The following is a 54,956-nucleotide window of genomic DNA, read 5'->3' on the forward strand; positions in this document are numbered from 1 at the left end:
TCGAAGTCCCGCGCGACTATGCTGCCGGCGAGTGGCTGGGGTCCACATCGCTCGCTCCAAGATGGCCTGAACAACCCCTTGGAATCACGAGCGCCCCAGCCGCTCAACCCTTTCGGGACGGGCTCTAAACCCGATCGGCTTCCAAACGGCACGTTGACCGCGTGAACGTTTCAAGTTCCGATAGAGCCAGGTCGAGAGTGGCGAACGGCCCGTGCTTCATCGCCTTCATATCTGCAGCCACCCGCTCCCCTGGCACAATGCGAAATTCGCCTGCCGCTTGCTCTTCAACCTTACCCACATCGCGCCCGAGCAGGTCGATGAGCGACCAAGACGTGGAGCTTGTCGGTTTAACAGTGATGTCCAATGGGTCGGCTCCTAGCGTAATATCTCAGGGATACCACACCGAGAGGCGACGACCGCGCTGGCTGTTTGTCGTCCCCGGTGATCTTTTTTCCGAAGCACCACCCAAGCGTGACATGACACACCCGTTCTAAGGAACGGGGTGTCACTGTCACGGTGTCACGGTTGGTTTTGTGCTCATTGTGACAGCGTGACTGTCACGCATGTCACGGTGTCACGCCGTATGTCACGCCTAGACCGGACAAACCCATTGCCCGGTTTCACGTATCAAACCGGCAGTCAGAAGCGCTTTCTTATAGCGATGGAACCGCTGGCGCCTGGCGGCGCTGTCTAAGTCGCCGTAGTCGGCATAGCAGCGCTCTCGCCAGTCATTTTCGTCAACCACCATGGCACCGTCCGAAAAGGCAAGATCGGGCGGCATCTGGCCTTCGGCTTCAACCGCGTTACGCAGGTGACCGAGAGCGATGTCACGGCCGCTTGGCTTTGCGGGCGGGACGTCTTGGACCACGCCCGACAGGTTGCCCAAGGTGCGCGGCACGATGACGGGCGCGGTCGTGGGCTCGCCGTCCTCGTCGACGCCGACCGTGACCGATTCCATGTCAAAAGCGCAGACAGGTCCGTCGTCGCCGTCGTTGGTGCCGTCGCAAATCAGCGTGTAGGAGCCGCCGGCCTTTTTAACGAGGAAGCTCGTGTCGACGGCGCCGTCTAGGTCAATGGCGCCCTTGCCGCGCTCGCCAGTCCAGCCGGTATGATGGACGACGGTTAGGTGCGCTCCGGTGCCTTCGCGGATCAGGTCGCAGTGGCCAACGTAGCGACCCATGTCCTTCGACGTGTTTTGGTCCCCTGGTCCGAACGTTCGGGTGAGTGTGTCGACAATGATCCATACGCAGTCTTGGCCGCAGGCGGCCGCCGCCTCTTTGACTGCCGCAACAATCGCGCGCGCGTCCGTGTTTGCGCTGGTCAGATCGATGCGACCGCCGAGCACGAGCAGGGGAATCCGCTCGACGCCATACCGCTTACGAAACGCCAACAGACGTCGCTCGGTCAGGGTCTTGCGCTCTGCCGCAACGAATACAACGAGGCCCTGACGGACCTTGCGGCCCATCCAAGGCATACCCGCTGCGACGTGGCAGGCGGCATCCGTCGTGATCGCCGACTTCCCAGAGCCAGGCAGGCCCGAAATCGTCGATAGCTCGCCTTCGCCAAAAACGCCCTTGATGAAAGAGCGCTTCACGATCGTCGGGCTGATGTCGTCGAACCACGTGAGCGAGAAGCGGCCGGGTTTCGGACCGGGGTTCGAGCCGGGTGGGGCGCTGTTGTCGTTTGCCGCTTCTGGCCCGGCATCGGTCTGCGCGGAAGCCCGTGCGTCGGCGCGCTTACTACCGGCTCTCATTTGAATAGCTCGCCTTTCGCAGGCGGCGGCATGGAACCGTTCAAACTCGTTGAACTCATAGATCGCCAGGCCGACTTCGCGGCGCAGGAACCACTCAACGTCTGCAGGTGTGTCTGGGCCGGGCTCATCGACGTCCCATTGCGCCGGCGCTATGGGGCCATGAAAGCCGGCGAGGTCATTGTCGGTGTAATCGCCGTGGGGCGGCCAGTCGGCTTGTTCCGACCGACGAAATGTCGAGAGAGCCGGGCCGATGAAGCCAGGATCAACCCATTCTGGGTTGGGGATCGGGCCGATGTATTCAGGGTGAACATGGATGGGATAAGGCTCGACCGAGTCGAGGGCAGTGGGATTAGGCTGCAGAACGGTCAAGGGCGTGATGCCTCTCATAGGCCGCAATCGCGGCGCGGTTGATTTCATTGAAAAGCGCTGGCGCGAAATGCATGGCGGCGCTGCCAAAGGCGGCCGGGGCAGTTACGCGATAGCCGTCTGGTCGTTTCCGAAGCCGCAGGCCGCACAGCTTAACGTCGGGCGACAGTCGCACCGCAAAGCGCGCAACCGCACCCGGTGGCCCGCTGCCGGATGACAGCGGGACCATGTCTTCAATCTGCATGACGGTTTCCTTCGCCCATGCGGGCGCAATCCGGCGCCGGGATTGGCGTCGGTTGGGTGGATAGGGCAGTGGGCAGGCAGCCTGGCGCGGCGGTGCGACAATGGTTTTCGACCGGAAGGTGGCCGCGCCGGGAAGCTTGGGCTAGGCGGCTAGGCGTGTTGCGGGGAAGGCTTGTTGCCTGAACATGCCGCGCTTCAGACCAGCACGCCGGCAAGCCTGATGCACCTGTCGTGGTTCGATCATTGACCAAACCTGTTCCGTGCCAGAGGAGCCTGGCACGTTGTCGCATGCGGTGTACCAAAGTTCTTGGCCGACCGTGTCGATCGCGTCCCAGAAGTCGTCACGCATAACCAGGCGCTGTGCGGCGTACCAAACAAGACGCCGGAAGGCGAAACCGCAACGCCCTCGTTGACTGATACCTTTGCCGATGCCGTCGATCGTGCGGTGATCGCCTTCGGTGCCGCCGAGCATCCTCAGTGGAAGCCCGGCTTCCCGGCGGAAGCGTATCTCGCCCGCTGGTCCGGCCGCCGTTCCCACGCCAATTCTGAAATAGAGCGGACAATAGTCCCGGCCAAGAGCGCTCTGTTGGCCGGGCGGGCCGTGTCGAACTTCGCCAGTATAGCCAACGGATAGGCGTCCCTCAGCGTCACTGCGATAGTCAGCGCACACACCGACCGAAGAAATCGGCTCGCCGAAGGCATAGCCGACTACGGCATGGGCAGCCTCATGGTAGCAGGTGGCCTCAAGTTCAAATGCATGATCGAACGGGCCGGCCGGCGGCCGGGGCTCGTTAGCGAACATTCCGTCAAAATAGGAGAGCAATTCCATCACGCGGCCCTCGCCGGCCGGGCGGCGATGCGGGCAGCAATCCAATCGCTGACCTCAGCGCGCACGAAGGCGATGCGGCGTTCGCCAAGTGCGACAGGCTGCGGAAATTTACCGTCAGCCCGAAGAACGTTGACCATCGAGCGCGACATGCTCGTCAGCTTGGCGGTTTCGTTGAGCGATATAAGGACAGGGTTATCGTTCGAAGCCCGAAGAATTCGGGACGCGTCAATGCTCATGGCTATCTCCAGCCAAGGGGCGAAAACCGTTCGCGCCAGTCGGTTCCGAGGCCTCTACAACGGACGCGGCTTCCCGCGGTGGTGTCATTAAAGTTGCGGATGGCCCCCCTTGTCTATGATTATTCCAAGCGATTGAAATTACGGCCTATTCTGCACCGGCCAAATATCTTTCCCAATCCGACATGAGAATCCGTCTCTTTTCGAGCGCATCGCCGCGCCGATAGGCGCGCTCGACATCGTTGCCGACGGCGTGCGCCAAAGCGGCCTCGGCGACCTCCCTCGGGTGAGTTGTGCAGTCGCCGGCCCAGTCCCGAAACATCGACCTAATTCCATGCAATGTCGCGCGCTTGTCTGGCGAGGCAAGGCGAAGCGCCTTGGTCATCGCCGTGTCTGAGACGGGTCGTCCCTCAACACCACCGCCGAACAGAAAAGCGCTCGTTGCGCGCTGGCGCATGGACTCTACGATTTCGACAGCCCGACCGCTTAAGGGCACGACATGTTCTTTGCCCGCCTTCATACGGTCAGCCGGGCAGGTCCAAGTTTTGGCGACCAGGTCGAACTCGCCAAACGTTGCCTGCCGCGCCTCGCCTGTCCTGGCGACCGTGAGGGCAATGAATTCGACCGCGCGCGCGGCGACACCCGAGGAACCGCGGAGACCGACCAGCAGGGCAGGGGCATGGCTATAGGCTAGTGCGGCGTGGTGGCCACGCTGGAGCTTGCGACGGGCCGGCATCACCTTATCCAGCAACCCCAGCCATCGGGCTGGATTGCCAGCGGTGCGCCACTCGTGAGCGATTCCGTAGTCGATGACCGCCTGAATTCGCGAGCGCAATCTGTCAGCCGTCTCGGGCCGATCTTGCCAATGCGGCAGTAGGCAATCCTTGACGTCCCCCATCACGATATCGGCGATCGGCATTTGGTGGAGAGGCTTCGCGTACTCGCGCAAGGTCATTTTCCACTGCGCGGCGTGCTTTGGATTAGTCCACTCAGCCTCTTTGGTAGCAAGCAACGCCTCCATGCAGTCGTGGAAGGTTTTTGGCTTGTTTGGCTTTAGATCGCCTCGGGGGTCTTCTCCTCGGGCGAGGCGCTGTCGGATGGTTTCGGCTTTCTCGCGCGCCAGCGCTAAGGATACAGGCGCCGTTCCTTGCCCATATCCGCCGAGCCCAATCTCGCTGCGGTCGGCACCGCGGCGGTGAATGAAAATCCAGTTTTTTGATCCGCTCTTCTGGACACGGAGCCAGAGACCATCACCGTCGCCTAGCAATCCGGGCGCGGCATGCGCCCGGATGCGGGCCTCGGACAGCTTATGTTTTGCCACAAAATCACTCCGCCAAACCGAATGCTAGGTGACGGTTATCATAACGGCTATAGTGCGCGATAGCGATTTAGACGACTTTTCAGTAGCTTATTGTCAGAAATGTCAGAGAAAACGGCGGAGCGGCGGTCACCCCTTCCGCCATCAATATTTTATAAAACCCTGAAATATATAAGAAAAGCACTGGCATTCGCCGCGCCCCTATTCCCGATCCAACAACTTGACGCGCTCTCTCGATAATCGGGCGCTTGATTCCGATAGAGCCGGGGCTAGCCCCGAACTCCCGAACTTCAGCTTGATGCGGTCAGTCTACAAAAAGGCCGATGAGCGCGTTCGGCCAATTCTGATCACAGAAACGGCGACGTCGCAGCCGGCGTCTCCTGCAGCGTGTGAGCCATAAACTCGAGGGCGCTGCGCAGGCGATCACGGCTGATGGGCCCCCCGAGACAGACGCGCACGGCCTCGCGCGGCGCTCCGGTCACTGTAAATGCGTCACTCGCCACGATCCCGATCCCGGTCGCCCGCATCTGGCCGATGAAGGCCGACCGCGTCCAGGCCGGCGGCAAATCCACCCAAAGATTGAAGGCGAGCGGATCGGAGCGGAAGCTGCCCTTCGGCAGGATGCCGGCGGCCAGTTGCTGGCGCGTGGACGCTTCGGTCCGGATGAACCTGAGAATCGCGTCGGCCGTGCCATCCTCGATCCAGCGTGTCGCCAAGGCGACGGTCAGCGGCGACGCCATCACGGTCGCGGCCCGCATCGCGGCGGCGAACGGCCAGGCCAGGCGAGGCTCGGGGGCGACCACATAGGCGGCGCGGATACCGGCGCCGATACATTTGGCCAGGCCCGCGATATGCCAGGTCAGGTCCGGCGCGATTGCCGCGAAAGGGGCCGGGCCGTGGGCGGGGATGAAGCCATAGGCATCGTCCTCCACGATCGGCAGGCGGTATCGGCGCGCGATCGCGGCGAGCACTTCGCGCCGGGCCTCGGGAATCGTCAAGGTGGTCGGGTTATGCAGCGTCGGGTTGAGATACAGAGCCTTGGGCGAAAGACGTCCGCAGGCGTGGTCCAGCGCATCGGGCGTGACGCCGTCCTCGTCAACCTCCAGGCCGATGAGGGTGAGACCCAGTTGAGCGGCGATCGATCGGCAGCCGGGATATGTCACCGCCTCGCACAGGATCGTTTCGCCCGGCCTGGCGAGCAGCCCGAGAATGCCGAGCAGCGCCGGGTGGGCGCCGGGTGTGACCAACAGTCGGTCGTGACTGGGAACAAGCGCCCGTCGCCCGAGCCAGTTCGAGGCTGCGTCCTTGTCGGCGGGAGCGCCTCCGAAGCCCTGATAGCGCAGCAGCGAGACCAGATCTCGCCCGACTTCGCTCAGTCCTGCGCTCATCCGCCCCAGCAACTCCGGGGCGTCAGGTTCCGGCGGAAGGTTCATCGACAGATCGACGGGCGCGAAGCCATGGCTGCGTCCAGGCGAGGGCCGAGGCTTGGGAAGGCTGATGAAGCTGCCCCGGCCGACGCGAGATTCGATCAGCCCGCGCTTTTGCGCCTCGACATAGCCGCGCGCGACGGTCGTGAAATCCATTCCCAGCCGCTCGGCCAGCTTGCGCTGCGGCGGCAACCTGTCGCCGACAGCCAGGCGTCCTTCCCTGACGTCCTCAGCGATCGCATCGGCAATGGCGAGGTAACGCGGCATGTCGCTGCGGGAGAGATCGGGAGTCCAGGCCAGCATCAATCCATCCCGAAAGCGTCGAACGGGTCCAATCAATATTGACTGTACATTGTAGCATACGGATCTGTCACGCGTTTTGCATGGCAAGACTGAAAGCGATCCGTCGCGCCGAAGCCTTGCTTTCACTACCCGATATGCCGCATTTTGTTGCGATAGATCATAAATCCGGCAAAGATTTAAAGCGTCTCCCTTCTGATTGATCGTAATATTGACTGCATTCAATCTGGCTCTTCACGCATATCGGATACATACAATCTGGCACGCTCATTGCAGTACTCCTGACGCAACCCGCAGCCATCAGCGGGCCACTCTAAAGCGAGGTGCGCCATGCCAGCCGTCACGAAGGAAGCCAACAAGAAGGGCGATTTCCTGGTCGACTACGAGGAGAAGGTGTTCGAGGACGTCAAAGCCGCGCCGGGAGAGAAGGCGCTGATCACCTTCCACACCGTCGCGTTCGAAGGATCGATCGGCCTGGTCAACTTGCTGCAGGCGCTGCGGCTCCAGCGCAAGGGCTTCGAGACGTCGATTCTGCTCTACGGTCCCGGCGTGACGCTCGGCATCCTGCGCGGCTTCCCCAAGCTCGGAGACGAACCCTTTCCGGGCGCGCAGAACTTCGGCAACCAGATCGAGAAATTCATGTCGGAAGGCGGCAAGGTCTATTGCTGCCGCTTCGCGCTGCAGATGCTCTACGGGCATGGCGAGGGCTCGCTGATCCCCGGCATCAAGCCGATCAGCCCGCTCGATGTTCTCGACTGCGTGCTGCTGCACCGGCGCGACAACGCCTTCATCCTCAACACCTGGACGCTCTGACGCCTGAAGGGGAGCCGGAGATGACGCCATTAAATCCATTCCGCGTCGCTGCGGTACAGATCGCGCCCGACCTCGGTTCGTGGTCTGGCACGCTGGAGCGCGTCCTCAACGCCATCTCCGATGCGGCCGCCAAGGGCGCGAAGCTCGTCGTCTTTCCCGAGACCTTCGTGCCCTGGTATCCGTATTTCTCCTTCGTGCACCCGCCGGTGATGACCGGCGGGGAGCATGTGCGACTCTATGAGAATGCCGTTGTCGTCCCCGGTCCGGTGACGGACGCCGTCGCGTCGGCGGCGCGCCGGCTCGGCATCGTCGTCGTGCTCGGCGTCAACGAGCGCGACCACGGCTCGCTTTACAATGCGCAACTGATCTTCGATGCGACCGGCGAATTGCTGCTGAAGCGCCGCAAGATCACGCCGACCTTCCATGAGCGGATGATCTGGGGCCAGGGCGACGGCGCCGGGCTCAAGGTCGTCGACACCGCCGTCGGGCGGGTCGGCGCGCTCGCCTGCTGGGAGCACTACAATCCGCTCGCGCGCTACGCCCTGATGGCGCAGCACGAAGAGATCCATGTCGCGCAGTTTCCGGGCTCGCTGGTCGGTCCGATCTTTGCCGAGCAGATCGAGGTCACGATCCGCCACCACGCGCTGGAGAGCGGCTGCTTCGTCGTCAACGCCACGGGCTGGCTGACCGAGGAGCAAATCGCGCGGATTTCGCCGAACGAAGCGATGCGCAAAGGCCTGCGCGGCGGCTGCATGACCGCGATCATCTCGCCGGAGGGACGTCACATCGTTCCGCCTCTCACGGAGGGCGAGGGCATCCTCGTCGCCGATCTCGACATGAGCCTGATCGTGAAGCGCAAGCGCATGATGGACTCGGTCGGCCACTATGCCCGCCCCGAATTGCTCAGCCTGATGCTCGACAACCGCCCGGCCGAACCGATGCGGCTCGAAACCGCCTTCACGCCCACCTCGTCCGACAGGAGCGTCCTCCATGGAACAGACGATGCCGACAGCCATGCCGACGGAGCGGCTGATCAACGAGTTGCAGTCCTTCGGAGTGCGGCTGGTCGACCCTAAAGCGGGCGCCGAGAGCCGCCGCGGCGGCGCCGGCCCCTCCGACCACAAGGCGATGACCATCGACGGGATGACCGTCATGGTGCCCGTGCACACCGCGCCTGCCTTCGATAGCCCCTATCTCGTCGAGCAGCCCGACGCATTCGGCAAAAGCCGCGTCACCCGCGAAGGCTTGGTGCTGGGCGAGGTTTCATTCCCGCTCCAGCCCAAATTCTACGGGCTCAAGACGGCCGACGGCGTGCCGTATTCGAAGATTGCTGTCCTGCACGGGCGCGACGTGCTGGCGACGACGGTGCTCCAGACCTGCATCCGCTATCAGAGCCGCACCAAGACCTGCCAGTTCTGCGCCATCGGACAATCGCTGGCTGCGGGACGCACGGTGGAACGCAAGACGCCGGCGCAACTCGCCGAAGTCGCCAAGGCTGCCGTCGAGCTCGATGGCGTCAAGCATATGGTGATGACGACCGGGACGCCTTCGACCAGGGATCGGGGCGCCGCAATTCTCGCCGAGAGTGCCCGCGCCATCAAAGCCGCCGTGTCGCTGCCGATCCAAGCGCAGTGCGAGCCGCCCGACGACGATGCCTGGTTCGGCAGGATGCATCAGGCCGGCGTCGATGCGCTCGGCATGCATCTGGAACTCGTTACGCCTGAGCTACGCAGGCGGCTGATGCCGGGCAAGGCGGAGGTCGGGATCGAGCGCTATTTCGAAGCCTTCGAAGCGGCCGTGCCGGTGTTCGGCCGCGGGCAGGTCTCAACCTATATCCTGGCTGGCCTAGGCGATACGCGCGAAGCCATTCTCGACATCGCGCAGCGCCTCGTCGCGATCGGCGTCTACCCCTTCGTGGTCCCCTTCGTGCCGATCTCTGGCACGCCGCTTGAGAGCCACGCGACGCCGCCCGCCGCTTTCATGCACTCAATCCTCGGGCCGCTCGCGCGCATGCTCGTTGACGGCGGCCTCAAGGCGATCGACGTCAAGGCCGGCTGCGCCAAATGCGGGGCCTGCTCGGCGCTTTCGACCTATGAGCGGGGCGAAGCGCTGCGGCAGGGGGGCTGCGCATGATCTTCGACAGCTTCCCCCCGTTCCTGCCGAGCGAATACCGCATCAAGTTCGCCACTGAAGCCTGGGAGCGCGAAGGCGCGGCGCGGTTGCGGCGCGCCGTGTTCTGCGAGGAGCAGGGCATCTTTGCGGGCGATGACCGCGACGGGATCGACGCTGTGGCGATCCCGCTCGTGGCCATCTCGCTCTGGGGCGTCGCCGCCAGCGACGTCGTCGGCACCGTCCGCATCCATGAGACCGGGCCGGGCGTCTGGTGGGGCTCGCGGCTGGCCGTCGATGCGCGATACCGCCGTGTCGGGGCGCTGGGCGCGACATTGATCCGCCTGGCCGTCTCCTCCGCCCACGCGCGCGGCTGCAAGACGTTCCTCGCTCACGTTCAGGCCCAGAACGGTCTGCTGTTCCAGAAGCTGCATTGGGACATCGTCGAGCCTGTCGATCTGCATGGTCATCCGCATCTGCGCATGCAGGCCGACCTCGCACACTATCCACCGTGTCCGACGCCCGAGATCGGCTTTCAGGCCTTGCCGGCACGCAGGGCCGCCTGATGACCGCCAGACCCGACCTCTCCGAACTCGCCGCCGGCCTGCGGGCAAGCCGAAGCTTCGGCGCGAAGGAGGATATCGGCATCGTCGCCGGCCGGCTCGGCCTGTCCGGCTCGTCATCGGTGCCGGTCGGGGACGACTGCGCTGCGATCCCCGATGGCGACGGGCACCTGCTGCTCGCCATCGAGGGTTTCATGAACGAGTTCGTCGCCGGCGACCCGTGGTTCGCCGGCTGGTGCGGCGTGATGGTCAACCTTTCCGATATCGCGGCGATGGGCGGCCGGCCGATCGCGGTCGTTGATGCGCTCTGGGCCGATGGCGCGGAGAAAGCCGGGCCGGTGCTCCAGGGTCTGCGCGCCGCCTCGCATGCCTTCGCCGTCCCGATCGTCGGCGGCCACAGCAATCTTCGCACCGATCGCAGCCAGCTCTCGGTTGCTATATTGGGCCGCGCCAAGGCATTGCTGACGAGCTTCGACGCCCGCCCCGGCGAGCGGCTGGTCGCGGCGATTGATTTGCGTGGGCGCTACCGCGAACCGTTCTCGAACTGGGAGGCGGCGACCGATGCGCCACCCGCGCGCCTGCGCGACGATCTCGAAATCCTGCCCGCCATCGCCGAGGCGGGCTTAAGTCGCGCGGCCAAGGACATCAGCCAGGGCGGCATCATCGGCACGGCCGCCATGCTGGCCGAGTGTTCCGGTGTCGGAATCGAGATCGACCTTCGCAGCATTCCGATGCCGCCGGACGTTGCGCCCGGGCGTTGGCTGCTGACCTTTCCGAGCTTTGGCTATCTGCTCGCTGTCGCACCGGGCGATGTCGGCGCGGTCACGGAGCATTTTGCAGTGCGCGGCATCGCGGCTGCCGATATCGGCGCAATCGTGACAGGTTCCGAGATCGCGATCACCGACGGCACGGCGCGCGAAGTGATCTGGAATGTTGCCGATCGCCCGCTGCTCGGCTGCGCGCCGCGGCAGGTGGCGGCATGACCAGGCCCTTGCGCATCGCCATTCTCGCGCATTCCACCAATCCGCGTGGGGGCGTCGTCCATGCGCTTGCGCTCGGCGAGGCGCTGACGGAGCAAGGGCACGACGCGGTCGTCCATGCGCCGGCGCGGCCGGGCCAGAGCTTCTTCCGCAACGCCACGTGCGGGACCGTCCTGGTTCCGGCATCTCCCAGTCACGCCAGCCTGGCAGGCCTCGTTGAGGCCCGGATCGGCGACTATGTCGCGCATTTCGTCAGCGCGGCGAACCGCCGCTTCGATATCTTCCACGCTCAGGACGGAATTTCCGGCAATGCCCTGGCCACCTTGAAGGCCCGCGGTCATATCAAGACTTTCGCGCGGACCGTCCACCATATCGACAGCTTCGCCGATCCCCATGTCGCAGCGCTTCAGAGCCGTTCGATTGAACAAGCCGACAGCCATTTCGTGGTCAGCGGCCTCTGGCGAGATGCGCTGAAACGCGACTTCGGCATCTCCGCCATCCCGGTTGGAAACGGCGTGGACCGCGAGACGTTCTCGAAACGCCCTGATGGCCGCGAGGCGCTACTGCGCGCGCGTCTCGGGCTGGGCGCAGGTCCGGTCTTCCTGAGCATCGGCGGTATCGAGCAGCGCAAGAACACGCTGCGGATGCTGCAGGCCTTTCGGCAGATCCGGGTCGTGCGCCCGATGGCGCAGTTCGTCATCGCGGGCGGTGCGTCACTGCTCGATCACGACGCTTATCAGGCCGAGTTCAGACAGCTGCTGCTTCAGGACAGCGAACTCGCGTCGTCCGTCATCATAGCCGGGCCGCTGCCGCAGCACGACATGCCGATGCTCTACCGCCTCGCCGATGCGCTGGTCTTCGCCTCGATCAAGGAAGGCTTCGGCCTCGTCGCGCTGGAGGCGATCGCATGCGGGACGCCCGTGGTGACGTCCCGCATCCCGCCGTTCACCGAGCATTTCGGCGACGATGACGTGGTCTGGTGCAATCCGCATGAACCGGGCTCGATCGCCAATGCGATGCATGCGGTGTTGATCCCAAAGGTTCGCGAGCGCCTCGCGGCCCGCGCCGAATCCGTGCTGGAGCCCCATCGCTGGGAACGCTGCGCCACCGCGCATCTGCCGGGATACGCAGCGCTAAGGGAGCCCGTCGATGCCTGAGATGCATTTCCAGATCCGCTGGCCAGATGGCGCGACCGAAAACTGCTACTCGCCCTCGCTCGTCATCAAGGATTATTTCGCGCCCGGCGAAAGCTATGTCCTGGCCGATTTTCTCCAGCGCTGCCGCACGTCGCTGACCATCGCCAGCGATCGGGTGAAGGCACGCTACGGCTTTCCGTGTTCGCTGGCGCTCGGTCAGCTTGCCAGCATCGAGTCCGCGGCTGCGCGCTACGACGACCTTGTCGACGCCCGCGTCGGCGTTCTCGCTTTCACCGAATGAACTCCGGAGCGAAACCGTGACCCAATCGCATTCGACGCATGTGCAGGTCGCCATCATCGGCGGCGGACAGGCCGGCCTCGCGATGAGCTACTGCCTCAGGCAGCGCGGAATCGAGCATCTCGTCTTCGAGAAAAACAGAGCGCTTCACAGCTGGGAAACAAGGCGCTGGGACAGCTTTTGTCTGGTGACCCCGAACTGGCAATGCGCCTTGCCGGGCCATCCCTATGACGGGCCCGACCCGCACGGCTTCATGGTCAAGGATGAGATCGTCGCCTATCTCGCCGCTTATCGAGCACTCGTCGACCCACCGATCAGGGAAGGGGTTTCTGTCGACCGCGTGACGCGAAACCCGTCCGGCGGCTTTTCCCTGGCGACATCGGAAGGGGCCTATGTCGCAAACCAGATCGTGGTGGCGTCGGGCGGCTATGCCGAGCCGGTAATTCCGCGCCTGGCCGAACGGTTGCCCGCCTCGTTCCTCCAGATCCATTCCGAGGAGTATCGCAACCCCGCGGCCTTGCCGGAAGGCGCGGTGCTCGTCGTCGGCTCCGGGCAGTCCGGCTCGCAGATCGCCGAGGATCTCCACCTCTCAGGACGCAAGGTGCATCTCGCCGTTGGCGGGGCGCCACGTTGCGCGCGCTTCTATCGTGGTCGCGACGTCGTCACCTGGCTCGCCGAGATGGGCTATTATGACGTGCCGGTGGAAAGCCACCCGCTACGCGAAGGCGTTCGCGACAATACCAATCATTATGTCACCGGCCGCGACGGTGGCCGCGATATCGACCTGCGCAAATTCGCGCTCGAAGGCATGCAGCTATATGGCCTGCTTGACGGTCTGGATGGCGCGACGATGAGGTTCAGGCCGACCCTGAAAAACGCGCTCGCGGAGGCCGACCGGGTCTATAACGGCATCAATGCGGCAATCGACAAACACATCGCCGAGAAGGGGATCAGCGCGCCACCGGCCTCGGTCTACGCTCCCGTCTGGGAGCCGCCGGTCGAACCCGATGCACTCACTCTCACGACCGCAGGCGTCACGTCGGTGATCTGGTGCATCGGCTTTAAAACGGATTTTCGCTGGCTCGATGCGCCTGTCTTCAATGGTGCCGGACAGCCGATCCATCGTCGTGGCGTGACGGAGGTCGAAGGCGCCTATTTCCTCGGCTTGCCCTGGCTTCATAGTTGGGGGTCAGGCCGCTTCTCCGGCATCGCTCGGGACGCAATGTACCTCGCTGACAGGATCGATGCCGCTTTGCGGATTCGGGCTGTCGCTTAGCCCTGCTCGGGGCTCGGACCGGTTTCACCGAGGGGAGTTGTCCGGTTATCAGCTTTGAGGTTCGAAGAGCCCGCAATTGGCGCAAGGCGCGACCGGCCGCCGCCTCGTCAGAACGACAAACGTGGGTCGGACACGGATATCCCCGCCACCGGTCTGGCCGCCAATCTGGCGGACAGGCACTTCGAACGTATCGCCGCAGGCGTACTTTGTTGCAGTCATTTGACCTGTCTGATCTCGATCAATTTCAGCTTGATCCACTGCTGGTCACCGATTGGTCACATGCGCTCTGGGTCGTCACACCCAGAACGATGCCCAACTCGAAGGCGAGAGTATCTGATGATCGAGGGAAAAGAGCGGACTTCGTCCAGATCGATCACATCCACGGCAACTGATCATCCGTTTGGAACGAAACGTGCCGACGACCTGTTTCGTATGTGCATCCGGCACGCGCCTTGCGTCGTATCCGGATTTCCCGACGACAGGATCATGAGACGATGCGGATAATGCGCTTTCTGGCTTCGGCCGCCATGCTGATGGTGTCAGGCGTCGGTTTGGCCCAGGCCAATACGCCCGTCGAAGGGGAGGCGATCAAGCAGCTCGTCTCCGGGAAGCGAATCTATCTTGCTGTGCCCGCTGGCGGCGAATTCCCGCTCTACTACCGCGCCGATGGCCAGGTCGATGGCTCGGGTGAGGCAGCGGGACTCGGCCGCCTTCTCAAGCGCAGCGACAAGGGCCGCTGGTGGGTGAACGGCAAGAACCTCTGCCAGAAATGGGAAAACTGGTACGATGGCAAGACGATCTGCTTCACCCTGACGGACCTTGGCGGCAGCAAGCTGAAATGGGTCCAGGACAATGGCGACACCGGCATCGCCCGCATCGGCGACTGAGTTGCGCCGAGGTCACGCTCGCCTGAAAACGGCGCTACACGCCAGGCCGGGTTGACACCCGCCGCATTTCCGACACCTTTGTGCCCGCTCAAGGGCGCATCGGGTTTCCGTTTACGGTCTTGCTCCGATCGCAGCGCCGCTTAACGATGCCTTAACGGGATTGTCGGAAAACTGGACTTTCGCCGCTCATATGGCAGGTCGGCGTACCAGAATTTCGGCGCAGAAAGCGGATCGACGGGATGATGCGAGGCAAAGGTTCACAGCCCCCGGAATCGCTTGATCTCGCGACCGGGCAGGACCGCCTCGGCAATCTCGACCTGACAACGCGCGTCGCCCGGATTGGTTGCGTCGCCCTTGCGGGTCTCTTTCTCGCCAATTGCGCCGGCAACCAGGTCGCGCATCGCGGCAAGTCCAAGGAAATCGGCGCATTTCCGCAGTCGAAATACGGTCCGGCCAGCCCTCGCGTCGTCGAGGAAGGGCAAGAGGTTCCCAAGGGCGGCGGGCGTCAGCTAATCGGCAAGACCTATTCGGTCGCCGGCAAGCGCTACACTCCCTATGAAAAGCCGGTCGGTTATACCGCGGTCGGCACCGCATCATGGTATGGCGAGGCCTTTCACGGCCGCCGCACCGCCAATGGCGAGGTCTATGATCGCAACGGCATCAGTGCGGCGCACCCGACCATGCCGCTGCCGGCCTATGCCCGCGTCACCAACGTCTTGAACAACCGCTCGATCATCGTGCGCGTCAATGATCGCGGCCCCTATCATGGCGGCCGCGTGATGGACGTCTCGCAGCGGACGGCCGAGGCGCTGGCCTTCCGCCATCTCGGCACGGCCCGCATCAAGCTCGAATATCTCGGCCAGGCCTCGCTTGCCGGCTCCGACGACAAGCTTCTGCTGGCGACGCTCCGCACTGATGGCCAGCCGGCCGCGATCCCCGGCACCAGCGCCCCGACGCTGGTCGCAAGCTCGTCTCCGGTGGCTGCCGGCCGCTATGCCAGCGCCAATCTCGACGAGACGCCGGCAGAGCCTGTTCGTCAGGAAATCCAGCGCCAGGAACCTGTCCGCCAGCCGGTCGCCCAGGCTTATGCCGAGCCAGTTCGCACGATCTCCCCGAGCACTCCGGTCGCCGCCAGCCTGGTCTCAGCCGCCTCCTCGATCGCCAACAGCCCGGGCGTTCCGGTCCGCGGCGCGCCGCTGCCGCCAAACCGCCCCTTCGATCTCGACACCATTGCGAATGCCGGCACACCCGTCGTCATCCGGTCGCTGGTGACGGCGCCGCAGCCGCCGGTCCGCACCAATGTGGCGAGCCTTTTCGCCGCGCCCGAACGCGCTCCGACCCAGCGTTTCGCCAAGACGCATCCATTGGCCCGCGACCTCGCTCCGCAGACGCTGCAGCCTCTCGCGCGCAATTGACCGAAGCCGGGCTTGACCGCCCGAGCCTGCCTCTGCTTCAGATCGGGGCATGAGCGGTTTCGCTATTTCGGGTAAAGTCCTGCCGGCCCGGTTGGTCGCGATGCTGCTCTGCGTCGCCGAGCTGACGGTCGCGACGCTGGCGCTATCGAATCACCCCGCGCAGGCGCAAAGCTTCCAGTCGGCCGCGCCCTATGCCGTGCTGCTCGATTCAGCCAGCGGCACGGTGCTCTACGAAAAAGCCGCCGACGAGTTGATGGTGCCAGCCAGCCTCGCCAAGATCGCGACCGCGCTCGTCGCCTTCGAGGAAATCGCGCAGGGACGCCTGACCCTCGACAGCGAGATCAGCATTTCCGAAAACGCCTGGCGCAAGGGCGGCGGCGTCTCCGGCGGATCGACGATGTTTGCCGTGCTCAACAGCCGCGTGAAGCTGTCGGATATCCTGAACGGCCTGATCGTCCAGTCCGGCAACGATGCCGCGATCGCGCTGGCGGAAGCCGTCGCCGGCGACGAGGCGAGCTTCGCCCGGCTGATGACGGAGCGCGTGCGCGCGCTCGGCCTGACGAAATCGGTCTTCCGCAATGCCACGGGCATGGGCGACCCGCAGCAGAAGGTCACCGCGCGCGAGATGGCGCGGCTGTCGGACCACATCATCAAGACCTATCCCGAGCTCTACAAGATCTTCGGCCAGCGCGAATTCCTCTGGAACAAGATCAAGCAGCAGAACCGCAACCCGCTTCTGACGATGGATATCGGCGCCGACGGCTTGAAGACCGGCAATATCGACGAGGCCGGCTTCGGGCTGGTCGGTTCGGCCGTGCAGAACGGCCAGCGCCTGATCGTCGTCGTCAACGGGCTGAAGACCGCGCGCGACCGCGCCCAGGAGGCACGCAAGCTGCTCGAATGGGGCTTTCGCGCCTTCGAGGCGCGCCGGGTTTTTGGGGAGGGCGAGATCATCGGCGAGGCCAGTGTCTACGGCGGCGAGAAGGGCCGCGTCGGGCTGAAGGCGAAGGGCCCGATCAGCCTGCTGCTGCCGCGCGGCGTCAGCGACCGCTTGAATGCGCGCATCGTCTATCGCGGGCCGCTGGTCGCGCCGGTGCAGGAGGGCGCCGAGATCGGTCACCTGCTGGTCACGCGCGGCGACGTCAAGACGCTGGAAATCCCGCTCTACGCCGCCGCGACCGTCGCACCCGGCACCCTGCAGCAGCGCGCTCTCGATGCCTTGCTGGAGGTCTCGACCGGTTGGGTCCGCAAGGCCCTGAAGAAAAGCTGAGCGACCGCCACCCGTGACTCCAGGATGTTTCATCACGCTCGAGGGCGGGGAAGGGGCCGGCAAGTCGACGCTGGCGAAGGCCCTTGCGGAGCGGCTTTCCACATACGGCCTGCGTGTCGAACTGACGCGCGAGCCCGGCGGCTCGACCAAAGCCGAGGCCATCCGCGAGACCATCCTGTCGGGGCAGGTCAAGCAGCACGGCCCCTTCGTCGAGGCTCTGATGTTCTCGGCGGCCCGGATCGACCATATCGACCGCAGAATTCGGCCGGCGCTCATGCGCGGCGACTGGGTGATCTGCGACCGCTTCCTCGATTCGACGCGGGTCTACCAGGGCGTGCTCGGCGAGATCGATCGGGAACTCCTGGCCGAACTCGAACAGGTCACGATCGACGGCCTGATGCCGAACCTGACCTTGATTCTCGATCTCGATCCGAAGATGGGCCTCGCACGCGCCGCTCGCCGACGGGGGCCCGGCGAAATCAAGGATCGTTTCGAAAGCGAGACGCTCGCCTTCCACCGAAAGCTCCGCGAGGCTTTCCTTGCGATTGCCGAGGCCGAGCCGGAGCGTTGCGCCGTGCTCGACGCTTCGCAGCCACCCGACATGCTTGCCGACGCGGCATGGGCCGTGCTGAAACAGCGCCTTGCCCTGCCGCAGGACGCCTGATGCTGCCAGCCAGCGACGAACCCGACCGCCTGCCCAACGCGCCGCATCCCCGCGAGACGCTGGCGCTCGTCGGCCGTGGCGCGCAGGAGCAGGCGCTGCTCGACGCGCTGGCGTCGGGCCGGATGCACCATGCCTGGCTGCTCGGCGGCCCCGAGGGCGTCGGCAAGGCGAGCTTCGCCTATCGCGCCGCCCGCTTCATGCTGGCGACTGGGGAGCCGACGCAGCGTGCGGGCAAGGCCGGCACGCTCGCCATGCCGGAGGGCGATCCCGCGACGCGGCGCATCATGGCGCAGTCGCATCCCGATCTGCATATCCTGCGGCGCATCGCCAAGACGGACGGCAAGGGCTACACCAGCAACATCCCGGTCGATGCGGTGCGCCGCGTGCTTGACCGCTTCGGCTCCAGTGCGGCCGAGGGCGGCTGGCGCGTCTGCATCGTCGATTCGGCCGAGGATATGGACCGCTCGGCCGGCAACGCCTTGCTGAAACTGCTGGAGGAGCCGCCGCCGCGTGCGCTGTTCCTGATCGTCGCCCATGCGCCGGGCCGGATCCTGCCGACGATCCGCTCGCGCTGCCGGCTGCTGAGCTTCGATGCGCTGTCCGAAGCCGATGTCGAGCAGGCCGGACTGCTGGCGCTGGAGCGGATGGGCGGCGCCTTCGACGCCTCGGCGGTTCCGCGCGCCGCGCGTTTCGCCGACGGCTCGGTGCGCCGCGCCTTGACCTATGTCGATCCCGAGACGCTGGCGTTGGTCGAGGCGGTGCGCGCCAGGCTCGACGCGCTGCCCGGCGTCGATGTCGCCGCCCTGCTGGCGCTGGCCGAGGATGTCGCCGGCAAGGCTGGCGAGGGCGATTTCTGGGTGATGATCGACGCCGTGCAGAGCTGGCTCGGCGACCATCTCCACGCGCATGCGGCTGCTGGTCCGGCCCGCCTTGCACCGCTGGCGGAGGTATGGGAAAAGCTTGGGCGAGCAGCCCGCGAGGTGGAAACCTACAATCTCGATCGCCGCCCGCTCGTGATGACCATGTTTCATGATCTGTCGGATGCGGTTGCCCGCTCGCGCGCAGCGTGAAGCGAACGCTTCGGACGATTGATGGCCACGGCCCCTAAATTCTACCTGACGACCGCCATTCACTACACGAATGGGCCGCCCCATATCGGCCACGCCTATGAGATGGTGGCCTCGGACGCGATCGCCCGTTTCAAGCGGCTCGACGGCTACGACGTCTTCGCCATGACAGGCACCGACGAACACGGCCAAAAGGTGCAGCGCACCGCCGCCCAGGCCGGGCTCGCGCCGAAGGATTACGTCGACGGCATCGCTGCGCGCTTCAAGGAGATGGAGCAGCGGCTGGGCTGTTCGTTCGACCGTTTCATCCGCACCACCGACACCGACCATCTGCCCTCGACACAGGAGCTGTGGCGGCGGATGGAGGCCAATGGCGACATCTACCTCGCCAAATATGCCGGCTGGTATTCGGTGCGCGACGAAGCCTTCTATGGCGAGGAGGAGACGACGCTGTTAGGTGACGGCACGCGGCTGGGCGGGCAGGGCACGCCGGTCGAATGGGTCGAGGAGGAGAGTTATTTCTTCCGCCTCAAATCCTATCAGGACAGGCTGCTGAAGCTCTACGAGGATGTCCCCGACTTCATCTCGCCGCCGACGCGCAGGAACGAGATCGTCTCTTTCGTGAAGAGCGGGCTCGAGGATCTGTCGATCAGCCGGACGACTTTCGACTGGGGCCTGCCCGTGCCCGGCGACCCGAAGCATGTGATGTATGTCTGGGTCGACGCGCTGAACAACTACGTCACCGGGACGGGTTTTCCCGACCTGGGCGATCCGCGCGCGCATTACTGGCCGGCCGACGTCCACATCATAGGCAAGGATATCGTGCGCTTCCACACGGTCTACTGGCCGGCCTTCCTGATGTCGGCCGGGCTGCCATTGCCCAAACGCGTCTTCGGCCATGGCTTCCTGCTCTCAAAGGGCGAGAAGATGTCGAAGTCGCTCGGCAATGTCGTCGATCCCTTCGAACTCGCCGATGCCTACGGTATCGACCAGCTGCGCTATTTCTTCCTGCGCGAGGTTTCCTTCGGCCAGGACGGCAATTACAGCCACGAGGCGATCGTCGGTCGCATCAACGCGGACCTTGCCAACGACCTCGGCAATCTCGCCCAGCGCTCGCTGTCGATGATCGCCAAGAACTGCGAGGGCAGGGTGCCGGCCTGCGGCGCGTTGACCGAGGGAGACACCGCGATGCTGGGTCTCGCTGACGGCGCGCTCGCGAGGGCGCGTATCGCGATGACCGATTTCGCGCTTCATACCGTGCTGGCCGAAATCTGGGCCGTCGTCGCGGAGGCCAACCGTTATTTCGCAGCCAACGAGCCGTGGCGCCTGACCAAGAGCGACCCCGCCCGGCGCGACACGGTGCTCTATGTGACGGCGGAAGTTCTCCGTCAGGTCGCGATCCTGGTGCAGCCGGTGATACCGGAGGCGTCGGCGCGACTGCTCGACCTCCTCGGTGTGGCGGCCGACAGCCGCAGTTTCGCCGGGCTCGGCGAAGTGGGACGGCTGGTGCCCGGCGTCGCCTTGCCAGCGCCAAGCGGCATCTTCCCGCGCTATGTCGAGCCCGAGGCCGGCGATGGCGCATCGGGTAAGGGCGTCTGATGCTGATCGACACCCACTGCCATCTCGACTTTCCCGATTTCGCCGAGGAATTGCCCACTTACGTCGCCCGCGCGGAATTCGCCGGCGTCACCCGCATGGTGACGATCTCGACCCGCGTCGCGCGGTTCGAAACCTATGCCAAAATCGCCGAGCGCTTTCCCTCGGTCTGGTGCAGCGTCGGCACGCATCCCCATGGCGCGCATGAGGAACTCGACGTCACAGCCGAGCAGCTTGTGGCGCTGTCACATCATCCCCGTTGCGTCGCAATCGGCGAGGCCGGCCTCGACTACCACTACGACAAGAGCCCACGCGAGGCGCAGGCCCACGGCTTGCGCGTCCACATCGCGGCGGCCCGGATCACGCAGCTTCCGCTCGTCATTCATTCCCGCCAGGCCGATGACGACATGATAGCGATCCTGCGCGAGGAAATGGGGAAGGGCGCCTTCCCCGCCATCCTCCATTGCTTCACCGCCGGCGAAGCGCTGGCCATGGCCGGGGTCGAGATGGGGCTTTATGTCTCTTTCTCCGGCATCCTGACCTTCAAGACCTCGGAAGAGCTGCGTCGGATCGCCCGCCTCGTCCCGCCGGAACGCCTGCTGGTCGAGACCGATGCGCCCTATCTTGCGCCCGTTCCGTTCAGAGGCAAGCGCAACGAGCCGTCCTATGTCGTTGAAACAGCGAAGGTCCTCGGACAGACGCTCGGCATGTCCTATGACGAGATTGCCGCGTTGACCACGGCCAATGCACGCCGCTGCTACTGGAAGATGGACGACGCCGCGCCGGTCGCACGGGTCGCATGAGATCGCGATCCGCATGGCGCTGACGGTCACGATCCTCGGCTGCGGCTCGTCGGGCGGCGTGCCGCGCCCGGGCTCCGGCTGGGGCGCCTGTGACTCCGCCAATCCCAAAAACCGCCGCCGCCGCTGCTCGATCATGGTCGAGAAACAAGGCGCCGCCGGCACGACACGTCTGATCGTCGACACCTCGCCGGATCTGCGCGAGCAGCTCATCGACGCCGCCGTGACCCATCTCGACGCTGTGCTCTACAGCCACGATCATGCCGACCACACCCACGGCATCGACGATCTGCGCGCAATCGTGCTGCATATGCGCCGCAGGATCCCGGTCCATGCCGACAAGGTCACGGCAGTCTCGCTGCACGAGCGCTTCGGCTACATCTTCCAGACGCCGCCGGGCAGCGCCTATCCGCCGATCCTCGATCTCAGGCCGATGACCGCTGGCGCGACCGTGACGATCGATGGTCCCGGCGGCGCGATCACAGCCGAGCCGTTCGCCGTCGAACACGGACCCAATTACGAGGCGCTCGGCTTCCGGTTCGGCGGGCTGGCCTATCTGCCCGATGTCAGCCTGATTCCGCCGCCGGCCTTCGCCGCTATGCGCGGGCTCGACATCCTGATCCTCGATTGCCTGCGCGAGACGCGCCATCCGAGCCATTTCAGCCTGGAGGAATCGCTGGCTGCGATCGCCGAGCTAAGACCGCATCGCGCGGTCCTGACCAATCTCCATGTCGATCTCGATTACGCCAGCCTCTCCAGACGGTTGCCCAACGACATTGAAGTCGCGTTTGATGGAATGACGGTCACAGCGCCGGACTGAAACGCGCCCATCAGGTGCTTGTGGATAGGCATTTTAGTTCCATAATATGTCTTATGCGAATTGAATGTTGGGGTTGCGGCCACTGCGACCGCACCGCTACCCGTCACCTGTCCGCAGGCACCGCCCCCTCCGCCTTCAGCACCTCATGGGCCGCCTTGAAGGCATCAAGCCCCGCCGGGATGCCGCAATAGACGGTGGCGTGGAGCAGGACTTCCTTGATCTCGTCGACGCTCACGCCGTTCGCCAGCGCGCCCTTGACGTGGAGCTTGAGTTCGGCCGGCTTGCCCAACGCCGTCAGCATGGCGAGATTCAGCATCGAGCGCGTCTTGTGCTCCAGACCCGGCCGCGTCCAGGCATAGCCCCAGCACCATTCGGTGGTGATCTCCTGAAACGCCATCATGAAATCGTCGGCCTTGGCGAGGCTGCCGTCGACATACTCTGCTCCCAGCACCTTGCGGCGGACCTTCAGGCCCTTCTCGAACTGTTCGCTGCGGGACATGCGTCGGCTCCTTTGGTTGGCTCTCACAGACCGGACCCGCGCTGCGACTGGCTGCTTAAGCCAGAGGAGCGCTGCCCTGAAGTCCGGAATAACGGCAGCAGACTGGCCAAGCCAGCTCGACCCGTCAACGGCATTGGCGGGATGACAGGTTGCGGCCAGCAAGCGTCGTTTCGGCGCGCGCCGGGCCATGAATTTCAAGACGACGTCGCACCCGCCTCACGCAAAATAAAAATGTCACAAAATACTTGTGAAATCTCACAGAGCGTTTCAGATTACCGCAATGCTCGACACCTCCTCCCCCTTTGGCAGCACGTCCGCAGCGCCCGCCGCCGAAGCGCGCATGGATGTGGCGAGCCGCCGGCTTCGCAAGGCGATGATCGCCTGCGAACTTGAGCCGGGCACGTTCATTCATGAAGCCGCGCTGGCCGAGCGTTATGGCCTGGGGCGCGCCAGCATCCGCGTCGCGCTGACGGAACTGGTGACCGCGGGCTTCGTCAGCCGCCACGCGCGGCAGGGCTGGCGCATAGAGCCCATCGACGGCCCGCTGATCGCTGCCGTGCTGGATGGGCGTCGCCGGCTCGAGCCGTCGCTTGCGACGCAACGCCTCGGCAAGCACACCCGCGACGCGCTGACCTCCCTGCTGGGCATGGTCGATTCAGTCTCGGGCCGGGCCGAACCGGCGGCGTTGGCGACGGCACGCGCTGCCGAGCGCCGGATCCGCGATGCTCTCGCGGCCAGTGCAGGGCCGTTTGCCCGGCGCTGGCTGTGCGAAATCTGGGACCATGCCGACCGGATCTTGCGCCAGTTCGATCTCTCCGGCCACGTCATCGCACCACCCGACCGTCGCGCGCTGGTGACGGCGCTGATCGCGGGAGATGCCGATGCGGCCGCTCTCGCCATCGCGCAGGAGAACGACCGTTTCGCCGACGCGGTGGCTCACGGCTTCATGGCGATTTCACCCCGGCTGGGACAGCCGGCGGCACGGTCCGCGCGTCGTCGTGCCGCCCGCCCCATCACGGACAACCCGATCCCCCTGACGAAGGAGCAGCAGTGATGACGATCCTCTCGCGGAAGCCCCATCTCCTGGCCGCGCTGGCCGCAGCCTTTCTCGCGACGACCGCACCCGCTCATGCAGCCAAGGACCGGCTCGTGATCGACCTCGTCAACGAGCCCTCCTCGCTCGATCCGCAGGTGCAGTGGAACCCCGACAGCTACTATGTCTACCGCAACATCTTCGACAATCTCGTCACCCGCGACGACAAGGGCGAGATCGTCCCGCAGGTCGCGACAAGCTGGAAATATACGTCCGACACCGAAATAGAGTTCGAGCTGCGCTCCGACATCGCCTTCCATGACGGCTCGAAGCTGACGGCCGAGGATGTCGCCTACAGCGTCAAGCGCATCACCGATCCGAAGTTCGGCAGCCCGCAGCTCGGCCAGTTCGACAAGATCACCGACGCCGTCGCGCTCTCGCCGACAAAGGTGAAACTCACCACGAACGGCGCCTATCCGGCGCTGCTGGCCCAGCTCGTCAAGCTTTCGATCGTGCCCAAGGCGATCGTCGAGGCGGTCGGCAAGGACGCCTTCAACCTCAAGCCCGTCGGCAGCGGCCCGTACAGGTTCGAGGGCTGGCAGCGCGGCGTCGCCGTCACGCTGGCGCGCAACGACGCGTATTGGGGTCCCAAAGGCCCCTTCCCGGCCGTGATCTTTCGTGCGGTGCCCGACGGCGCGACGCGTCTGGCCAATCTTCAGGCCGGGGCCAGCGATCTCGGCGTGACGCTTGACGCCGACCAGGCCGGTCAGCTCAAAGCCGCGACGAAGGCCAAGGCTCTGATCGGCCTGACCGAGCGTGTCGCCTATCTCAGGCTCAATACGACGAAGCCGCCCTTCGACAACGTCAAGCTGCGGCTGGCGGCGGCGCACGCCATCGACAAGGAAGGGCTGGTCGACGGCCTGCTCGGCGGCTTCGACAAGCCTGTCGCGCAATTGCTGACGCCGGCCTCTTTCGGCTGGATCGACGGCATGAAAGGTCCGGGCTTCGACCTCGCCAAAGCCAAGGCGCTGGTTGCGGAGGCCGGTCCTGCCGCCAAGGCCGAAATCGAACTCTCGACCGCGCCGGTCTTCGACCAGCGCATCGTCCAGGCGATCCAGCAGCAGCTCAGCGATGCCGGTCTCAACGTCAAGATCGGCATGTCGGACATGGCGACCTATCTCAAACGCTCGCAGGCTGGCCCCGAGACGACCTCGACCCTCAGCTTCGGCCGCTGGTCCTGCGCCTGCCAGGATGCGGACGGCGTGCTCTTTCCGCTGATCCACAAGAGCAGCGGCTGGTCGGCCTATCGCAACCCCAAGGCCGATAGCCTGCTCGAAGAGGCGCGCCAGACGCTCGACAAGGACAAGCGGCTGGCGGCCTACCGCCAGGTCCACGAGCTCATCTCCACAGAGGTGCCGCTGGTGCCGCTCTATCAGGCCGTCGTGATCTATGGCGCGGCCAAGAACCTGCAATTCCAGCCGACGCCGAACGAAAGCATGTTCCTGAACCGCATGAGCTGGACCGACTGAGGCTCGTGCAAGGTTTCTGATGCAACGCTTCCTGCTCCAGCGCATCGGTCAGGCGCTCTTCACCATCCTGGGGGTGGTGACGCTGATCTTCTTCGTCCAGCGCCTGACCGGAGATCCGACCTATCTGCTGGTGCCGGAAACCGCGACCAGGGCCGATGTCGATGCGCTACGCACCGCGCTCGGCTTCGACCGGCCGCTGATCATCCAGTATTTCGATTTCCTGGGAGAGCTCCTCCGGTTCGATCTCGGCCAGTCCGTGGTGCAGCGCGTGCCGGTGCTGACCATCATCGCCTCGCGGCTGCCCTACACGCTGATGCTGGCGGCGGGTGCGCTCGTCGTCGCCTGCGGCATCGGCGTGCCGATCGGCATCCTGCTGGCGATCTTCCGCGATCGCGCAATCGCAAGGGTCGCTGCCGGCTTCGTGCTGGCGGCACAGAGCATGCCGACCTTCTGGAGCGGCATCCTGATGATCCTGGTCTTCTCGGTGCTGCTGGGCTGGCTGCCGCCCTCCTCCACCGGCAACCTGTCGCATCTGGTGATGCCCTCCTTCGCGCTCGGCCTGCTGAGCATGGCGACCTTTGCGCGGATCACCCGTTCGGCCCTGCTCGACGAACTCTCGAAGGACTATGCCCGCACCGCCCGCTCGCGCGGCGTCCGCACCGGGCGGCTGCTGCTGCGTCACATCGCGCGCAACGCATCGATCCCGTTGGTCACGGTGGCCGCGCTCGAAATCTCGAATCTTCTCGCCGGCGCGGTCATCGTCGAGACCGTCTTTGCCTGGCCCGGTATTGGGCAGGTCACCGTGCAGGCGATCCTGGCGCGCGACTTCATGATCGTGCAAGGCGTCGTGCTGATGGGAGCGTTCGTCACGGTGGCGCTGAACCTGCTCTCGGACGTGCTCTACAGTCTGATCGATCCGCGCATCATGCTGGACGGCGCACGATGAGTGCGATCGCCGCCCCGCACTCGCGCCGCAGGCTCCCGCTCATGCGCTGGTGGCCGCTGGCGATCGTCGCGCTCGTGGTGGTCGCGGCGGTCTTCGCGCCATGGCTCGCGCCCTACGACCCCAATCAGCAAAACCTCGTCGGCCGGCTGAAGCCGCCCGGCACGATCTCACGCAATGTTCACTACTGGCTCGGCAGCGACGAACTCGGCCGCGACCTGCTGAGCCGCATCATCCATGGCGCGCGCGTCTCGCTCGTCGTCGCCTTCGCCTCTGTGATCCTGTCGGGCACTGTCGGCACGACGCTCGGCATGATCGCGGGCTACAGGCGCGGCTGGATCGAGATCGCGGTGATGCGCGTCGTCGATGTGTTCCTTTCGATACCCGCGGTGCTGCTTGCCATCATCACGGTCGCGGTGCTGGGGCCCAGCCTCGTCAACGTGATCATGGTGCTCGCGCTGACCCGCTGGCCGCGCTACGCCCGCGTCGCCTACAGCCAGACGCTGTCGGTTGCGACCATGCCCTATGTCCGGCTCGCCGCATTGATGGGCGCAGGGAGCCTGCGCGTGCTGTTCCGCCACATCCTGCCCAACATCATCGGCGCGGTCTGCGTCGTCGCGACGCTCGAATTCGGCCTGATGGTGCTGTTCGAGGCGGGACTGTCCTTCCTCGGTCTCGGCGTCCAGCCGCCGACGGCAAGTTGGGGCGCGATGCTGTCGACCGGACGCAACTATGTCGCTACGGCCTGGTGGGTCGCGACCTTGCCGGGCCTTTGCCTGTTCGTGCTCGTGCTTTCGGTCAACCTGACCGGTGACGCCGTCCGCGACCGCCTCGATCCCCGTTTCCGCTGAGCATGATGCCAAAAAGTGGGAACCGGCTTTTTGATCACATCATGCTCCCACTAATCAGATTCTGAGGACCTGACCCATGTTCGACGACATCAAGGGCAAGCGTGCGCTCGTCACCGGCGCCTGCGGCGTGATCGGCCGCTGGATCTGCGAGACGTTGTACGAGGCCGGCGCGACACTGGCGCTGACCGACGCGAAGACGGACGATCTCGACGCATTCGCAAAAGGGCTCGGCCTTGGCGGCGACAGCTTCACCAAGGCGGCCGACCTGACCGACGAAGCCTCGATCAAGACGCTGGCGGACGAGATCGGCAAGCGCTGGGGCGCTGTCGACATCCTCGTCAACAATGCCGGCATCTATCCAAGCGGCTTTCTGCTCGACACCTCGACCGAGGAGTTCGACCGCATCCTGTCGGTCAATCTGCGTGCGCCCTTCATCCTGACCCGCGAGATCGCGACACAGATGGTGCGCAGGCAGGTCAAGGGCTCGATCATCAACATCTCGTCGGGCGCCTCGCGAAAGATGCGCCGCACGGCCTGCGTCTACTCCACCTCCAAGACGGCACTCGATCGCCTGACCAAGGGTTTTGGTGTCGAACTCGCAGAATACGGCATCCGCGTGAACGCGCTCGAGCCCGGCTTTGCCGCCGGCAGCAAGGTCTCGGGACTGACCGAGGCGCATATCCGCAGCACGGTCTCGCAGATTCCGCTCGGCCGCCCGTCCTCGCGCGAGGATGTCGGCAACGCCCTGCTCTACCTCGCCAGCGATCTGTCGTCCTACGTCACCGGCGCGACCCTGACCGTCGACGGCGGCAATTCGATCGGATCGCTTGCCGTCCATCAGGACAAGAAGAGCGCGCTCTAGAGGGAGGCGAGACATGGCACCCGCGAGCGACCCCAAAGCCGGCTATGAATGGCCCGCCGGCAAAACCAGCGCCTTCTGCTTCAGCGTCGATGTCGACGCCGAGAGCCCCTATCAGTGGAACCTGGCAGCCGACGCTCCCGCCACGCTCGGCCAGATCGAGCAGCGGCTGTTTGGGCCGCGCATCGGCATCTGGCGTATCCTCGACCTTCTCGACCGCTACGGCGTCAAAGCGACGATGTTCGTGCCCGGCCTCGTGGCAAAAAACCATCCCGAGCTGCTGCCGGCCTTCGTCGAACGCGGCCACGAGATCGGCCTGCATGGCTATTTCCATGAGCTCGCGACCGAAGCGGGCCCGGATGAATTCGCCCGCGCGATCGATGAGTCGCTGGCGCTGTTCAAGAGCCAGGCCGGCGTCGTTCCAAAGGGCTTCCGCTCGCCGGCCTGGGAAATGACGCCTGCCATGCTGGCCGAGGTCAAGCGGCGCGGGCTTTATGATTCCTCTCTGATGGGCTTCGACCACCCCTACACGATCGACGGCGTGACGCAGGTCCCGGTGCTCTGGGCGGTGGATGACGCGATCTATTTCCGCTTCACCGGCAGCCCGACCGACAAGGGACCGCCCTCCCCGCAAGGCGGCGTCCTCGATGCCTGGCTCGACGAATGGCATGTGCTGCATCGCGAGGGCCGCATGATGATGCTGACGATCCATGACTGGATCTCCGGCCGCGCAGGCCGCGTCCGCATGCTGGAAAAGCTCCTCGACGTCGTAACCGCCTCGCCGGGCGTCTGGATCGCAACCGTCGGCGAACTTGCGGAGCACCACGCGGCAAGCGCCAATGCAACGCGTTTCAGCGTGCCGCTGCGCTTGGCCGAAGCCAGCGGCCCGTTGCGCTTCAGGACGGTCCGCTGATGCAGACCTTCACCGTCCGCCGGCCTGCCGTCCATTCGCCCGATGGCCTCGTCGCAGCCCAGAACCGTTATGCGGCGGAAGCTGGAGCAGCCGTGCTCTCGCGGGGCGGCAACGCCATGGATGCAGCCGTCGTCACCGCGCTGGTGCTGAGTACCGTCGAGCCCTGGCTTTCCGGGATCGGCGGCGGCGGTTTCCTCGTCCACGCCGACGGCCGAACCGGCGCGACCGAAACGCTCGATTTCAACGTGCGCGCCGCAGCCGGTCTCGATCCTGCGGACTATCCTCTTGCCGGCGAACAGGCCGGCAACTGGTTCTCATGGCCCTCGGTGGTCGATGATCGCAATGTCTCCGGCTATGGCGCGATCTGCGTGCCCGGCGCCGTTGCGGGCTTCGCCGCCGCGCTCGAACGTCACGGCACGCTGTCATGGCAGGACGCACTCCAGCCGGCGATCGAGCACGCCGAGCGCGGGCTTGAGATCGACTGGTTCGCCGCGCTCTGCATCGCGATCGAAGCGGCCGGCCTCGCCCGCGATCCCACGCTCTCGGCGCTGCTACTCGACAACGGCCATGCGCCCAAGGCCGGAGCGGACACGCAGCGCTTCAAGCCGATGGCCTTGAAAGCGAAGCTGTTGCGGCGACTGGCCAAGGCCGGCGCGCGCGATTTCTACGAGGGCGAGACCGCCCGGATGATCGCGGCCGATCTCGAAGCCGGCGGCTCGGCGATCCGCGCCGCCGACCTCGCGGCCTATGACGTGACCTGGGCTCCGCCGTTGACCGGACGCTACCGCGACTTCGACATCGCCGCGATTCCCGGCCTGAGCGGCGGCCCGACTTTCTTCGATGCGGCCGCAAGGCTGGAGGCGGGACCACTTGCGCGCGAAACCTCGCCGGCCCAAACCGCCCTGCTCTATGCCAGCGCAATCCGCGCGGCCTATGCGACGCGCCTGACCACGCTCGGCCATGCGGCCACACCCCAGGCTGGCTGCACCTCCCATGTCAGCGTGGTCGATCGCGATGGCACGATGGTCTCGCTGACCAACACCCTGCTCTCGCGCTTCGGCGCCAAGGTCGCGTTGCCAAACGCAGGCATCATCATGAACAACGGTATGATGTGGTTCGACCCACGTCCCGGCCAGCCCAACAGCATAGCGGCAGGCCAGAAGCCGCTCGCCAACATGTGCCCGCTGGTGCTGAGCCGGAACGGCCGCCCGATGTTAGCCATTGGCGCAGCCGGTGGGCGCACGATTTTCCCGACCGTGCTTCAACTGATCTCCGGCTTGGCCGATTTCGGCCTGTCGCTGGAGGAGGTCTTCCACCGCCCGCGCATCGACGCCTCGACGCCGCGCATCAAGATCGACGCAAGGGCGCAGGCGGATGTAGCAGCCGCTGTCGCCAGCGCCTTTCCAGTCGAGATCGTCGAGGACACGCTCTACCCGGTGAACTTCTCGATTCCGTCTGCCGTGATGGTCTCGGACAATGGCGGCTTCACCGGCATGGCCCACCCGACCTCGCCATGGGCCGCGGTGGTGGCGGCGACGGCATGACGATGACGGAACCGCCCGTCCTGGCGATCGACGATCTCGTCATCGAGATCGACGGCAACCGCATCGTCGATCATGTCTCGCTTGAAGTCGGCTCGGGTCGCATCCTCGCCATCGTCGGCGAGTCCGGCTGCGGCAAGAGCCTGACGGCGCTCTCGGTGCTCGGCCTCTTGCCGAAGGCGGCTACGGTCAGGAAAGGCGCGATCAGGCTCAATGACCGCGACTTGACGACGCTCGCCGAAACCGGCCTCTCGGAGGTCAGGGGCAATGAGGCAACGATCATCTTCCAGGAGCCGGTCGCGTCGCTGAACCCGCTGATGCGCGTCGGCGAGCAGGTCGAGGAGGCGCTGGTCCTGCATCGCGGCCTGTCGCATCGCGCCGCGCGCGAAGAAGCGATCGCGATGATGACCCGCGTCGGCATTCCCGATGCGGCGCGGCGCGCGCGGCAATACCCGTTCGAGCTCTCGGGCGGCATGTGCCAGCGCATCATGATAGCCTCGGCCCTGATCTGCCGCCCTGCCTTGCTCATCGCCGACGAACCGACCACGGCGCTCGACGTCACGATCCAGGCGCAGATCCTCGACCTGATGCGGGGCTTGCGGGCGGATGTCGGCACGGCGATCGTGCTCATCACCCATGATATGGGCGTCGTCGCCGATCTCGCCGACGATGTCTGCGTGATGTATGGCGGGCGCATCGTCGAGAGCGGCCCGGTGGACGCTATATTCGCCGCGCCGCGCCACCCCTATACCAAGCTCCTGCTGGCGACGATCCCGACCCTGCAGGGGCAGCGCAAGGCGCTTTTGCGCACCATCGAGGGCATGGTTCCCAGCGCCGAATCCTGGCCTGATGGCTGCCGGTTCCGCACGCGCTGCCCGCTCGCCGACGAAAATTGCCTGGCTGCGCCGCCACTATCGGCTGTCGAGGCCGGCCACGCTGCGGCCTGCTGGCACACGGCCGAAGTCGGGGCTCTGGCATGAGCGACGCTGCTGATCCCCTGCTTCGGGTCCGTGATCTGAAGGTTCATTTCAAGCTGCGTCGCGGCGTCGGGACGCCCGGCGGGGTGGTCAAGGCCGTCGATGGCGTCTCCTTCGACGTCGCAGCCGGCCGCACACTCGCGCTCGTCGGCGAATCCGGCTGCGGCAAGTCGACGACCGCCTACGCGGTGATCGGGCTGGAACACGCTACCGGCGGCACCGTCATGTTCGACGGGCGCGACATCACCGGCCTGCGCGGGTCGGACAGGGCAGCGCTCGCCCAGGACATCCAGATCGTCTTCCAGGACCCGAGCGCGGCGCTCAACCCGAAGATGAGTATCGCCGACAGCATCGGTGAGCCGCTGGCCATCGCCGGCCGGACACGCCGCGACCGGCAAGCCCGCATCGCCGAATTGCTCGACCGGGTCGGCCTGCCGGCGGCCTTCGCGGAACGCCTGCCGAGCGCACTGTCGGGCGGCCAGCGCCAGCGCGTCGTCATCGCGCGCGCGCTCGCCCTGTCGCCGCGCCTGCTGATCCTCGACGAGCCGGTCTCGGCGCTCGACGTTTCCATACGCTCTCAGGTGCTGAACCTGCTGCTGGAACTGCAACGCGACCTGAATCTGGCGTATCTCTTCATCTCGCACGACCTCTCGGTGGTCAGGCACATCGCAGACGAGGTCATCGTGCTCTATCTTGGCACAGCGGCCGAAAGCGGCCCGGTCGACGCCATGTTCGAAGCGCCAAGACACCCCTATACGCAGGCTCTGCTGTCGGCGATCCCGCTGCCGGATCCCGTCCTGCAAAGGCGCCGTGAAAAGATCATCCTGACCGGCGATCTGCCGAGCCCGCTGGCGCCGCCGCCGGGCTGTCCCTTCATCAGCCGCTGCCCGATCCGCGAGGATATCTGCCCCACTGCACGCCCTGCCCTCATCGCGACGGCGTCGGGAACGCAAGCCGCCTGCTTCGTGCGCGCGGCTGCGCCGGCGCTATCGCGAGGTTACCTCGCCTAGACCCGCTCCGGCAGGCGGCGATAGGCAAAGTAGCGCCCCTCCGGAACGCCTTCGGGCAAGGCCGTCGCGACCAGCGCCGCATGCGCCAGCTCCGAACCGCTGACCACCAGCGCGTCGTCGGCAGCCAGCATCGCAACATGACCCGGCAGCCAGGAAAGTGCGATCGCATCGCGCTCGGGCACGCCGGTGGTGGCGTCGACATGGAGCAGCACGGCGTTGCGACCATGCTCGGCCGCGAAGGCCGGCAGGGTCTGCGCCATATCACCGAGCACGAGCCTGTCGACCGGCGGCAGAGAGCGCGGATTGGCCTTGGCCTCGCGCTCAAACGCGTGGATCTCGCGCCCCGGCAGGATCTCGCGCAGATGGTCGTAGGTCCGGCCATTGCCAAGCCCGAGCTCGAGCACGAATCCATCGCGCCCGACGATGCCGGCGGCGGCCCAGTCGAGAACCAGGCGCTGCGCCTGAAGGCGGCGGATCATGCTGTCGAGGCGGCTCATGGCTTCCCTGATCGACGGCGATGCAGGCGAAGTCAATCTCAAGCGTCTCCGGTCTGGTCACCACTTGCGCGTGCCGGAGCCGCCGTCGAATGGCGTTGCGAGCTGGTTGCCCGACACAGCGCCGCAAGCGAGGAGTGGGCAGAGCCTACGGCTCGACACCGTCGTCCGCGCCGTCGATGACCGCGCGGACGATCGCGATGCCGAAGCCCGCTCGCGCAAGTGCGGCGAAATCCTTACTGCGCGACGCAGTACGGTCACCACGATTCCATGGCCCGAGGCGCTTACGTTTTGCGGCGATTCGCGCCGCCGCCAGTTCCTGCTCCTCGCTCGCGGCGCTGTGCCGGGCCACCAGATCGCGCGGCACGCCTTTGGCCGCGAGCTTGCCGGCGACGGCCCGCGCCGACTGGCCCTTTCGTCGCAGGCTCGCGGCGCGCGCCTCGGCGAAGCGCTGGTCGTCGACGAGGCCCGACGAAACGCAGCGCGCCACCACCGCGTCGAGCATCGCCTCGAACCGGGCGGGCTCGTCGCCGTGATGGCGGCAGCTCAGTACGACCTTGCGCTGGAGCACGCGGCGCAACTGCACCGAGGGCGCGGCATAGCGTTCGAGATAGTGCATCGCGGCGCGCTGCAGATAATCGGGCGTGATCTTGCGCGGCGGCCGGCGCTCAGGCCGCTTGTCGCGCGCTACAGCGGGCGCGTCTTCCGCCACTAATCGGTCCCCGGCTTCGAGCGGCCGGCCTTGATCGAGGCGCGCTTGTCCTTGGAAACCAGCCGCCTTTCCTTGGAGGCCTTGGTCGGCTTGGTTGCCCGGCGAATCACGGGACGAACGGCCGCTTCCCGGATCAACTCCAGCAGGCGCTCCAGCGCCTCCTCGCGGTTGCGCTTCTGGCTGCGCTGCGCCTGCGCGACGATGACGATGACGCCGTCCTGCGTCAGCCGGCTGCCGGCAAGCTTCATCAGGCGCACGGCGACGTCGTTTGGCAGCGAGGGCGAGCGCCGGATGTCGAATTTGAGCTGGACCGCGCTCGACACCTTGTTGACGTGCTGGCCGCCCGGCCCCGAGGCGCGCACGAAGCTTTCTTCCAGTTCGCTCTCGTCGATCGCGATGGACGGGGTGACTTGAATCATGGGAGTGAGGCTATCTCATTTCGGCGGAGTTTTGCAGCGTTGCAGCCTTCTCGCGATATCTCACGCCTGATCGAGATCATGGCGGCGCTGCGCACGCCCGGCACGGGCTGCCCCTGGGATCTGGAGCAGGATTTCGCCTCGATCGCGCCCTACACGGTCGAAGAGGCCTATGAGGTGGCCGACGCCATCGCGCGCGGCGACAGGCTCGATCTCAAGGATGAACTCGGCGACCTGCTGCTGCAGGTCGTCTATCACGCGCAAATGGCTGAAGAAGAGGGCTCTTTCGCCTTCCCCGACGTGGTCGAGGCCGTCACCGCCAAGATGATCCGCCGTCATCCCCATGTCTTCGGAGACGCGCGCGATCTGTCGCCAGCGGAGGTCAAGGCACTCTGGCACGCCATCAAGGCGCAGGAGAAGGCCGACAAGGCGCGCGCGAGGGCTGCTACCGGCCTCCCCGAGAAGACCGAGGACAAGGGCGTGCTTGCCGGCATACCGCAGACGCTCACTGCCCTCACCCGCGCCTGGAAGCTGCAGGCGAAAGCTTCGACCGTCGGTTTCGACTGGAACGACGCCAGGCTCGTCCTCGACAAGATCAGGGAAGAGACCGCTGAGATCGACGAAGCGATGGCCTCGGGCGACAAGGCGGCGATCAGGGAGGAGATCGGCGACCTGCTCTTCGTCGTCGCCAACCTCGCCCGCCATGTCGACGCCGATCCGGAAGGCGTCTTGCAGGCCGCCAACGCCAAATTCGAGCGCCGGTTCAAGGGCATCGAGGATGCGCTGGAGGCACAGGGCCGGACGGCAAAAGACGCGACGCTCGACGAGATGGAAGCGCTCTGGCAGGCGGTGAAGCGGGCGGAAAAGGCCGGAGCGGCCTAATTTCGCTGCTCGGCCTCTGGAAACCGCGCGCCAAAGGCCCCTTCCCGCTCCGGCGGCAGGCGGACCGTCAGGCTCAACGTCCCGTCCTCTGCATCCTCACGCTCGAGGATTTCGCCGTTGGCATGCAGCCAGGCCAGCGATTTTCCGTCTCCGGGCGGCAGTACCAGCCGGTAGATCGGGCGACTCTTGGCGATGCGCGTCTCGATCGCGTCGGTCAGCCGGTCGATGCCGTCGCCGGTGAGCGCCGAGACCAATACCGGGCGCGACGCGTCGGGCTTGATCGCAGCCAGGCCGAGCTGGCGCTCGCGCTCGGCGGCGTCAAGCAGGTCCGACTTGTTCCAGACCTCGACGACGCGCTGGCCGTCATCGGGGTCGATCCCGAGATCGCGCAGGATGCCCTGCACGTCGGCGGCCTGCGCCTGCGTGTCTTCATGGGCGACGTCGCGGACATGCAGCAATACGTCGGCCTCGATCGCGTCTTCCAGCGTGGCGCGGAAGGCTGCGACGAGCTGCGTCGGCAGGTCGGAGATGAAGCCGACGGTGTCCGACAGCATGATCCGTGCGCCATGCGGCAGCTTCAGCGCGCGCGCCGTCGGGTCGAGCGTCGCAAACAGCATGTCCTGCGCCAGAACCTCGGCGGAGGTCAGGCGATTGAACAGCGTCGACTTGCCGGCATTGGTGTAACCAACCAGCGCAACCACCGGATAAGGCACACGTTTGCGGCTGGCGCGATGCAGGCCGCGCGTGCGCTTGACGCTCTCCAGATCGCGCTCGATCTTGGTCATGCGCTCCTGAATGATGCGTCGATCCGCCTCGATCTGCGTCTCGCCGGGGCCGCCAAGGAAGCCGAAGCCACCGCGCTGGCGCTCCAGATGGGTCCAGGACCGCACCAGCCGGCTTTTCTGGTAGTTGAGATGCGCAAGCTCGACCTGCAGCGTGCCCTCGCGGGTACGGGCTCGACGGCCGAAGATTTCGAGGATCAGGCCGGTCCGGTCGATGACCTTGCAGCCAAAGGCCTTTTCGAGATTGCGCTGTTGCACGGGCGATAGCGCGCAATCCATCACGACGAGGCCGATCTCCTCGATCTTGATGCGCTCGGCGATCTCCTCGACCTTGCCCTTGCCGAGATAGGTCGCCGGCCGAAAGGCCGTCAGCATCACCTGGATCGGCTCGACCACGGTGAGATCGATGGCTCCAGCCAAGCCCACGGCCTCGTCGAGCCGCGCCGCGAAGGAGCGCTGGTTCGCGTCAGCCGCACCGCCGCCGCGGCGCTGCGAATAGGGCCCCACGACATAGGCGCGCGTATTGGCTGCGATCTCGCGCTCGATCTCGTCGAGCGGTTTGGCGAGGCCTTGCGGCTCCTCGCCCCCGCTGCGTCCCGACATCGGCCTCAGGCCTTGTCCTGTTCCTCGGGCTCGAACAGCTGCACGGGATGACCCGGCATGATCGTCGAGATCGCATGCTTGTAGACCAGCTGCGAATGCCCGTCGCGACGCAGCAATACGCAGAAATTGTCGAACCAGGTAACGACGCCCTGCAGCTTCACGCCATTGACGAGAAAGATCGTCAGCGGGATCTTCTGCTTGCGGACGTGGTTGAGGAAAGTGTCCTGAAGGTTTTGTGCCCGCTCTGCGGCCATGTTCAGCCCCTGTTGTTGGGATCGCTCATCGGGTTCAGGCCCGCGATCCATTTCGCTTCGTTCGCAAGCATGCCAAAGAGCACGCCGTTTCAAAGCACCGACGATATATTAGATCGTTGCGTTCTATGACAAAGCAAGGGTGATGCCGCATCGTATTTGCGCATGAAGCCTGCGTATCGCGCAGGCGGTCATGCGGCCGACGCTTGGCGGCGTTTCAGCCGACCCCGAGCGACTTCAGCTTGCGGTGCAGCGCAGAGCGCTCCATGCCGATGAACTCGGCCGTGCGCGAAATATTGCCGGAAAAACGGGCGATCTGGGCGATCAGATACTCGCGCTCGAAGATTTCGCGCGCATCGCGCAGCGGCAGGCTCATCAGCCGCTCGCCGCCCGAGCCCGACGGCGTCGTCGGCACCATCGCGCCGACCTCGGCCGGCAGCATGTCGATGGTGATGTCGGCGGTGGGGTCGCCCTTGGTCAGGATCATCAGGCGCTCGACATTGTTGCGCAGCTCGCGAACGTTGCCGGGCCATTCGTGCGACTGCAGCACCGCCATCGCGTCAGAGCCGATGCGACGCTTGGGCAGGCCGGTCGCAACCGAAATCTGGTCCATGAAGAACTCGATCAGCTCGGGCACGTCCTCGCGCCGCTCCGACAGCGCCGGAATCCGCACCGGCACGACGCTGAGGCGATGATAGAGGTCCTCGCGGAACCGCCCATCGGCGATCAGCTGGGCAAGGTCGCGGCTGGTCGAGGAGATGATGCGGACATCGACATGGACGCGGGTTGCCCCACCGACGCGCTGGAAGTTCTGATCGACCAGCACGCGCAGGATGCGGTTCTGTGTCTCGCGCGGCATGTCGCCGATCTCGTCGATGTAAAGCGAGCCGCCATGCGCCTCCTCGAGCGCGCCGACGCGGCGGGTGCGCCCCTCGCCGCCCTCCACGCCAAAGAGTTCCTCCTCCATCGTCTCGGGCGTGATCGTGGCGGCGTTTATCACCATGAACGGCCCCGAGGACCGGCTCGACGCCTCGTGCAGGGTGCGCGCGGTCAATTCCTTGCCGCAGCCGGGTTCCCCGGTGATCAGGATGCGCGCATTGGTCGGCGCGACGCGCTCGATCGTCTGCCGCAGCTGGTTGACCACGGTCGAGCGCCCGACGATACGGCTGGCCTGGACCGAACCCTTCTTCAGCTCGCGCACCTCGCGCCGTAGCCGCGAGGCCTCCAGCGCGCGCTCGGCCACCAGCACCAATCGGTCGGCCTTGAACGGCTTCTCGATGAAGTCGTAGGCGCCGCTCTTGATCGCCGAAACCGCCGTCTCGATATTGCCGTGGCCCGAGATCATCACCACGGCGAGATCAGGGTGGCTTTCCTTGATCAGCTCCAGCACCTGCAGCCCGTCCAGCCGGCTGCCCTGCAGCCAGATGTCGAGAAAGACAAGATTGGGCCGGCGCGCCGCGATAGCGGCCAGCGCCTCGTCGGCGGAGCCCGCCTTGCGCGTGCGGTAGCCTTCGTCTTCCAGCAGGCCCGCAACCAGTTCGCGGATATCGACCTCGTCATCGACAACCAGAATATCGGCGCTCATACGGCAATCCCATTTCGCATGTCTTTGGCGGCGGACGCGATTGGGTCGCGCCCTCCCGCCGTCTCGCTCTTGGCCTCGTCGGTGGGGCCGGTCTCCGGGAACCAGAGCCGGACGCGGGCTCCGCGCACGCCGTTGGCGGCATCGGGCCGGTCGAGCAGTTCGATCCCGCCGCCATGGTCTTCGAGAATCTTGCCGACGATCGCCAGGCCGAGGCCGGTGCCGCCCTCGCGCGTCGTCATGTAGGGTTCGAGCAGCTTCTGGCGCTGGTCGACTGGCAGGCCCTTGCCGTTGTCGATAACGTCAATGACGATCACACCGTCGTCGCGCCGCTCGAAAGCGAGGTCGATTCGCCCGGGCCCCCGTTCGTCCATCGGCACGGCCTCGATGGCCTCGGACGCGTTCTTGATGACGTTGGTCAGCGCCTGCGAGAGCAGTCGACGATCGAACTGGGCCGGCACGGGAACCGCAGGCAGGTTTTCCGAGATCGTCAGCTCGGGATTGCCGACGCGCATCAGGAAGACGATCTGGCGGACGGTCTCGACGATGTCCTCGCGTGCCAGCGAAGGCTTCGGCATCCGCGCGAAGGACGAGAACTCGTCGACCATCCGCCGGATATCCTCGACCTGGCGCACGATGGTGTCCGTGCATTGGTCGAACACGTCCTTGCCCTCGATGATGACGCGCCCGAACCGGCGCTTGATCCGTTCGGCAGAGAGCTGGATCGGCGTCAGTGGATTCTTGATCTCATGGGCGATCCGGCGTGCCACATCGGCCCAGGCGGCGGTGCGCTGGGCCGAGACGAGGTCGGTGATGTCGTCGAGCGTCACCACGAGCCCAGCGCCGACGCCCTCGCCCTCGCGCGCCGCACGCACATTCACCATCCGGTCGTGCCCGCCACGCGTGATCGCGATCTGGCCTGAACTCTGGCGCTGGCGGTTTTGCAGAGCTTCCGTGACAAAGGTCGCAATCTCCGGAGCGACGCGCGCGATCGGCTCGCCGAGCAGCCGACCGCCGCTCCCGATCAGGCTCTCGGCCGAACGGTTGATGATGGTGATGTGCCCGTCGCCGTCGAGGCTGAGCACGCCCGACGAAACGCCAGACAGCACCGTCTCGGTGAAGCGCCGGCGTCTGTCGATGACTTCGCTTGCGGTCACGAGGCCGTCGCGCTGCCGGCGCAGCTCCGCCGTCATCTTGTTGAAGGTCTCGCCGAGATGAGCGAGGTCGCCTTCCGATCGCCGGATCGGCACCTGGACGTAGAAATTGCCGCTGGAGACCTGATCGGTCGCATGGATCATGCGCCGGATCGGCGCGACCAGCGCGTTGGCGAAACTCAGGCCGATCCAGATCGCCGAAAGCAGCAGGATCACCGAGATCAGCGCGTACATCGAGGCGAAGGCGATCTGCACGCCTTTCCGGCGCGCGTCGATCGCAAGGTATTCGACCGCCGCCCCGCGCGCGATCGCCGGCGAATCGACCGCCAGCGCATCGACCTCGCGCGCGACATGCAGGAAGGCGTTGTCATAGGTCGGCAGCTTGACCAGCGCACCGAAGATGCGGCCGGTCTCCGGCACGACGCAGATCGGTTCCGGCGCCGACTGGGCATCGTCGAAAGCCGCCTGATCGGGCTTCGGCGGGTCCTTCAGCACGTCGATGCCGGCACGCACCAGCACCTTGTCGGGCGGCTGCATGATCGCCGCCACGGGCAGGCCGAGCGCGGTCGCGCGCGCCGTCAGGAAGGTCTCGAACCATTTGCGGTCGACGTCGAAGGCGGGCTTCGCCCGCACCAGATCGTCGGTCAGAATCCTGATCTCGCGGCCGAGCGATTTGCACTGGCTCGCTGCAAAAGCGTCCGAGACCTCGACTGATTTGAAGATCGCGTCGCGCATCCGGTCCGAGAACCACGGCTCGAGCCCACGCTCGATCGTGACGGTGGCGATGATCGCGACCAGCACAGCCGGCAAGGCGGCGATGATGCTGAACAGGCCGACGATGCGGACATGCAGGCCAGCCGCCGCCGCACCTGCGCGCCTGGCCCGAATCAAGACCGACAGCTCGAAGGCGACGATGATCAGCAGCAGCAGGATCAGCAGCGCGTTGAGAACGAAGACGCCGATGACGACTTCATGCACCGGGACGATCGGAGTCGCGCCCGACAGCACCATGAAGGTGACGAGCGCCGAAACCAGCGCGAACACGACGACGACCGCGCCGAGCCAGCCCGATACGCGGCGCGGCGGATCCTCGCCGCGCGGCACGATTCTGACATCGCTGACCGAAGCTGACACGGTTACTCGACGACTCCATTGCAGGCGGCCGGGGTTGAGCCCGACCGTGAGCGGCGCACTGATGCGCCCAAGCAACGGTGTTGTCAAAATATGACATGGGGAAGGCGAGCGCCTGCCCCATACGCAAATCGTCAGCGCGGCGAGCGCACGACCTGCATGTCAAGCTCGCGGATTTTCTTGCGCAGCGTGTTGCGATTGAGCCCCAGAAGCTCCGCGGCGCGGATCTGATTGCCTCGCGTGGCGGCAAGCGCGGCTGCGATCAACGGCGGCTCAACCTCACGCAGAATGCGGTGATAGAGGCCCGGCGGCGGAATATTGTCACCGAAACCGCCAAAATACTGGTTGAGGTGGCGTTCGACAGAACCCGACAGCGTCTCCGCGCGCTCCTGCGTCGTGCCGCTGGAAAAGCTTTGCGTCGGCGAGGCCGGCTGCAATTCCGCATCCACGATCGGCGAGGTGATCGTCTCCTGCGGATACAGCGCCGCCAGACGACGCACGAGATTCTCAAGTTCGCGGACGTTGCCGGGCCAGCGATAGCGCCGCATCACGTCCATCGCTTCCGAATCGATCTGCTTGCGCGGCAGGCCCTCCTTCTCGACCAGCGAGAAGAAGTGGCGCACCAGATCGGGAATATCCTCGACGCGCTCGCGCAGCGGCGGAAGACGGATCGGTACGACGTTCAGGCGGAAGAACAAATCCTCGCGAAACAACCCCTGCGCGATCGAAATGCGCAGATCCTTGTTTGTGGCGGCGACGATGCGGACATTGGTCTTGATCGGCGTCCGCCCGCCGACGGTGGTGTACTCGCCCTGCTGCAGAACGCGCAGCAGACGTGTCTGCGCCTCCATCGGCATGTCACCGATCTCGTCGAGGAAGAGCGTGCCACCCTCGGCCTGCTCGAACCGGCCCGACGAGCGCATCATCGCGCCGGTGAAGGCGCCTTTCTCATGGCCGAACAGCTCGGACTCGATCAGGTCCTTCGGAATCGCCGCCATGTTGATCGCGACGAAAGGCCCGTTCTTGCGCTTGCCGTAATCGTGCAGTGCGCGCGCGACCAGTTCCTTGCCGGTGCCGGATTCGCCATTGATCATCACGGTCAGATCGATCGGCATCAGCCGAGCGAGCGCGCGATAGACGTCCTGCATCGCCGGCGAGCGGCCGATCAGCGGAATATCGTCGGGCTCGGCTGCCGCATTGGCGCGGCCTCCATCGCCGCGCGGCCGCGACAGGGCGCGCCCGACGATGGCGACGAGTTCCTTCAGGTCGAAGGGTTTCGGCAGATATTCATAGGCGCCGCGCTCGGACGCCTTGATCGCGGTCATGAAGGTGTTCTGCGCGCTCATCACGATGATCGGCAGGTCGGGCCGCACGCGCTTGATGCGCGGCAGCAGGTCGAAGGCGTTGCCGTCGGGCATCACCACATCGGTGATGATCAGGTCGCCAAGTCCCTGCGCCGCCCAGGTCCAGAGCGTCGCCGCCTGGCCGGTGGTCCGCACTTCATATCCGGCCCTGGCAAGGGCCTGATTGAGCACGGTGCGGATCGCGGCGTCGTCGTCCGCGATGAGAATGTTACCGGTCGGCATTCACTGTGGTCCTGTAGGCCTTAAACTGTCTGCCGCGCCCGGGGCTGGTGCAGCGGCAGCAGAAGTCGAAACGTCGTTCGGCGGGGAACGGACTCGCATTCGACGATCCCGCCATGATCGCCGATCACCTTGGCGACGAGTGCAAGTCCAAGGCCACTGCCCTGCGCCTTGGTGGTGACGAAGGCGTCGAACAGATGCGGCAGCAGGTCGGCGGACACGCCGGGACCATTGTCGCGAATGCCAATTTCGAGCGGCAGCGCGATGCGCGCCGAGGAGCCGGCGAGTTGCATGCGGATGCCAGGGCGGAACGCCGTCGTCAGCGTGATCTCGCCGTCGATCGCTTGCGTTCCAATGGCTTCGGCCGCGTTTTTCACCAGATTGAGCAGGACCTGCACCAGCTGGTCGCGGTTGCCGGCGACGGGCGGCAGCGACGGGTCGTAGACCTCGTTGAAGCGGATATGGCGGGCGAATCCGGATTGGGCGAGGCGCTTCACATGGTCGAGAACGTCGTGGACATTGACCGGGCCGCGCTCGCTCGGGCGCTCATCGCCGAACAACTCCACGCGCTCGACGAGCTTCACGATCCGGTCGGTCTCGTCGCAGATCAACTGCGTCAGCACGCGATCGCTGTCCGGCACGGAGGCTTCGAGAAGCTGCGCCGCGCCGCGAATGCCCGAAAGCGGGTTCTTGATCTCGTGCGCCAGCATCGCGCCGAGCGCAGTAATTGAGCGGGCCGCACCACGATGGGTCAATTGCCTGTCCATTTTTTCGGCAATTGTCCGTTCTTGAAGCATAAGCACGACCGCATCGCCCTGGCTGGGCAAGGGCGAGGCAAAAACATCGACGACGCGATCCATGCCGAGGCGCGGCGATCCGAGATCAAGCCGATACTCGCTGACGCTGGCGCCGCGACGCTGCACCTCCTCGATCAAAGCGAGTACGGGCGACCCGAAGGCGATGAGATCGTCGATGCGCTGGCGCTTCAGGACGACTGCGCTCGACTGGAAGAAATCCTCGGCGGCGGTATTGGCATAGAGAACGCGATGGTTCTCGCCGACCACCACCACCGGCATCGGCAGCACGTTCAGCGCCTGGACCTCGATCAGGTCGAGCAGAAAATCGTCGCTGCCCTTCCCGCCACCGTCGAAAAACGCCATCGCCATACGCAATACCTTTCGTCACGCCGCAGCGCGGTCGAACTCAACGGAAAATAGCCGCGCCAACGCATCGATCACGGCCTTGGGATCGTCTGAGGTAAGCAGTTGCCGCCGCCAGACCGGATCGGGCGCGCAGCCGCTCGCCACCGCCTCGTCGGCATAGGCCGCCAGATGCTTGCGGGCGTGACGGACGCCATGGGCGACGCCCATCAGGCCGAGCAGTCCCTCGTAATGTTCGCGTGCAATGGCGAGCTTTTGCCCAATGCTAAGGGACGGCGCGGCGCGCCCCGCGAGGCCGGCCCCGATATCGCCGACGAGCCAGGGCCGGCCGAGCGCGGCGCGACCGACCATGACGAAATCCGCGCCCGACTGCGAAAGACAAGCCTGTGCGTCCGCCAGGTCATGAATGTCGCCATTGGCGACGAGCGGAAAAGCACCCTGCTCCCGCACCGCCCGGATCGCGCCCCAGTCGGCGACGCCCTTGTAGAATTGCTGCCGCGTGCGGCCATGCACCGTGATCAGAGCCGCGCCCTCGGTGACGGCGCGGCGCGCCAGTTCCGGCGCATTACGAGCGGCGTCGTCCCAGCCCAGCCGCATCTTGACGGTGACGGGAATCTTGACGGACGTCACGGCCGCCTGCACCAGCGTCAACGCATGATCGAGGTCGCGCATCAGCGCCGAGCCGGCCCAGCCGCCGGTCACCTTCTTGGCCGGACAGCCCATATTGATGTCGACGACGGCCGCGCCATTGGCCTCGGCCAGTTTCGCGGCCTCACCGAGCCAATGGGGATCGCAGCCCGCAAGCTGCACGACATGGGGCGAGACGCCGGCGCCCTCGGCCCGGATACGCGCTTCTTCGCTGCCTTTGACGAATTCGTCGGACGCGACCATCTCGGAGACGACGAGGCCGGCGCCATGGCGCGCGGCGATCCGGCGCATCACGATATCGGTCACGCCCGACATCGGCGCGAGGAAAGCGCGCGACGCAGGCGCAACGCCGCGCCCGGCCAGATCATCGACGCCCGAATTTGAGGCAACTTCCATTATGCATATTTATTGGACATTGCTGCAGGAGCGCAAGAGGGCTTGAGTCATATTGCGCCGCATCATTGCCGCACCCCTGCCGCACTGCAGGATGCGGCACGAAGTGCCGGGCTTGGCGAACGTCCAAGGGCCAACTATCACCAAATGCCACGCTGGACCAATGACCTTGCCGACCGAACCGACACACAACGCCCGACTTCCGATCGCCGCGCTCGTTGTCGCTGCCGGCCGTGGCCTCAGGGCGGGCGGAGACGGCCCCAAGCAATATCGCCTGCTCGACGGCCAGCCGGTTCTTGCGCAGGCGCTGACGCCTTTTTTGGCTGAGCCGGCAATCGCCACTATTCTGGTCGTGATCGGAGCCGGCGACGAGGCACGTTATGCTCATGCGATCGGCGGCATGCAAAGCGACAAGCTCACCAGCCCGGTCCGTGGCGGTGCAACGCGACAGGAGTCGGTTCGGGCCGGCCTGCACGCGTTGGCCGACAGCGGCTTTGACGGCGTCGTGCTGATCCACGACGCCGCCCGCCCCTATGTCTCGGCCAGCCTGATCCGGAGCGCGATCGATGCCGTCTCGACCGAGGTCGCAGCCGTGCCGGCGCTCGCCGTCACCGACACGATCAAGCGCCTCGACGCGCAACGCCGGATCATCGAGACGCCTCCGCGCGAGGATTTGGTCAGCGTGCAAACACCGCAGGCCTTCGATCTTAAGCCGCTTCTGGCCGCGCACGAAGCCGCCGTAGCCGCAGGCCTGGCGGGCTTCACCGACGATGCCGCCCTGATGGAATGGGCCGGGCACCCGGTCGCGACCTTCGCCGGAGAGGCAGGGAACATCAAATTGACCCATCCGCAGGATTTCGAGCGCCCGCAGCCGGACGCGCTACGCGTCCGCGTCGGCACGGGCTATGACGTCCACGCCTTCGGGCCCGGCGACCATGTCTGGCTCGGCGGCGTCCGCATCGCCCATGAGCGCGGCGTGATCGCGCATTCCGATGGAGACGTCGCGCTGCATGCGCTGACGGACGCGCTGCTCGGTTGCCTCACTGAGGGCGACATCGGCACGCATTTTCCGCCGAGCGATCCGCAATGGCGGGGCGCGGCCTCGGCGCAGTTTCTCGCTTTCGCGGCCGATCGCGTCAGGCAACGCGGCGGCAGGATCGACTTCCTCGACCTGACCATCGTCTGCGAAGCGCCCAAGATCGGCCCGCATCGCGAGGCGATCCGCGCCGCGATCGCGGCAGCGGCGGGCCTTCGCATCGACCAGGTCGCGATCAAGGCCACGACCTCCGAGCGGATGGGCTTCACCGGCAGGGGCGAGGGGCTGGCTGCGCTGGCGACTGCGACGATCCGCCTGCCGGAACAGGAGTGACGGCGATGTTCGACGACCAGATCACGCAACTCGCGACATCGACGCTCGAAACCTGCCGCGCCGCAGGCTTCAGCGTCGCCACGGTCGAATCCTGCACGGGCGGTCTCGTGGCTGCGGCATTGACCGCGATTCCGGGCTCATCGGATGTCGTGATGGGCGGTCTCGTTACCTATTCCAACGCCGCCAAGACGGGGTTGGCGGGCGTTCCGAGGGAGCTTATCGAAGCTCACGGGGCCGTCAGCGAGCCTGTCGCGCGCGCCATGGCGCTGGGCGGCTGGAGCCGGCTCGCGGCAGGCCTTTGCGTTTCGATCACCGGCGTCGCCGGTCCGGGCGGCGGCAGCGCGGAAAAACCGGTTGGGCTTGTGCATTTCGCCTGCGCCAACGGGCATGACACCACTCATCGCGAGATGCGTTTCGGCGATCTGCCCCGCGACGAGATTCGTCGCCTGTCCGTGCTGGTGGCGCTCGGTCTTTTGCTGGAAGCGGCGTTGGAGGCCTGCTGATCTCAGCCCCCCGACGCCGGCAGCGCCGCTGCGCCATAGACTTGGTCGGCGCGCCGCTCGAAGGCTTCGGCGAACTTGCGGAAGGCCTTGTCGAACATCGCGCCCATCAGCAGGCCGAGCACACGGCTGGCGAACTCATATGAGATGAAAAAGACGATCTCGCAGCCACTCTCATGCGGCTTGAAGATCCAGCGGTTTTCCAGATAGCGGAACGGCCCGTCGACATATTCGACCAGGATCTTGAGATTGACAGGGTCGAGCGTCACCCGGCTGGTGAAGGTCTCGCGGATCGCCTTGTATCCGACGCTCATATCCGCCAACAGCACCTCTCCGCCGCCCTCTCGCGGAGTCCGTTTGCGCACCTTGAGCCCCTCGCAGAGCGGCAGGAACTCAGGGTATTTCTCGACATCTGCGACAAGCGCGAACATCTGCTCGGGCGAGTGCTTCACTCGGCGGGCGCTGTTGAACATCGGCATGTCAGGCGGCCTCGGCGACGAGAGTGCGAGGCAGCCCGGCGGCAAAGGCTTTGATCGCGGAGCGCGATTTCAGGACGATCTGTAGCCGGGGTGACCCGGGCCGCGCCAGCGCCGCGACGATGCCGGCCCTATGCCGGGCGCGAAAACGCCAGACGTAGAGCAGGAACGGCCAATCGAACCGCTCGGGACAGCCGGGCGCCAGTTCCTCGCGTACCCGCCCGAAATGGCGGAACGTCCGGAGCAGGACGCCCATAATGCAGCGCCAGCGCGGCTGATCGAGAAACACGATCGCCTCGGCGTGCGGCAAGCGAACCTCGAACGTCCCAGAGTAATTGCCGTCCATGACCCAGCGGGGGCTCTCGACCAATCGACGGACCGTCGCCAGCCAGACGTCCGGCTCGCTGGGCCGCCACCCCGGCTGCCAATGCAGCGCATCCAGCGAGACGAGCGGCAGCCCGAGCTCCCGAGCGATCTGCTTGCTGAGCCAGGACTTGCCCGCGCCCGAGCAACCGATGACCATGACCCTCTGCACGCGGCCTCAGCCGCCGAGCTTGGCCGCGCGCGCCGCCCGCAGCTTGGCGAAATCCTCGCCGGCATGGTGCGAAGAACGCGTCAACGGCGTCGAGGACACCATCAGGAAGCCCTTCACATAGGCGATCGCCTCGAAACCCTTGAACTCTTCGGGCGTAACGAAACGGATCACCGCATGGTGCTTGCGCGACGGCGCGAGGTATTGGCCGATCGTGATGAAATCGACATCGGCCGAGCGCAAATCGTCCATCAGTTGCAGGATTTCGTTCCGCTCCTCGCCAAGGCCGACCATGATGCCGGACTTGGTGAAGATCGTCGGATCGAGTTCCTTGACCCGCTGCAGCAGCCGCAGCGAATGGAAATAGCGCGCGCCGGGGCGGACCTTCAGATATTTGCCCGGCACGGTTTCGAGGTTGTGGTTGAAGACGTCGGGCCTGGCAGCGACCACCACTTCGAGCGCACCGGGCTTGCGCAGGAAATCAGGCGTCAGGATCTCGATCGTGGTGCCGGGCGATGCCTTGCGAATGGCGCGGATCACCCGGGCGAAATGCTCGGCGCCGCCATCCTTGAGATCGTCGCGATCCACCGAGGTGATCACGACATGCTCCAGCCCGAGCTTGGCGACGGCTTGCGCGACCTTGGCTGGCTCCAGCGCGTCGAGCGCCTCGGGCACGCCGGTCTTGACGTTGCAGAAGGCGCAGGCCCGCGTGCAGGTGTCGCCCATGATCATGAAGGTGGCGTGCTTCTTCTCCCAGCACTCGCCGATATTGGGGCAGCCGGCCTCCTCGCAGACCGTGACGAGCTTGTTCTCTTTGACGATTTTCTGGGTCTCGGCCCATTTCGGCGAGCCCGGCGCCTTGACCCGGATCCAGTCCGGCTTGCGCAGGATCGGGTTTTCCGGCCGCTTCTGCTTCTCGGGATGGCGCAGTTCCGGCGCATCCGCTTTCGGATTGCCGACGTTGGGGCGTGGGTCGCGGTTCAGAAGGTCGAGGACGAGAGCCATGCGAATGGTCCATGGAAGCGGGCGCTAGGACGCCCCTGCTCCCTAGCTAGTCTGCGGCGCGCCTGCCGGCAACCACCTGGGCTATTTGCGCATGGCGTTCCAGATGACGATGACGATCACAGCGCCGGCGACGGCAGCCGTCAGCGTGCGCCAGAAGCCGAAAATCGGGATCTCCAGCAATTCGCCGAGCCGGCTGCCGATGAACGAGCCGGCGACGCCGACCAGCATGTTGGTGAACAGGCCATGGTCGGACGAGGTCAGGCGCTCGGCGATCCAGCCGGCGAGCATGCCGATCAGGATCGTGGCGAAGAAACCGTAGCCCGGCTGGGCCATCGTGGCGGCAAAGCTTTGCATCGTGTTGTCCCCCAGAAGCCTGCGCGAAGGCGCGCAGCAGAAAACGGCGTCCCGCGCTTAGCGTTCCATCACGCGATGAAACGGGCCAACAGCACCACGAGGATCGCGCCCAGCACCGCCATCGCCGCTTCGTCGAGAAAAGCATGGCCGGTGCGCACACGCCAGCCGGTCAGCCGCACGAGGCCTTGCCCGACCAGCATGCCGAGCACGCCGACGACGGCATGGCGGATCAGTCCGCCGCCACCCACGATCAGGCTGGCGACAAAACCGGTGACAGTGCCGAGCGCGATCGTCGGCGCGAGCGCGCGCCAGTCGAGCATCAGCCCGCCGCCCGGCGGCAGGATCTCGACCTTGTCGTCGGGGACGATGCGATCAGGGCCGCGGGGTTTTCGGGTGCGGGGGGCCATGGCGGAGATATGGAGGCGAGACAACGGAAAAGCCAAAACTTTTTCATGCCTTGTGAGAAACACGCCATCATCCCGGACGCAGCGACGCTGAGATCCGCGATCCATCATCGGAGCGCCGTCGAGCCCTATGATGGATCCCGGGTCAAGCCCGGGATGACGCGGTGTTCCCGAGCAAAAACGTTACGATCTTCAGGCGTTCAGCACTTTCCCATACGCATCCAGCACGCTCTCCTTCATCGTCTCCGATAGCGTCGGATGCGGGAAGATCGTGTGCATCAACTCTTCCTCGGTGGTCTCGAGATTCATCGCGACGACGAAACCCTGAATCAACTCGGTCACTTCCGCGCCGACCATGTGCGCGCCGAGCAGCTTGCCGGTCCTGGCGTCGAAAATCGTCTTGACCAGCCCTGAATCCTCACCCAGCGCCACCGCCTTGCCGTTGGCGACGAAGGGGAAGCGGCCGACCTTGACTTCGTGGCCGGCGGCCTTCGCCTTGGCCTCGGTCAGACCGACGCTGGCGATCTGCGGGTGGCAATAGGTGCAGCCGGGGATCATGAGCTTGTCCATCGGATGCGGATGCAGGCCCTTGATCGCCTCGACGCAGATCACCGCCTCATGCTCGGCCTTGTGCGCCAGCATCGGCGGGCCGGCGACGTCGCCGATCGCATAGAGGCCCTTCACATTGGTGCGGCAAAAATCGTCGATGACGATGCAGCCGCGATCGGTCTTCACGCCGAGCGCCTCGAGCCCGAGATTCTCGATATTTCCGACGACGCCGACAGCCGAGATCATCCGGTCGGCCGTGATGGTCTGCTTAGCCCCCTTCTCGTCCTCGATATGGGCGGTGACGCTGTCGGCTGATTTCTCGACCTTGGTGACCTTGGCCCCTGTCAGAATCTTCATGCCCTGCTTCTCGAAGGCCTTGCGCGCAAACGCGCCGATCTCGGCGTCCTCTACGGGGACGACCTGCGGCATCACCTCGACGACCGTGACCTCGACGCCCATCGTCCGATAGAACGAGGCGAACTCGATGCCGATCGCGCCCGAGCCCATCACCAGCAGCGATTTCGGCATCTTCGCCGGAACCATCGACTCGAAATAGGTCCAGATCAGCTTGCCGTCCGGCTCGATGCCGGGCAGCGCGCGCGGCCGCGCACCGGTCGCGATGACGATATGGTCGGCCGTGTAGGTGCCCTCGCCCTTCGCGCCCTTGGGCGGCGGAACCTGCGGCTGCATCGCCGGCTTCCTGGTGGCTGTGACCGCGATCGTGTTCGCCTTGGTCAGCTTCGCCTCGCCCCAGATGATGTCGACCTTGTTCTTTTTCATCAGGAACTGGACGCCGCTGTTCATCCTGGCCGCGATGCCGCGCGAGCGCTTCACCACCGCGTCGAGATCGGCCTTGAACGAGCCTTCGAGCACCAGCCCGTAATCCTTGGCGTGCTGGCCGTAGTGCAGGATCTCGGCCGAGCGCAGCAGCGCCTTGGTCGGAATGCAGCCCCAATTCGAGCAGATGCCGGCCATGTGCTCGCGCTCGACGATCGCCGTCTTGAAGCCGAGCTGGGCTGCACGGATGGCGGCGACATAGCCGCCGGGGCCGGAGCCGATGATGATGATGTCGTAGTCGGACATGGGTCAGGCTCCGTCGGCTGGAATGTTCAGAGAAGCAAGAACTGTCAGAGAAGGTGGCCGGTCGCGGCCTTTACGCAATCGTCGTTGATCGTCGCGAATTGCTTGTCGKCCTCGCTGAAAAGGGCGTCGAAATCGACTTTCGGCAGGCGTTCCGCTTCGGTCGCGATCCGGTTCAGGTGCCAGGACAGCGCCGAATAGCGATCGCGAGCCGGCTGCTCCTGAAAATTGGCAAGGAAGGTCCCAAGCGCGCCGAAGCGATAGGCCAGGCTCTTGAGTTCGATTCCCGACATTGCGCTGGCTCCGCCGCCATTCGCAGTCTCCGCCTTGAGACGAAACTCGAAGAAGATGGCGATGATATCCTTGCAACTGCGCAGACTCTCGGCGCGCAGCACGTTGCGCTGAACGCTGTCGATACTGCGGGAGTAATTGAAGTTCTGCAGGGCAGAAGCTGCCAACGACATCCCCGCGATGATGAGCGAGACCATGGCCAGACGGTTTCCCGCCGAAGAGCCGCTGTCCCCGCCCGCCATCTGCTCTCCTCACACCAGCATCGCCATCGGCTTCTCGATATAGCCCTTGAAGGCCTGCATCAGCTCGGCTCCGAGCGCGCCGTCGACCGCGCGGTGGTCGGTCGAGAGCGTCACCGACATCACGGTCGCGACAGCGAGTTCGCCCTTCTTGACGACGGCGCGCGGCTCGCCGGCGCCGACCGCCAGGATCGTCGCATGCGGCGGGTTCACGATCGCCGCGAAGTCCTTGACGCCGAACATGCCGAGATTGGAGACCGCCGTGGTGCCGCCCTGATACTCCTCGGGTTTCAGCTTGCGGTTCTTGGCTCGGGCCGCGAGGTCCTTCATCTCGTTGGAGATCTGGCTCAGCGTCTTGTGGCAGGCGTCCCGGATCACCGGCGTGATCAGTCCGCCGGGGATCGAGACCGCGACGCCGACATCGGCGTGCTTATGCTTCAGCATGGCGTTCTCGGTCCAGCTGACATTGGCCTCGGGCACCGCCCGCAGCGACATCGCAATCGCCTTGATCACCATGTCGTTGACCGAGAGCTTGTAGGCCGGTTTGCCGTCCTTTTCGGGCGCGGCCGCATTGAGTTCGGCCCGCAGCTTCAGCAGCGCGTCGAGCTCGCAATCGATCGTCAGGTAGAAATGCGGGATCGTCTGCTTGGATTCGAGCAGGCGGCGCGCGATCGTCTTGCGCATGCCGTCATGCGGGACTTCCTCATAGGAGCCCGGCGCGAACAGCTTCTTGACGGTCTCGTCCGACATGCCGGCAGCCATCGGCGCGGCGGCGGGTTTCGCTGCGGTCGGAGCGGCGGAAGCCGCCGCAGCCGGAGCCGCCTTGGCGCCGCCACCGGCCTTCGCCGCCTCGATATCCTTCTCGACGATGCGGCCATGCGGGCCGGAACCCGTGACCTTCGACAGGTCGAGCCCGGCTTCCTTGGCGAGGCGACGGGCGAGCGGCGAAGCGAACGAACGCTCGCCTCCCGAAGACACAGGAGCAGCCGGAGCCGCAGTAGCGGCGGCAGGAGTGGCTGACGACGCAGCGGCGACTGGAGCAGGCTTTGACGCGTCAGATTTGGGCGCTTCGGCCTTGGGAGCCTCGGCCTTGGCGGGTGCCGGCGTAGCGGCGGCCTTCACATCCTCGCCTTCGGCCGCGATCACGCCGATGATCTCATTGACGGCGACATCGGCCGTGCCGTCCGGCACCAGGATTTTTGCGAGCACGCCCTCATCGACGGCTTCGACCTCCATGGTCGCCTTGTCGGTCTCGATCTCGGCGATGATGTCGCCGGATTTAATCTTGTCGCCTTCCTTCTTCAGCCATTTGGCGAGATTGCCCTTCTCCATGGTAGGAGAGAGCGCGGGCATCAGGATGTTGGTTGGCATCTATTAGGCTCCAATCTTTCGCCAAGTGCCCTTGTTGCCTCTTCGAGACCCCAAACCCAATTTTTTCGCATCGCGAAGGGACTGAGCTGCCCAACGAACTTCGTATTGCCAGATATAAAAAAGATCAGGTGTAGCCATGATCTCTTTCTCATGGTGCGCCCAAATGTGACGTGCCACTTCAACGATCGTCGCCTCACCTTTGTGAGCTTCAACGGCCTTCATAACCGCTGGTATGAAATCATCCCGCTTCATAGGCTCAGCGATAGCAGACGGCTTTGGCCGCCGCGATGACCTCGCCGACATTCGGCAAAGCCAGCTTTTCAAGGTTGGCCGCATAGGGCATCGGCACGTCCTTGCCGGTGACGCGGATGACCGGCGCATCCAGATAATCGAACGCCGCCTCCATGATCTTCATGCCGATCTCGGCGGTGACGCCCGACTGCGGAAAACCTTCCTCGACGGCGACGCAGCGATGCGTCTTCTGCACCGAGGCGATCACGGTCTCGATATCCATCGGGCGGATGGTTCTGAGATCGATGACCTCTGCCTCGATGCCCTCCTTGGCCAGCGCCTCGGCGGCCGCCAGCGCATAGGTCATACCGATGCTGAAGGAGACGATGGTCACGTCCGTGCCTGGCCGCACCACCTTGGCCTTGCCGATCGGCACGACGATATCGTCGCCCTTGGGCACCTCGAACTGGCGGCCGTAGAGGATCTCGTTTTCGAGGAAGATGATCGGGTTGGGATCGCGGATGGCGCTCTTGAGCAGGCCCTTGGCGTCGGACGCGCTATAGGGCGCGACGACCTTGAGGCCCGGCACGTTCGAGTACCACGCGGCGTAGTCATGGCTATGCTGCGCGCCGACGCGTGCGGCCGCGCCATTGGGTCCGCGAAACACGATCGGGCAACCCATCTGACCGCCCGACATATAAAGCGTCTTGGCGGCGGAGTTGATGATCTGGTCGATCGCCTGCATGGCGAAGTTGAAGGTCATGAACTCGACGATCGGCTTCAGGCCCGTCAGCGCCGCGCCGACCGCGATGCCGGCAAAGCCGTGCTCGGTGATCGGCGTGTCGATGACGCGCTTGGGCCCGAATTCCTGCAGCAGCCCCTGCGTGACCTTGTAGGCGCCCTGATACTCCGCGACCTCCTCGCCCATGACGAAGACATCGCCGTCGCGGCGCATTTCCTCGGCCATGGCGTCGCGCAGCGCTTCGCGCACGGTCATCGAAACGACCTCCGCTCCGGCCGGGAATTCGGACGAAGCGTCATAGGATTTCGCCTGGGCAGGCACGGTCGCAGGCGCCGCTGCCGCGGGAGCTTCCGCAGCCGGTGCGGCCTTGGCTTCGGGAGCTTTCTCGGCCGATTTGGTGGCTGCCGCCGCGCTCGCATCTTCGCCCTCGGCCGCGATCACGCCGATCCTGGTGTTGACCGCGACATTGTCGGTGCCGTCGGCGATCAGGATTTTCGCGAGAATGCCCTCGTCGACGGCCTCGACCTCCATCGTCGCCTTGTCGGTCTCGATCTCGGCGATGATGTCGCCGGCCTTGATCTTGTCGCCCTCGGCTTTCAGCCATTTGGCGAGTTTGCCCTGCTCCATGGTGGGCGAAAGGGCAGGCATGAGAATGTCGATCGGCATGAACGCACCCGGATGTGAGGCGATATCGGGACTAGGGCGGGGAACGGGCGGGCGCGGTCAGGCGCGCGCCGCCTCCAGCGTGATGTCGGTCCAGAGTTCCGACGGATCGGRCTCGGGGTCGTGCGTCGCGAACTCGGCTGCGTCGTTGACGATCTCGCGCACCTTGGCGTCGATCGCCTTGAGTTCGTCCTCGCCGACCTTGAAGTCGCGGGTGAGACGCCCCCTCACCTGCTCGATCGGGTCGTGCTCCTCGCGCATGCGCTGGACCTCGTCCTTGGAGCGGTACTTCGCCGGGTCGGACATCGAGTGGCCGCGATAGCGATAGGTCTGCATTTCCAGGATGTAGGGGCCCTTGCCGGTACGGGCATGCTCGATGGCGCGGTTCGCCGCATCGCGCACGGCGCGCACGTCCATGCCGTCGACCTGCTCTCCGGGAATGCCAAAGGAGATGCCGCGACGGGAGAAATCGGTTTGCGCCGAGGCGCGGCTGACCGAGGTGCCCATGGCGTAGCGGTTGTTCTCGATCACGAACACGACCGGCAGCTTCCAGAGCTGGGCCATGTTGAAGCTCTCATAGACCTGGCCCTGATTGGCCGCGCCGTCGCCGAAATAGGCCATCGAGACGCGGCCGTCCTCACGGTACCAGTTCGCGAAGCCGAGGCCCGCGCCCATCGAGACCTGCGCGCCGACGATGCCGTGGCCGCCATAGAAATTCTTCTCGCGGCTGAACATGTGCATGGAGCCGCCCTTGCCATGCGAGTAGCCGCCGCGCCGGCCGGTCAGCTCCGCCATCACGCCGCGCGATTCCATGCCGCAGGCCAGCATGTGGCCGTGGTCGCGATAGCCGGTGATGGTCTGGTCGCCGTCCTTGGAGGCCATCTGCATACCGATGACGACCGCTTCCTGGCCGATATAGAGGTGGCAGAAGCCGCCGATCAGGCCCATGCCGTACATCTGGCCGGCTTTTTCCTCGAAGCGGCGGATCAGCAGCATCTCGCTATAGGCGTGAAGCTCTTCGGCCTTGCTGAAGACCGGCAT

56 protein-coding genes are annotated in these 54,956 nt (G+C 65.3%); 28 read left to right on the forward strand and 28 right to left on the reverse strand.

The genetic code is table 11. From position 1 onward, the window contains the following. Positions 1–124 precede the first annotated feature (124 nt). The 7 genes from AC1DZY_RS15195 to AC1DZY_RS15225 form a co-directional block, all read right to left on the reverse strand. Positions 125–364 (reverse strand): hypothetical protein, encoded by a 240-nt coding sequence (locus AC1DZY_RS15195; RefSeq protein ID WP_476820966.1) that lies wholly within the window; start codon positions 362–364, stop codon positions 125–127. Positions 365–592: 228 nt separating this feature from the next. Then, positions 593–2,122 (reverse strand): AAA family ATPase, encoded by a 1,530-nt coding sequence (locus AC1DZY_RS15200; RefSeq protein ID WP_476820967.1) that lies wholly within the window; start codon positions 2,120–2,122, stop codon positions 593–595. Beyond that, complete coding sequence (locus tag AC1DZY_RS15205) at positions 2,103–2,363, reverse strand: hypothetical protein (RefSeq protein ID WP_476820968.1); 261 nt, start codon at positions 2,361–2,363, stop codon at positions 2,103–2,105. Before AC1DZY_RS15205 ends, AC1DZY_RS15200 begins: the two co-directional genes overlap by 20 nt. A gap of 141 nt (positions 2,364–2,504) precedes the next feature. Further along, positions 2,505–3,191 (reverse strand): hypothetical protein, encoded by a 687-nt coding sequence (locus AC1DZY_RS15210; RefSeq protein WP_476820969.1) that lies wholly within the window; start codon positions 3,189–3,191, stop codon positions 2,505–2,507. Beyond that, complete coding sequence (locus AC1DZY_RS15215) at positions 3,191–3,427, reverse strand: helix-turn-helix transcriptional regulator (protein WP_476820970.1); 237 nt, start codon at positions 3,425–3,427, stop codon at positions 3,191–3,193. The genes AC1DZY_RS15210 and AC1DZY_RS15215 overlap by 1 nt, the downstream gene beginning before the upstream one ends. Positions 3,428–3,572: 145 nt before the next feature. After that, entirely contained in the window at positions 3,573–4,745 is a 1,173-nt protein-coding gene (locus AC1DZY_RS15220) for a tyrosine-type recombinase/integrase (protein ID WP_476820971.1), read from the reverse strand. 344 nt (positions 4,746–5,089) lie between these two features. After that, a complete protein-coding gene (locus tag AC1DZY_RS15225) occupies positions 5,090–6,472 on the reverse strand; it encodes an aminotransferase-like domain-containing protein (protein ID WP_476821146.1) in 1,383 nt (460 codons plus the stop codon). Between the two features lie 327 nt (positions 6,473–6,799). Here AC1DZY_RS15225 and AC1DZY_RS15230 point away from each other — a divergent pair, with 327 nt between their 5' ends. The 16 genes from AC1DZY_RS15230 (at position 6,800) to AC1DZY_RS15305 (ending at position 22,163) form a co-directional block, all read left to right on the forward strand. Next, a complete protein-coding gene (locus tag AC1DZY_RS15230; protein WP_476820972.1) occupies positions 6,800–7,282 on the forward strand; it encodes an MSMEG_0572/Sll0783 family nitrogen starvation response protein in 483 nt (160 codons plus the stop codon). Between the two features lie 20 nt (positions 7,283–7,302). Next, positions 7,303–8,358 carry a Nit6803 family nitrilase gene (locus AC1DZY_RS15235; protein ID WP_476820973.1) on the forward strand — a complete coding sequence of 352 codons (1,056 nt, stop codon included), beginning with the start codon at positions 7,303–7,305 and terminating at the stop codon, positions 8,356–8,358. Further along, on the forward strand, positions 8,273–9,415 hold the full coding sequence (locus AC1DZY_RS15240) for an MSMEG_0568 family radical SAM protein (protein WP_476820974.1): 1,143 nt from the start codon (positions 8,273–8,275) through the stop codon (positions 9,413–9,415). Before AC1DZY_RS15235 ends, AC1DZY_RS15240 begins: the two co-directional genes overlap by 86 nt. Beyond that, a complete protein-coding gene (locus tag AC1DZY_RS15245; protein ID WP_476820975.1) occupies positions 9,412–9,957 on the forward strand; it encodes an MSMEG_0567/Sll0786 family nitrogen starvation N-acetyltransferase in 546 nt (181 codons plus the stop codon). Before AC1DZY_RS15240 ends, AC1DZY_RS15245 begins: the two co-directional genes overlap by 4 nt. Next, on the forward strand, positions 9,957–10,937 hold the full coding sequence (locus tag AC1DZY_RS15250; RefSeq protein ID WP_476820976.1) for a sll0787 family AIR synthase-like protein: 981 nt from the start codon (positions 9,957–9,959) through the stop codon (positions 10,935–10,937). Before AC1DZY_RS15245 ends, AC1DZY_RS15250 begins: the two co-directional genes overlap by 1 nt. Next, positions 10,934–12,091 carry an MSMEG_0565 family glycosyltransferase gene (locus AC1DZY_RS15255; protein ID WP_476820977.1) on the forward strand — a complete coding sequence of 386 codons (1,158 nt, stop codon included), beginning with the start codon at positions 10,934–10,936 and terminating at the stop codon, positions 12,089–12,091. Before AC1DZY_RS15250 ends, AC1DZY_RS15255 begins: the two co-directional genes overlap by 4 nt. Further along, positions 12,084–12,371: an MSMEG_0570 family nitrogen starvation response protein gene (locus AC1DZY_RS15260; RefSeq protein WP_476820978.1), complete on the forward strand. Its 288-nt coding sequence runs from the start codon at positions 12,084–12,086 to the stop codon at positions 12,369–12,371. Before AC1DZY_RS15255 ends, AC1DZY_RS15260 begins: the two co-directional genes overlap by 8 nt. A gap of 16 nt (positions 12,372–12,387) precedes the next feature. Then, positions 12,388–13,644, forward strand: coding sequence for an MSMEG_0569 family flavin-dependent oxidoreductase (locus AC1DZY_RS15265; RefSeq protein ID WP_476820979.1), 1,257 nt, complete (start codon positions 12,388–12,390; stop codon positions 13,642–13,644). A gap of 494 nt (positions 13,645–14,138) precedes the next feature. Continuing rightward, positions 14,139–14,531, forward strand: coding sequence for a hypothetical protein (locus tag AC1DZY_RS15270; protein WP_476820980.1), 393 nt, complete (start codon positions 14,139–14,141; stop codon positions 14,529–14,531). A 239-nt stretch (positions 14,532–14,770) separates the two neighbouring features. Beyond that, positions 14,771–15,946 carry a septal ring lytic transglycosylase RlpA family protein gene (locus AC1DZY_RS15275; RefSeq protein WP_476820981.1) on the forward strand — a complete coding sequence of 392 codons (1,176 nt, stop codon included), beginning with the start codon at positions 14,771–14,773 and terminating at the stop codon, positions 15,944–15,946. A gap of 100 nt (positions 15,947–16,046) precedes the next feature. Next, on the forward strand, positions 16,047–17,216 hold the full coding sequence (locus AC1DZY_RS15280; RefSeq protein WP_476821147.1) for a D-alanyl-D-alanine carboxypeptidase family protein: 1,170 nt from the start codon (positions 16,047–16,049) through the stop codon (positions 17,214–17,216). 13 nt (positions 17,217–17,229) lie between these two features. Beyond that, on the forward strand, positions 17,230–17,880 hold the full coding sequence (tmk, locus tag AC1DZY_RS15285; RefSeq protein ID WP_476820982.1) for a dTMP kinase: 651 nt from the start codon (positions 17,230–17,232) through the stop codon (positions 17,878–17,880). Then, positions 17,880–18,950, forward strand: a complete 1,071-nt coding sequence (locus AC1DZY_RS15290) for a DNA polymerase III subunit delta' (RefSeq protein WP_476820983.1) — start codon at positions 17,880–17,882, stop codon at positions 18,948–18,950. Before tmk ends, AC1DZY_RS15290 begins: the two co-directional genes overlap by 1 nt. Positions 18,951–18,971: 21 nt before the next feature. Continuing rightward, a complete protein-coding gene (gene metG / locus AC1DZY_RS15295; protein WP_476820984.1) occupies positions 18,972–20,546 on the forward strand; it encodes a methionine--tRNA ligase in 1,575 nt (524 codons plus the stop codon). After that, complete coding sequence (locus AC1DZY_RS15300; protein WP_476820985.1) at positions 20,546–21,346, forward strand: TatD family hydrolase; 801 nt, start codon at positions 20,546–20,548, stop codon at positions 21,344–21,346. Before metG ends, AC1DZY_RS15300 begins: the two co-directional genes overlap by 1 nt. Before the next feature lie 13 nt (positions 21,347–21,359). Continuing rightward, positions 21,360–22,163 carry an MBL fold metallo-hydrolase gene (locus tag AC1DZY_RS15305; protein ID WP_476820986.1) on the forward strand — a complete coding sequence of 268 codons (804 nt, stop codon included), beginning with the start codon at positions 21,360–21,362 and terminating at the stop codon, positions 22,161–22,163. Positions 22,164–22,266: 103 nt separating this feature from the next. On the opposite strand, the gene AC1DZY_RS15310 is transcribed toward AC1DZY_RS15305, so the two are convergent. Continuing rightward, entirely contained in the window at positions 22,267–22,662 is a 396-nt protein-coding gene (locus tag AC1DZY_RS15310; protein ID WP_476820987.1) for a carboxymuconolactone decarboxylase family protein, read from the reverse strand. A gap of 280 nt (positions 22,663–22,942) precedes the next feature. Between AC1DZY_RS15310 and AC1DZY_RS15315 the strand changes: the two genes are divergently transcribed. The 9 genes from AC1DZY_RS15315 to AC1DZY_RS15355 all read left to right on the forward strand — a co-directional run bounded on the left by AC1DZY_RS15315 (position 22,943) and on the right by AC1DZY_RS15355 (position 32,318). Continuing rightward, positions 22,943–23,716: a GntR family transcriptional regulator gene (locus AC1DZY_RS15315; RefSeq protein ID WP_476820988.1), complete on the forward strand. Its 774-nt coding sequence runs from the start codon at positions 22,943–22,945 to the stop codon at positions 23,714–23,716. Then, entirely contained in the window at positions 23,716–25,224 is a 1,509-nt protein-coding gene (locus AC1DZY_RS15320; protein ID WP_476820989.1) for an ABC transporter substrate-binding protein, read from the forward strand. The genes AC1DZY_RS15315 and AC1DZY_RS15320 overlap by 1 nt, the downstream gene beginning before the upstream one ends. A gap of 19 nt (positions 25,225–25,243) precedes the next feature. Beyond that, positions 25,244–26,170: an ABC transporter permease gene (locus AC1DZY_RS15325; RefSeq protein ID WP_476820990.1), complete on the forward strand. Its 927-nt coding sequence runs from the start codon at positions 25,244–25,246 to the stop codon at positions 26,168–26,170. Then, positions 26,167–27,018, forward strand: a complete 852-nt coding sequence (gene nikC, locus AC1DZY_RS15330; RefSeq protein ID WP_476820991.1) for a nickel transporter permease — start codon at positions 26,167–26,169, stop codon at positions 27,016–27,018. Before AC1DZY_RS15325 ends, nikC begins: the two co-directional genes overlap by 4 nt. A gap of 76 nt (positions 27,019–27,094) precedes the next feature. Then, the gene (locus AC1DZY_RS15335; protein ID WP_476820992.1) at positions 27,095–27,880 is read left to right on the forward strand and encodes an SDR family NAD(P)-dependent oxidoreductase; all 786 of its coding nucleotides are present in this window, start codon (positions 27,095–27,097) and stop codon (positions 27,878–27,880) included. A gap of 13 nt (positions 27,881–27,893) precedes the next feature. Further along, on the forward strand, positions 27,894–28,790 hold the full coding sequence (locus AC1DZY_RS15340; protein ID WP_476820993.1) for a polysaccharide deacetylase family protein: 897 nt from the start codon (positions 27,894–27,896) through the stop codon (positions 28,788–28,790). Continuing rightward, positions 28,790–30,334 (forward strand): gamma-glutamyltransferase family protein, encoded by a 1,545-nt coding sequence (locus AC1DZY_RS15345; protein WP_476820994.1) that lies wholly within the window; start codon positions 28,790–28,792, stop codon positions 30,332–30,334. Before AC1DZY_RS15340 ends, AC1DZY_RS15345 begins: the two co-directional genes overlap by 1 nt. Before the next feature lie 2 nt (positions 30,335–30,336). After that, positions 30,337–31,311: an ABC transporter ATP-binding protein gene (locus tag AC1DZY_RS15350; RefSeq protein WP_476821148.1), complete on the forward strand. Its 975-nt coding sequence runs from the start codon at positions 30,337–30,339 to the stop codon at positions 31,309–31,311. Next, the gene (locus AC1DZY_RS15355) at positions 31,308–32,318 is read left to right on the forward strand and encodes an ABC transporter ATP-binding protein (RefSeq protein WP_476820995.1); all 1,011 of its coding nucleotides are present in this window, start codon (positions 31,308–31,310) and stop codon (positions 32,316–32,318) included. The genes AC1DZY_RS15350 and AC1DZY_RS15355 overlap by 4 nt, the downstream gene beginning before the upstream one ends. Here AC1DZY_RS15355 and AC1DZY_RS15360 read toward each other — a convergent pair. The 3 genes from AC1DZY_RS15360 to arfB all read right to left on the reverse strand — a co-directional run bounded on the left by AC1DZY_RS15360 (position 32,315) and on the right by arfB (position 33,943). Next, entirely contained in the window at positions 32,315–32,815 is a 501-nt protein-coding gene (locus AC1DZY_RS15360) for a class I SAM-dependent methyltransferase (RefSeq protein WP_476820996.1), read from the reverse strand. The genes AC1DZY_RS15355 and AC1DZY_RS15360 overlap by 4 nt on opposite strands. A 145-nt stretch (positions 32,816–32,960) precedes the next feature. Then, a complete protein-coding gene (locus tag AC1DZY_RS15365) occupies positions 32,961–33,524 on the reverse strand; it encodes a regulatory protein RecX (protein ID WP_476820997.1) in 564 nt (187 codons plus the stop codon). Next, positions 33,524–33,943, reverse strand: coding sequence for an alternative ribosome rescue aminoacyl-tRNA hydrolase ArfB (gene arfB, locus AC1DZY_RS15370; RefSeq protein WP_476820998.1), 420 nt, complete (start codon positions 33,941–33,943; stop codon positions 33,524–33,526). The genes AC1DZY_RS15365 and arfB overlap by 1 nt, the downstream gene beginning before the upstream one ends. Positions 33,944–33,982: 39 nt before the next feature. Between arfB and mazG the strand changes: the two genes are divergently transcribed. Further along, complete coding sequence (mazG, locus tag AC1DZY_RS15375) at positions 33,983–34,822, forward strand: nucleoside triphosphate pyrophosphohydrolase (RefSeq protein ID WP_476820999.1); 840 nt, start codon at positions 33,983–33,985, stop codon at positions 34,820–34,822. Here the strand turns inward: mazG and hflX are convergent. The 7 genes from hflX to dusB form a co-directional block, all read right to left on the reverse strand. Then, complete coding sequence (gene hflX, locus AC1DZY_RS15380) at positions 34,819–36,207, reverse strand: GTPase HflX (protein ID WP_476821000.1); 1,389 nt, start codon at positions 36,205–36,207, stop codon at positions 34,819–34,821. The two genes, mazG and hflX, sit on opposite strands and share 4 nt — an antisense overlap. A 5-nt stretch (positions 36,208–36,212) precedes the next feature. Continuing rightward, positions 36,213–36,461: an RNA chaperone Hfq gene (gene hfq, locus AC1DZY_RS15385; protein ID WP_056713550.1), complete on the reverse strand. Its 249-nt coding sequence runs from the start codon at positions 36,459–36,461 to the stop codon at positions 36,213–36,215. A 214-nt stretch (positions 36,462–36,675) separates the two neighbouring features. Next, on the reverse strand, positions 36,676–38,043 hold the full coding sequence (gene ntrX, locus AC1DZY_RS15390; RefSeq protein WP_476821001.1) for a nitrogen assimilation response regulator NtrX: 1,368 nt from the start codon (positions 38,041–38,043) through the stop codon (positions 36,676–36,678). After that, complete coding sequence (locus AC1DZY_RS15395) at positions 38,040–40,328, reverse strand: sensor histidine kinase NtrY-like (protein ID WP_476821002.1); 2,289 nt, start codon at positions 40,326–40,328, stop codon at positions 38,040–38,042. The genes ntrX and AC1DZY_RS15395 overlap by 4 nt, the downstream gene beginning before the upstream one ends. 131 nt (positions 40,329–40,459) lie before the next feature. Continuing rightward, positions 40,460–41,911: a nitrogen regulation protein NR(I) gene (gene ntrC, locus AC1DZY_RS15400; RefSeq protein ID WP_476821003.1), complete on the reverse strand. Its 1,452-nt coding sequence runs from the start codon at positions 41,909–41,911 to the stop codon at positions 40,460–40,462. A 20-nt stretch (positions 41,912–41,931) separates the two neighbouring features. Continuing rightward, a complete protein-coding gene (locus AC1DZY_RS15405) occupies positions 41,932–42,984 on the reverse strand; it encodes a two-component system sensor histidine kinase NtrB (protein ID WP_476821149.1) in 1,053 nt (350 codons plus the stop codon). Positions 42,985–43,089: 105 nt separating this feature from the next. Next, on the reverse strand, positions 43,090–44,112 hold the full coding sequence (gene dusB / locus AC1DZY_RS15410) for a tRNA dihydrouridine synthase DusB (RefSeq protein ID WP_476821004.1): 1,023 nt from the start codon (positions 44,110–44,112) through the stop codon (positions 43,090–43,092). A 160-nt stretch (positions 44,113–44,272) separates the two neighbouring features. Here dusB and AC1DZY_RS15415 point away from each other — a divergent pair, with 160 nt between their 5' ends. Both AC1DZY_RS15415 and AC1DZY_RS15420 read left to right on the forward strand, forming a co-directional pair. Next, positions 44,273–45,478 carry a bifunctional 2-C-methyl-D-erythritol 4-phosphate cytidylyltransferase/2-C-methyl-D-erythritol 2,4-cyclodiphosphate synthase gene (locus AC1DZY_RS15415; protein WP_476821005.1) on the forward strand — a complete coding sequence of 402 codons (1,206 nt, stop codon included), beginning with the start codon at positions 44,273–44,275 and terminating at the stop codon, positions 45,476–45,478. Between the two features lie 5 nt (positions 45,479–45,483). Beyond that, on the forward strand, positions 45,484–45,981 hold the full coding sequence (locus AC1DZY_RS15420; RefSeq protein WP_476821006.1) for a CinA family protein: 498 nt from the start codon (positions 45,484–45,486) through the stop codon (positions 45,979–45,981). A 2-nt stretch (positions 45,982–45,983) separates the two neighbouring features. On the opposite strand, the gene AC1DZY_RS15425 is transcribed toward AC1DZY_RS15420, so the two are convergent. The 10 genes from AC1DZY_RS15425 to pdhA form a co-directional block, all read right to left on the reverse strand. Beyond that, positions 45,984–46,457 (reverse strand): type II toxin-antitoxin system RatA family toxin, encoded by a 474-nt coding sequence (locus AC1DZY_RS15425; RefSeq protein ID WP_476821007.1) that lies wholly within the window; start codon positions 46,455–46,457, stop codon positions 45,984–45,986. 1 nt (position 46,458) lies between these two features. Beyond that, positions 46,459–46,977 (reverse strand): P-loop NTPase family protein, encoded by a 519-nt coding sequence (locus AC1DZY_RS15430; protein WP_476821008.1) that lies wholly within the window; start codon positions 46,975–46,977, stop codon positions 46,459–46,461. An 18-nt stretch (positions 46,978–46,995) separates the two neighbouring features. Next, positions 46,996–47,991 (reverse strand): lipoyl synthase, encoded by a 996-nt coding sequence (lipA, locus tag AC1DZY_RS15435; protein WP_476821009.1) that lies wholly within the window; start codon positions 47,989–47,991, stop codon positions 46,996–46,998. A gap of 81 nt (positions 47,992–48,072) precedes the next feature. Then, positions 48,073–48,345 carry a GlsB/YeaQ/YmgE family stress response membrane protein gene (locus AC1DZY_RS15440; RefSeq protein WP_476821010.1) on the reverse strand — a complete coding sequence of 91 codons (273 nt, stop codon included), beginning with the start codon at positions 48,343–48,345 and terminating at the stop codon, positions 48,073–48,075. A 68-nt stretch (positions 48,346–48,413) separates the two neighbouring features. Further along, on the reverse strand, positions 48,414–48,752 hold the full coding sequence (locus tag AC1DZY_RS15445) for a GlsB/YeaQ/YmgE family stress response membrane protein (RefSeq protein ID WP_476821011.1): 339 nt from the start codon (positions 48,750–48,752) through the stop codon (positions 48,414–48,416). A gap of 189 nt (positions 48,753–48,941) precedes the next feature. Then, the gene (gene lpdA / locus AC1DZY_RS15450) at positions 48,942–50,381 is read right to left on the reverse strand and encodes a dihydrolipoyl dehydrogenase (protein WP_476821012.1); all 1,440 of its coding nucleotides are present in this window, start codon (positions 50,379–50,381) and stop codon (positions 48,942–48,944) included. Between the two features lie 44 nt (positions 50,382–50,425). Beyond that, positions 50,426–50,911, reverse strand: a complete 486-nt coding sequence (locus AC1DZY_RS15455) for a hypothetical protein (protein WP_476821013.1) — start codon at positions 50,909–50,911, stop codon at positions 50,426–50,428. 9 nt (positions 50,912–50,920) lie between these two features. After that, positions 50,921–52,279: a pyruvate dehydrogenase complex dihydrolipoamide acetyltransferase gene (locus tag AC1DZY_RS15460; protein WP_476821014.1), complete on the reverse strand. Its 1,359-nt coding sequence runs from the start codon at positions 52,277–52,279 to the stop codon at positions 50,921–50,923. Between the two features lie 256 nt (positions 52,280–52,535). Then, a complete protein-coding gene (locus AC1DZY_RS15465; RefSeq protein ID WP_476821015.1) occupies positions 52,536–53,918 on the reverse strand; it encodes a pyruvate dehydrogenase complex E1 component subunit beta in 1,383 nt (460 codons plus the stop codon). A gap of 57 nt (positions 53,919–53,975) precedes the next feature. Continuing rightward, a complete protein-coding gene (gene pdhA, locus AC1DZY_RS15470; RefSeq protein WP_476821150.1) occupies positions 53,976–54,956 on the reverse strand; it encodes a pyruvate dehydrogenase (acetyl-transferring) E1 component subunit alpha in 981 nt (326 codons plus the stop codon).

The organism is Allobosea sp. P2_A10, assembly GCF_056405115.1.

What these genes read in the sequence shown, in the direction of transcription:
- AC1DZY_RS15360 (WP_476820996.1), bottom strand. Translation starts at nt 32,815, where the DNA reads ATGAGCCGCCTCGACAGCATGATCCGCCGCCTTCAGGCGCAGCGCCTG.
- AC1DZY_RS15405 (WP_476821149.1), bottom strand. Translation starts at nt 42,984, where the DNA reads ATGCCGGTGGTGGTGGTCGGCGAGAACCATCGCGTTCTCTATGCCAAT.
- AC1DZY_RS15280 (WP_476821147.1), top strand. Translation starts at nt 16,047, where the DNA reads ATGCTGCTCTGCGTCGCCGAGCTGACGGTCGCGACGCTGGCGCTATCG.
- nikC (WP_476820991.1), top strand. Translation starts at nt 26,167, where the DNA reads ATGAGTGCGATCGCCGCCCCGCACTCGCGCCGCAGGCTCCCGCTCATG.
- ntrC (WP_476821003.1), bottom strand. Translation starts at nt 41,911, where the DNA reads ATGCCGACCGGTAACATTCTCATCGCGGACGACGACGCCGCGATCCGC.
- AC1DZY_RS15270 (WP_476820980.1), top strand. Translation starts at nt 14,139, where the DNA reads ATGCGGATAATGCGCTTTCTGGCTTCGGCCGCCATGCTGATGGTGTCA.
- AC1DZY_RS15325 (WP_476820990.1), top strand. Translation starts at nt 25,244, where the DNA reads ATGCAACGCTTCCTGCTCCAGCGCATCGGTCAGGCGCTCTTCACCATC.
- AC1DZY_RS15250 (WP_476820976.1), top strand. Translation starts at nt 9,957, where the DNA reads ATGACCGCCAGACCCGACCTCTCCGAACTCGCCGCCGGCCTGCGGGCA.
- AC1DZY_RS15225 (WP_476821146.1), bottom strand. Translation starts at nt 6,472, where the DNA reads ATGCTGGCCTGGACTCCCGATCTCTCCCGCAGCGACATGCCGCGTTAC.
- AC1DZY_RS15420 (WP_476821006.1), top strand. Translation starts at nt 45,484, where the DNA reads ATGTTCGACGACCAGATCACGCAACTCGCGACATCGACGCTCGAAACC.
- AC1DZY_RS15355 (WP_476820995.1), top strand. Translation starts at nt 31,308, where the DNA reads ATGAGCGACGCTGCTGATCCCCTGCTTCGGGTCCGTGATCTGAAGGTT.
- AC1DZY_RS15335 (WP_476820992.1), top strand. Translation starts at nt 27,095, where the DNA reads ATGTTCGACGACATCAAGGGCAAGCGTGCGCTCGTCACCGGCGCCTGC.
- hflX (WP_476821000.1), bottom strand. Translation starts at nt 36,207, where the DNA reads ATGTCGGGACGCAGCGGGGGCGAGGAGCCGCAAGGCCTCGCCAAACCG.
- AC1DZY_RS15245 (WP_476820975.1), top strand. Translation starts at nt 9,412, where the DNA reads ATGATCTTCGACAGCTTCCCCCCGTTCCTGCCGAGCGAATACCGCATC.
- dusB (WP_476821004.1), bottom strand. Translation starts at nt 44,112, where the DNA reads ATGGAAGTTGCCTCAAATTCGGGCGTCGATGATCTGGCCGGGCGCGGC.
- AC1DZY_RS15315 (WP_476820988.1), top strand. Translation starts at nt 22,943, where the DNA reads ATGCTCGACACCTCCTCCCCCTTTGGCAGCACGTCCGCAGCGCCCGCC.
- AC1DZY_RS15205 (WP_476820968.1), bottom strand. Translation starts at nt 2,363, where the DNA reads ATGCAGATTGAAGACATGGTCCCGCTGTCATCCGGCAGCGGGCCACCG.
- AC1DZY_RS15255 (WP_476820977.1), top strand. Translation starts at nt 10,934, where the DNA reads ATGACCAGGCCCTTGCGCATCGCCATTCTCGCGCATTCCACCAATCCG.
- AC1DZY_RS15215 (WP_476820970.1), bottom strand. Translation starts at nt 3,427, where the DNA reads ATGAGCATTGACGCGTCCCGAATTCTTCGGGCTTCGAACGATAACCCT.
- AC1DZY_RS15415 (WP_476821005.1), top strand. Translation starts at nt 44,273, where the DNA reads ATGACCTTGCCGACCGAACCGACACACAACGCCCGACTTCCGATCGCC.
- AC1DZY_RS15230 (WP_476820972.1), top strand. Translation starts at nt 6,800, where the DNA reads ATGCCAGCCGTCACGAAGGAAGCCAACAAGAAGGGCGATTTCCTGGTC.
- AC1DZY_RS15210 (WP_476820969.1), bottom strand. Translation starts at nt 3,191, where the DNA reads ATGGAATTGCTCTCCTATTTTGACGGAATGTTCGCTAACGAGCCCCGG.
- AC1DZY_RS15445 (WP_476821011.1), bottom strand. Translation starts at nt 48,752, where the DNA reads ATGGCCCCCCGCACCCGAAAACCCCGCGGCCCTGATCGCATCGTCCCC.
- AC1DZY_RS15440 (WP_476821010.1), bottom strand. Translation starts at nt 48,345, where the DNA reads ATGCAAAGCTTTGCCGCCACGATGGCCCAGCCGGGCTACGGTTTCTTC.
- AC1DZY_RS15340 (WP_476820993.1), top strand. Translation starts at nt 27,894, where the DNA reads ATGGCACCCGCGAGCGACCCCAAAGCCGGCTATGAATGGCCCGCCGGC.
- AC1DZY_RS15320 (WP_476820989.1), top strand. Translation starts at nt 23,716, where the DNA reads ATGACGATCCTCTCGCGGAAGCCCCATCTCCTGGCCGCGCTGGCCGCA.
- AC1DZY_RS15260 (WP_476820978.1), top strand. Translation starts at nt 12,084, where the DNA reads ATGCCTGAGATGCATTTCCAGATCCGCTGGCCAGATGGCGCGACCGAA.
- AC1DZY_RS15235 (WP_476820973.1), top strand. Translation starts at nt 7,303, where the DNA reads ATGACGCCATTAAATCCATTCCGCGTCGCTGCGGTACAGATCGCGCCC.
- lpdA (WP_476821012.1), bottom strand. Translation starts at nt 50,381, where the DNA reads ATGTCCGACTACGACATCATCATCATCGGCTCCGGCCCCGGCGGCTAT.
- AC1DZY_RS15465 (WP_476821015.1), bottom strand. Translation starts at nt 53,918, where the DNA reads ATGCCGATCGACATTCTCATGCCTGCCCTTTCGCCCACCATGGAGCAG.
- AC1DZY_RS15310 (WP_476820987.1), bottom strand. Translation starts at nt 22,662, where the DNA reads ATGTCCCGCAGCGAACAGTTCGAGAAGGGCCTGAAGGTCCGCCGCAAG.
- arfB (WP_476820998.1), bottom strand. Translation starts at nt 33,943, where the DNA reads ATGATTCAAGTCACCCCGTCCATCGCGATCGACGAGAGCGAACTGGAA.
- AC1DZY_RS15350 (WP_476821148.1), top strand. Translation starts at nt 30,337, where the DNA reads ATGACGGAACCGCCCGTCCTGGCGATCGACGATCTCGTCATCGAGATC.
- AC1DZY_RS15240 (WP_476820974.1), top strand. Translation starts at nt 8,273, where the DNA reads ATGGAACAGACGATGCCGACAGCCATGCCGACGGAGCGGCTGATCAAC.
- hfq (WP_056713550.1), bottom strand. Translation starts at nt 36,461, where the DNA reads ATGGCCGCAGAGCGGGCACAAAACCTTCAGGACACTTTCCTCAACCAC.
- AC1DZY_RS15345 (WP_476820994.1), top strand. Translation starts at nt 28,790, where the DNA reads ATGCAGACCTTCACCGTCCGCCGGCCTGCCGTCCATTCGCCCGATGGC.
- AC1DZY_RS15460 (WP_476821014.1), bottom strand. Translation starts at nt 52,279, where the DNA reads ATGCCAACCAACATCCTGATGCCCGCGCTCTCTCCTACCATGGAGAAG.
- AC1DZY_RS15300 (WP_476820985.1), top strand. Translation starts at nt 20,546, where the DNA reads ATGCTGATCGACACCCACTGCCATCTCGACTTTCCCGATTTCGCCGAG.
- ntrX (WP_476821001.1), bottom strand. Translation starts at nt 38,043, where the DNA reads ATGAGCGCCGATATTCTGGTTGTCGATGACGAGGTCGATATCCGCGAA.
- lipA (WP_476821009.1), bottom strand. Translation starts at nt 47,991, where the DNA reads ATGGCTCTCGTCCTCGACCTTCTGAACCGCGACCCACGCCCCAACGTC.
- AC1DZY_RS15275 (WP_476820981.1), top strand. Translation starts at nt 14,771, where the DNA reads ATGATGCGAGGCAAAGGTTCACAGCCCCCGGAATCGCTTGATCTCGCG.
- AC1DZY_RS15290 (WP_476820983.1), top strand. Translation starts at nt 17,880, where the DNA reads ATGCTGCCAGCCAGCGACGAACCCGACCGCCTGCCCAACGCGCCGCAT.
- AC1DZY_RS15425 (WP_476821007.1), bottom strand. Translation starts at nt 46,457, where the DNA reads ATGCCGATGTTCAACAGCGCCCGCCGAGTGAAGCACTCGCCCGAGCAG.
- AC1DZY_RS15305 (WP_476820986.1), top strand. Translation starts at nt 21,360, where the DNA reads ATGGCGCTGACGGTCACGATCCTCGGCTGCGGCTCGTCGGGCGGCGTG.
- AC1DZY_RS15430 (WP_476821008.1), bottom strand. Translation starts at nt 46,977, where the DNA reads ATGGTCATCGGTTGCTCGGGCGCGGGCAAGTCCTGGCTCAGCAAGCAG.
- metG (WP_476820984.1), top strand. Translation starts at nt 18,972, where the DNA reads ATGGCCACGGCCCCTAAATTCTACCTGACGACCGCCATTCACTACACG.